The organism is Brachybacterium sp. SYSU DS0246 (assembly GCF_059391765.1).
In genome coordinates, this window is the sequence record NZ_JBZXYT010000011.1 from 57,242 (window position 1) to 112,444 (window position 55,203).

At 71.1% G+C, this 55,203-nt stretch carries 53 protein-coding genes (1 of these 53 running past the window's edge); 16 read left to right on the forward strand and 37 right to left on the reverse strand.

Going from position 1 to position 55,203, the window contains the following annotated elements; translation table 11 throughout:
• The 10 genes from AC5020_RS07260 to thiD all read right to left on the reverse strand — a co-directional run.
• Positions 1-617, reverse strand: partial view of an ABC transporter substrate-binding protein gene (locus AC5020_RS07260; protein WP_464987760.1) — the 5' portion only. Its footprint begins 334 nt before the window's first position; only the first 617 of its 951 coding nucleotides appear in the window; it begins with the start codon at positions 615-617; its stop codon lies off the left edge, out of view.
• A 94-nt stretch (positions 618-711) separates the two neighbouring features.
• The gene (locus AC5020_RS07265; RefSeq protein ID WP_464987761.1) at positions 712-1,383 is read right to left on the reverse strand and encodes an ABC transporter permease; all 672 of its coding nucleotides are present in this window, start codon (positions 1,381-1,383) and stop codon (positions 712-714) included.
• Positions 1,380-2,030 carry an ABC transporter permease gene (locus AC5020_RS07270; protein ID WP_377020199.1) on the reverse strand — a complete coding sequence of 217 codons (651 nt, stop codon included), beginning with the start codon at positions 2,028-2,030 and terminating at the stop codon, positions 1,380-1,382. Before AC5020_RS07270 ends, AC5020_RS07265 begins: the two co-directional genes overlap by 4 nt.
• Entirely contained in the window at positions 2,027-2,845 is an 819-nt protein-coding gene (locus AC5020_RS07275) for an ABC transporter ATP-binding protein (RefSeq protein WP_377020198.1), read from the reverse strand. The genes AC5020_RS07270 and AC5020_RS07275 overlap by 4 nt, the downstream gene beginning before the upstream one ends.
• Positions 2,846-2,937: 92 nt before the next feature.
• A complete protein-coding gene (locus tag AC5020_RS07280) occupies positions 2,938-3,807 on the reverse strand; it encodes a class II glutamine amidotransferase (protein ID WP_464987762.1) in 870 nt (289 codons plus the stop codon).
• Between the two features lie 95 nt (positions 3,808-3,902).
• Positions 3,903-4,733, reverse strand: a complete 831-nt coding sequence (locus AC5020_RS07285; protein ID WP_464987763.1) for an amino acid ABC transporter permease — start codon at positions 4,731-4,733, stop codon at positions 3,903-3,905.
• Positions 4,730-5,431 (reverse strand): amino acid ABC transporter permease, encoded by a 702-nt coding sequence (locus tag AC5020_RS07290; RefSeq protein WP_377793560.1) that lies wholly within the window; start codon positions 5,429-5,431, stop codon positions 4,730-4,732. The genes AC5020_RS07285 and AC5020_RS07290 overlap by 4 nt, the downstream gene beginning before the upstream one ends.
• Positions 5,432-5,576: 145 nt before the next feature.
• On the reverse strand, positions 5,577-6,551 hold the full coding sequence (locus AC5020_RS07295) for a glutamate ABC transporter substrate-binding protein (RefSeq protein WP_464987764.1): 975 nt from the start codon (positions 6,549-6,551) through the stop codon (positions 5,577-5,579).
• Between the two features lie 154 nt (positions 6,552-6,705).
• Entirely contained in the window at positions 6,706-7,500 is a 795-nt protein-coding gene (locus AC5020_RS07300) for an amino acid ABC transporter ATP-binding protein (protein WP_377020193.1), read from the reverse strand.
• Positions 7,501-7,806: 306 nt separating this feature from the next.
• Positions 7,807-8,607 carry a bifunctional hydroxymethylpyrimidine kinase/phosphomethylpyrimidine kinase gene (gene thiD, locus AC5020_RS07305; protein WP_377793558.1) on the reverse strand — a complete coding sequence of 267 codons (801 nt, stop codon included), beginning with the start codon at positions 8,605-8,607 and terminating at the stop codon, positions 7,807-7,809.
• Positions 8,608-9,008: 401 nt separating this feature from the next.
• Here thiD and AC5020_RS07310 point away from each other — a divergent pair, with 401 nt between their 5' ends.
• Together AC5020_RS07310 and AC5020_RS07315 are read left to right on the forward strand one after the other, a co-directional pair.
• Positions 9,009-9,530: a GtrA family protein gene (locus AC5020_RS07310; protein ID WP_464987765.1), complete on the forward strand. Its 522-nt coding sequence runs from the start codon at positions 9,009-9,011 to the stop codon at positions 9,528-9,530.
• A 171-nt stretch (positions 9,531-9,701) separates the two neighbouring features.
• Positions 9,702-10,925, forward strand: coding sequence for an aminotransferase class I/II-fold pyridoxal phosphate-dependent enzyme (locus AC5020_RS07315; RefSeq protein ID WP_464987766.1), 1,224 nt, complete (start codon positions 9,702-9,704; stop codon positions 10,923-10,925).
• A 16-nt stretch (positions 10,926-10,941) separates the two neighbouring features.
• Here AC5020_RS07315 and AC5020_RS07320 read toward each other — a convergent pair whose 3' ends face one another.
• From AC5020_RS07320 to AC5020_RS07335, 4 genes are all read right to left on the reverse strand, one after another.
• The gene (locus AC5020_RS07320) at positions 10,942-11,697 is read right to left on the reverse strand and encodes a hypothetical protein (RefSeq protein ID WP_464987767.1); all 756 of its coding nucleotides are present in this window, start codon (positions 11,695-11,697) and stop codon (positions 10,942-10,944) included.
• A 159-nt stretch (positions 11,698-11,856) separates the two neighbouring features.
• Positions 11,857-12,876, reverse strand: a complete 1,020-nt coding sequence (locus AC5020_RS07325) for a hypothetical protein (protein WP_464987768.1) — start codon at positions 12,874-12,876, stop codon at positions 11,857-11,859.
• A 182-nt stretch (positions 12,877-13,058) separates the two neighbouring features.
• Positions 13,059-15,281 (reverse strand): 3-hydroxyacyl-CoA dehydrogenase NAD-binding domain-containing protein, encoded by a 2,223-nt coding sequence (locus AC5020_RS07330; RefSeq protein WP_464987769.1) that lies wholly within the window; start codon positions 15,279-15,281, stop codon positions 13,059-13,061.
• Between the two features lie 155 nt (positions 15,282-15,436).
• Complete coding sequence (locus AC5020_RS07335; RefSeq protein ID WP_464987770.1) at positions 15,437-16,351, reverse strand: hypothetical protein; 915 nt, start codon at positions 16,349-16,351, stop codon at positions 15,437-15,439.
• A 158-nt stretch (positions 16,352-16,509) separates the two neighbouring features.
• Between AC5020_RS07335 and AC5020_RS07340 the strand changes: the two genes are divergently transcribed.
• Positions 16,510-16,923 carry a hypothetical protein gene (locus AC5020_RS07340; RefSeq protein WP_464987771.1) on the forward strand — a complete coding sequence of 138 codons (414 nt, stop codon included), beginning with the start codon at positions 16,510-16,512 and terminating at the stop codon, positions 16,921-16,923.
• Positions 16,924-17,057: 134 nt separating this feature from the next.
• Here AC5020_RS07340 and AC5020_RS07345 read toward each other — a convergent pair whose 3' ends face one another.
• Positions 17,058-18,713, reverse strand: coding sequence for a WXG100 family type VII secretion target (locus AC5020_RS07345; protein ID WP_464987772.1), 1,656 nt, complete (start codon positions 18,711-18,713; stop codon positions 17,058-17,060).
• Positions 18,710-19,480, reverse strand: a complete 771-nt coding sequence (locus AC5020_RS07350; RefSeq protein WP_464987773.1) for a hypothetical protein — start codon at positions 19,478-19,480, stop codon at positions 18,710-18,712. Before AC5020_RS07350 ends, AC5020_RS07345 begins: the two co-directional genes overlap by 4 nt.
• A 224-nt stretch (positions 19,481-19,704) precedes the next feature.
• Here AC5020_RS07350 and AC5020_RS07355 point away from each other — a divergent pair, with 224 nt between their 5' ends.
• Both AC5020_RS07355 and AC5020_RS07360 read left to right on the forward strand, forming a co-directional pair.
• Positions 19,705-20,175 carry an ArsR/SmtB family transcription factor gene (locus AC5020_RS07355; protein ID WP_464987774.1) on the forward strand — a complete coding sequence of 157 codons (471 nt, stop codon included), beginning with the start codon at positions 19,705-19,707 and terminating at the stop codon, positions 20,173-20,175.
• A gap of 2 nt (positions 20,176-20,177) precedes the next feature.
• Complete coding sequence (locus tag AC5020_RS07360) at positions 20,178-20,660, forward strand: SRPBCC family protein (RefSeq protein WP_464987775.1); 483 nt, start codon at positions 20,178-20,180, stop codon at positions 20,658-20,660.
• A gap of 109 nt (positions 20,661-20,769) precedes the next feature.
• Here AC5020_RS07360 and AC5020_RS07365 read toward each other — a convergent pair whose 3' ends face one another.
• Positions 20,770-21,180, reverse strand: coding sequence for a hypothetical protein (locus AC5020_RS07365; protein ID WP_464987776.1), 411 nt, complete (start codon positions 21,178-21,180; stop codon positions 20,770-20,772).
• Positions 21,181-21,243: 63 nt separating this feature from the next.
• Between AC5020_RS07365 and AC5020_RS07370 the strand changes: the two genes are divergently transcribed.
• Both AC5020_RS07370 and AC5020_RS07375 read left to right on the forward strand, forming a co-directional pair.
• Positions 21,244-21,771: a hypothetical protein gene (locus tag AC5020_RS07370; protein WP_464987777.1), complete on the forward strand. Its 528-nt coding sequence runs from the start codon at positions 21,244-21,246 to the stop codon at positions 21,769-21,771.
• 130 nt (positions 21,772-21,901) lie between these two features.
• Entirely contained in the window at positions 21,902-22,756 is an 855-nt protein-coding gene (locus AC5020_RS07375) for a GNAT family N-acetyltransferase (RefSeq protein ID WP_464987778.1), read from the forward strand.
• 24 nt (positions 22,757-22,780) lie between these two features.
• Here the strand turns inward: AC5020_RS07375 and AC5020_RS07380 are convergent, their stop codons facing one another.
• The 3 genes from AC5020_RS07380 to AC5020_RS07390 are packed head-to-tail and all read right to left on the reverse strand — an operon-like array spanning position 22,781 to position 26,095.
• Positions 22,781-24,457 carry an ABC transporter permease gene (locus tag AC5020_RS07380; RefSeq protein WP_464987779.1) on the reverse strand — a complete coding sequence of 559 codons (1,677 nt, stop codon included), beginning with the start codon at positions 24,455-24,457 and terminating at the stop codon, positions 22,781-22,783.
• Positions 24,454-25,389: an ABC transporter ATP-binding protein gene (locus AC5020_RS07385; RefSeq protein ID WP_464987780.1), complete on the reverse strand. Its 936-nt coding sequence runs from the start codon at positions 25,387-25,389 to the stop codon at positions 24,454-24,456. Before AC5020_RS07385 ends, AC5020_RS07380 begins: the two co-directional genes overlap by 4 nt.
• Positions 25,390-25,417: 28 nt before the next feature.
• Complete coding sequence (locus AC5020_RS07390; protein WP_464987781.1) at positions 25,418-26,095, reverse strand: TetR/AcrR family transcriptional regulator; 678 nt, start codon at positions 26,093-26,095, stop codon at positions 25,418-25,420.
• 231 nt (positions 26,096-26,326) lie between these two features.
• Here AC5020_RS07390 and AC5020_RS07395 point away from each other — a divergent pair, with 231 nt between their 5' ends.
• Together AC5020_RS07395 and AC5020_RS07400 are read left to right on the forward strand one after the other, a co-directional pair.
• The gene (locus tag AC5020_RS07395) at positions 26,327-26,695 is read left to right on the forward strand and encodes a hypothetical protein (RefSeq protein WP_464987782.1); all 369 of its coding nucleotides are present in this window, start codon (positions 26,327-26,329) and stop codon (positions 26,693-26,695) included.
• A gap of 2 nt (positions 26,696-26,697) precedes the next feature.
• Positions 26,698-27,507, forward strand: a complete 810-nt coding sequence (locus tag AC5020_RS07400; protein WP_464987783.1) for a nitroreductase family protein — start codon at positions 26,698-26,700, stop codon at positions 27,505-27,507.
• An 86-nt stretch (positions 27,508-27,593) separates the two neighbouring features.
• Here the strand turns inward: AC5020_RS07400 and AC5020_RS07405 are convergent, their stop codons facing one another.
• Together AC5020_RS07405 and AC5020_RS07410 are read right to left on the reverse strand one after the other, a co-directional pair.
• Positions 27,594-29,033 (reverse strand): acyl-CoA dehydrogenase family protein, encoded by a 1,440-nt coding sequence (locus tag AC5020_RS07405; RefSeq protein WP_464987784.1) that lies wholly within the window; start codon positions 29,031-29,033, stop codon positions 27,594-27,596.
• Positions 29,033-30,250: an acetyl-CoA C-acetyltransferase gene (locus AC5020_RS07410; protein WP_464987785.1), complete on the reverse strand. Its 1,218-nt coding sequence runs from the start codon at positions 30,248-30,250 to the stop codon at positions 29,033-29,035. The genes AC5020_RS07405 and AC5020_RS07410 overlap by 1 nt, the downstream gene beginning before the upstream one ends.
• Positions 30,251-30,532: 282 nt before the next feature.
• Here AC5020_RS07410 and AC5020_RS07415 point away from each other — a divergent pair, with 282 nt between their 5' ends.
• A complete protein-coding gene (locus AC5020_RS07415; RefSeq protein WP_464987786.1) occupies positions 30,533-32,209 on the forward strand; it encodes a catalase in 1,677 nt (558 codons plus the stop codon).
• A 173-nt stretch (positions 32,210-32,382) separates the two neighbouring features.
• Positions 32,383-32,907 carry a GNAT family N-acetyltransferase gene (locus AC5020_RS07420; RefSeq protein WP_464987787.1) on the forward strand — a complete coding sequence of 175 codons (525 nt, stop codon included), beginning with the start codon at positions 32,383-32,385 and terminating at the stop codon, positions 32,905-32,907.
• Between the two features lie 189 nt (positions 32,908-33,096).
• Here AC5020_RS07420 and AC5020_RS07425 read toward each other — a convergent pair whose 3' ends face one another.
• Both AC5020_RS07425 and AC5020_RS07430 read right to left on the reverse strand, forming a co-directional pair.
• Positions 33,097-34,995: a glycoside hydrolase family 76 protein gene (locus tag AC5020_RS07425; RefSeq protein ID WP_464987788.1), complete on the reverse strand. Its 1,899-nt coding sequence runs from the start codon at positions 34,993-34,995 to the stop codon at positions 33,097-33,099.
• A 127-nt stretch (positions 34,996-35,122) separates the two neighbouring features.
• Entirely contained in the window at positions 35,123-35,755 is a 633-nt protein-coding gene (locus tag AC5020_RS07430; RefSeq protein ID WP_464987789.1) for a hypothetical protein, read from the reverse strand.
• 207 nt (positions 35,756-35,962) lie between these two features.
• Between AC5020_RS07430 and AC5020_RS07435 the strand changes: the two genes are divergently transcribed.
• Both AC5020_RS07435 and pdxH read left to right on the forward strand, forming a co-directional pair.
• On the forward strand, positions 35,963-36,184 hold the full coding sequence (locus AC5020_RS07435; RefSeq protein WP_377020165.1) for a hypothetical protein: 222 nt from the start codon (positions 35,963-35,965) through the stop codon (positions 36,182-36,184).
• 76 nt (positions 36,185-36,260) lie between these two features.
• Positions 36,261-36,941 (forward strand): pyridoxamine 5'-phosphate oxidase, encoded by a 681-nt coding sequence (pdxH, locus tag AC5020_RS07440; RefSeq protein WP_464987790.1) that lies wholly within the window; start codon positions 36,261-36,263, stop codon positions 36,939-36,941.
• Positions 36,942-36,978: 37 nt separating this feature from the next.
• Here the strand turns inward: pdxH and AC5020_RS07445 are convergent, their stop codons facing one another.
• Positions 36,979-37,689, reverse strand: a complete 711-nt coding sequence (locus AC5020_RS07445) for an AAA family ATPase (protein ID WP_464987791.1) — start codon at positions 37,687-37,689, stop codon at positions 36,979-36,981.
• 152 nt (positions 37,690-37,841) lie between these two features.
• Between AC5020_RS07445 and AC5020_RS07450 the strand changes: the two genes are divergently transcribed.
• Entirely contained in the window at positions 37,842-38,291 is a 450-nt protein-coding gene (locus AC5020_RS07450; RefSeq protein WP_377020162.1) for an SRPBCC family protein, read from the forward strand.
• A gap of 86 nt (positions 38,292-38,377) precedes the next feature.
• On the opposite strand, the gene AC5020_RS07455 is transcribed toward AC5020_RS07450, so the two are convergent.
• Both AC5020_RS07455 and AC5020_RS07460 read right to left on the reverse strand, forming a co-directional pair.
• Positions 38,378-39,256, reverse strand: coding sequence for a GH25 family lysozyme (locus tag AC5020_RS07455; protein WP_464987792.1), 879 nt, complete (start codon positions 39,254-39,256; stop codon positions 38,378-38,380).
• Positions 39,257-39,361: 105 nt separating this feature from the next.
• Complete coding sequence (locus AC5020_RS07460) at positions 39,362-40,099, reverse strand: glutamine amidotransferase (RefSeq protein WP_464987793.1); 738 nt, start codon at positions 40,097-40,099, stop codon at positions 39,362-39,364.
• Positions 40,100-40,250: 151 nt separating this feature from the next.
• On the opposite strand from AC5020_RS07460, the gene AC5020_RS07465 reads away from it, so the two are divergent.
• Positions 40,251-41,216, forward strand: coding sequence for an aminoglycoside phosphotransferase family protein (locus AC5020_RS07465; protein ID WP_377803585.1), 966 nt, complete (start codon positions 40,251-40,253; stop codon positions 41,214-41,216).
• 44 nt (positions 41,217-41,260) lie between these two features.
• Here AC5020_RS07465 and AC5020_RS07470 read toward each other — a convergent pair whose 3' ends face one another.
• Positions 41,261-43,231 carry an HNH endonuclease gene (locus AC5020_RS07470; RefSeq protein WP_464987794.1) on the reverse strand — a complete coding sequence of 657 codons (1,971 nt, stop codon included), beginning with the start codon at positions 43,229-43,231 and terminating at the stop codon, positions 41,261-41,263.
• A gap of 515 nt (positions 43,232-43,746) precedes the next feature.
• Between AC5020_RS07470 and AC5020_RS07475 the strand changes: the two genes are divergently transcribed.
• The gene (locus tag AC5020_RS07475) at positions 43,747-44,247 is read left to right on the forward strand and encodes a glutathione peroxidase (protein WP_464987795.1); all 501 of its coding nucleotides are present in this window, start codon (positions 43,747-43,749) and stop codon (positions 44,245-44,247) included.
• A 116-nt stretch (positions 44,248-44,363) separates the two neighbouring features.
• On the opposite strand, the gene AC5020_RS07480 is transcribed toward AC5020_RS07475, so the two are convergent.
• The 9 genes from AC5020_RS07480 to mbhE all read right to left on the reverse strand — a co-directional run.
• Positions 44,364-46,370 carry a serine hydrolase domain-containing protein gene (locus tag AC5020_RS07480; protein ID WP_464987796.1) on the reverse strand — a complete coding sequence of 669 codons (2,007 nt, stop codon included), beginning with the start codon at positions 46,368-46,370 and terminating at the stop codon, positions 44,364-44,366.
• Positions 46,371-46,558: 188 nt separating this feature from the next.
• Positions 46,559-47,053 (reverse strand): hypothetical protein, encoded by a 495-nt coding sequence (locus AC5020_RS07485; RefSeq protein ID WP_464987797.1) that lies wholly within the window; start codon positions 47,051-47,053, stop codon positions 46,559-46,561.
• A gap of 172 nt (positions 47,054-47,225) precedes the next feature.
• The gene (locus AC5020_RS07490) at positions 47,226-49,376 is read right to left on the reverse strand and encodes a prolyl oligopeptidase family serine peptidase (RefSeq protein WP_464987798.1); all 2,151 of its coding nucleotides are present in this window, start codon (positions 49,374-49,376) and stop codon (positions 47,226-47,228) included.
• A 63-nt stretch (positions 49,377-49,439) separates the two neighbouring features.
• Positions 49,440-49,865: a cation:proton antiporter gene (locus tag AC5020_RS07495; protein WP_377020153.1), complete on the reverse strand. Its 426-nt coding sequence runs from the start codon at positions 49,863-49,865 to the stop codon at positions 49,440-49,442.
• Positions 49,862-50,122, reverse strand: a complete 261-nt coding sequence (locus tag AC5020_RS07500) for a monovalent cation/H+ antiporter complex subunit F (RefSeq protein WP_377020152.1) — start codon at positions 50,120-50,122, stop codon at positions 49,862-49,864. The genes AC5020_RS07495 and AC5020_RS07500 overlap by 4 nt, the downstream gene beginning before the upstream one ends.
• Positions 50,119-50,724: a Na+/H+ antiporter subunit E gene (locus tag AC5020_RS07505; RefSeq protein ID WP_464987799.1), complete on the reverse strand. Its 606-nt coding sequence runs from the start codon at positions 50,722-50,724 to the stop codon at positions 50,119-50,121. The genes AC5020_RS07500 and AC5020_RS07505 overlap by 4 nt, the downstream gene beginning before the upstream one ends.
• Positions 50,721-52,262 (reverse strand): proton-conducting transporter transmembrane domain-containing protein, encoded by a 1,542-nt coding sequence (locus AC5020_RS07510; RefSeq protein WP_464987800.1) that lies wholly within the window; start codon positions 52,260-52,262, stop codon positions 50,721-50,723. The genes AC5020_RS07505 and AC5020_RS07510 overlap by 4 nt, the downstream gene beginning before the upstream one ends.
• Positions 52,259-52,591: a sodium:proton antiporter gene (locus AC5020_RS07515; RefSeq protein WP_377020149.1), complete on the reverse strand. Its 333-nt coding sequence runs from the start codon at positions 52,589-52,591 to the stop codon at positions 52,259-52,261. Before AC5020_RS07515 ends, AC5020_RS07510 begins: the two co-directional genes overlap by 4 nt.
• Positions 52,588-55,203: hydrogen gas-evolving membrane-bound hydrogenase subunit E (mbhE, locus tag AC5020_RS07520; protein WP_464987801.1), on the reverse strand; the 2,616-nt coding region annotated here is incomplete at its 5' end. The genes AC5020_RS07515 and mbhE, both read right to left, overlap by 4 nt.

Consider the following 55,203-nt stretch of genomic DNA (forward strand, 5'->3'; position numbering starts at 1 on the left):
ACGTCGACGCCGTAGACGGACTTCACGCCCTCGGGCCCGTAGGGACGGACCTCGAACTCGCTGTTGGCGGCGATCTTCAGATCGTCGATGCCCGCGAGATCGCCGATCGAGCTCAGGGAGTTCGCCTCGGCGAACTCGGACGTGGTGGTGTAGGAGTCCTGGTCGGTGGCCTCGGCGAACGGCAGCAGACGCAGGCCCTCCGGGAGCACCTCGCCGAGCGCGGAGTGGATCTCCTCGGGGCTGGCCGACGCGGCCTCGGAGTCGTAGAACTGCAGCAGGTTGCCGGTGTACTCCGGCAGCACGTCGAGGGCGCCGCTCTCGAGCTCCGGCATGTAGACCTCGCGCTGACCGATCTGGAACTGCCGGTCGACGGTGAGTCCTTCGGCTTCGAGGACCTGCGCGAACAGCTCGGCGATGATCTCGTTGGAGTAGTAGGCCTGGGATCCGATCACGATCGTGCTCGCGTCGGCCCCGCCGGAGCCGCCGCCGTCGGAACCGCCCTCTCCGCCGCTTCCCTCCTCGAAGGGGTCCGAGCTGCCGCAGGCGGCCGCTCCGAGGGCCACGCCGCCGATGCCGAACGCGCCGAGCAGACGGCGCCGGGTGCTGTGGATGGTCATGAGGATCCTCCTGGGGTGCGGAACAGCGGACGGGCGATGGAACGATGGGCCGACGGGACGGGACGGTGGACAGATGGAACGGGACGGTCGGTGCTCAGGCCGGACGGGCACCGCGCGGGGAGGTGGCGCGCTGGATGATCAGCAGCGCGAGGTCGAGCAGCAGCGCGAGGGCGATCACCAGCAGGGAACCGGCGATCATCTGCGGATAGTCCTGGGAGCCGAGCCCGAGGAAGATGTAGCGGCCCAGGCCCCCGTTGCCGACGTAGGCCGCGAGCATGGCGGTGGCCACGACCTGCACCGTCGCCCCGCGGAAGCCGCCGACGATTAGCGGCATGCCCAGCGGGATCTCGACCCGGGTGAGGATCTGCCACTCGGTCATGCCCTGGGCGCGGGCGGCATCGACGGTGGCGGGGTCCGCCGATTCGACCGCGGAGTACGCCCCGGCGAGCAGGGAGGGCAGCGCCAGGATCACGAAGGCCAGCAGCGGCGCGGTCAGGCCGATGCCCAGCACGAGGGCGAACAGAGTGACCAGTCCCAGCGTGGGCAGGGCGCGGGCGGCCCCGGAGGCGGCGACCGCGAGCCCGGCGAACCGGCCGGTGTGGCCCACCAGCAGGCCGATCGGAATGGCGATCAGTGCGGCGATCAGCACCCCGAGGGCGGTGTAACCGAGGTGCTCGAGGGTGCGCACAGGGATGCCGGAGGGGCCGCTCCAGCGAGCGGGGTCGGCCAGCCAGACGAAGGCCTCGCCGTAGGGGTTCTCGTTCACGGCCGGCTGACCACCTTCCGCCGGGTCCAGGGCATCAGCGCTCTGCCCAGCAGCACCAGCAGCGCGTCGGTGAGCAGGGCCAGCGCTGCCGTGAGCACCACGCCGGCCGCGATCTCCGCCACGATGCCGCGGCGGAACCCGTCCACGAAGAGCATTCCCAGGCTGGGCACCCCGAGCACGCCGCCCACGGTGACCAGCGAGATGGTGCTGACGGCGACGACGCGCACGCCCGCCAGCAGCACCGGCCCGGCCAGCGGCAGCTCGACCTGCCAGAACCGGGCCAGCGGGGCGTACCCCTGTGCGGTGGCGGAGCTGAGCACGTCGCGGTCCACGGAGCGGAACCCGTCGGAGGCGGCGGGGACCATCAGGGCCAGGCCGTACAGCGAGAGCGCGACGATGATGTTCACGGGGCTGCGCACTCCGGTGCCGATGATGCCGGGCAGCAGCACGAACAGCGGCAGCGAGGGGATCGCGTACATCAGTCCCGACGCGGTGGTGACGCCCGGCCGCAGCCAGCCGGTCAGGTTGGCGAGCTTCGCGATCGGCAGGGCCAGCACGAGCGCGATGAGGATCGGCGGCAGCGCCTGGACCAGGTGGGCACCGGTGCGCGCCGCGAGAACGTCGAGGTTGGCGAGCACCCAGCTCACGACGGGGTCTCCAGCACACCGGCCGCGCGACCGTCGGCGTCGACCACGACATCGCGCCCGTCGACCTGTTCGACGTGGAGGGTGCGGGCCCCGCGGTCGGCGCCGACGAAGCTGGCCACGAACTCGTCGGCCGGATCGGCGAGGATCTCCTGCGGGGTGCCGACCTGAGCCACGACACCACCGGGCTTGAGGATGACGACGCGGTCGCCGACCAGGAACGCCTCGTCGATGTCGTGGGTGACGAACACGATCGTCTTGCGCAGCTCCCGCTGCAGGCGCAGCAGCTCCTGCTGCAGCTCACTGCGCACGATCGGGTCCACTGCACCGAAGGGCTCGTCCATCAGCAGGATGTTCGGATCGGCCGCGAGGCCACGGGCCACGCCGACGCGCTGCTGCTGACCGCCGGAGAGCTGGGCGGGATAGCGGCGGGCGAGGGCGGCATCGAGGCCGACCGTCTCCATCAGCTCGTGAGCGCGGCGGCGGGCCTCCCCCTTGGAGGTGCCGCGCAGCACGGGCACGGTGGTGATGTTGTCCAGCACGGTGCGATGCGGCAGCAGCCCGGAGGCCTGCATGACGTAGCCGATGCTGCGGCGCAGCGTCACGGGATCCAGGCTGGCCACGTCGTCCCCGTCAATGTGGACCCGACCGGAGGTGGCATCGACCATGCGGTTGACCATCCGCAGCAGCGTGGTCTTGCCCGAACCGGAGGTGCCCACGAGCACCACCGACTCGTGGGAGGCGACGTCCAGGCTGAAGTCCGCCACGGCGACCGCGCCACCGGGGTACTCCTTGCGGATGTTCTCGAATCCGATCACCGGGACCTCCAGTCCTGTCGGGGCGACGAGCTGTCACCACCGGCTCGCTCAACCTTATCCAGATGGCGGCCTCCGTGGCGGCGCCTTGCCGTTCAGCGCACCTCGCAGTTCAGGGCGGGACGCACCGAGACGCTGAGGTCGCCCCGGTTGATCACCAGCGCCTGGCCCTCGCCCACGTCGAGATGGTCGGCCTGAGGGATCCCGGAGGAGGCCACGATCACGCGGTCGGCGTCGATGCGGTAGCGCAGCGAGTAGTTGTCGGCGGTGTGATGAGGCTTGGCCTGGGCCGGATCGGACTGCTGATAGGCGATCATCACGTCGGGCGTCATGTACAGGCAGTTCAGGGCCTCGGGAACACGACCGGCGTGCTCGAGGCACAGCTGCGTGAGCTCGGCGGCGGCCCGCTGCACGGCGGTCGCCGGGTCCGCCTCGCGGACATGAAGCTCGACCAGGGAGAAGTACAGCTCCGAGTCGGTGGTGCCCTCAGGCATGCGCCCGCCGCGCGCGAGGATCGCTTCACGCAGCGGGTCGGAGAGGTCGTACTGGCCGTTGTGCGCGAACACCGCCTCACCCTCGCGGAAGGGATGGGTGTTGTCGATCCGCAGGGGCAGGCCGGGGCTCGCCTTGCGCAGGTGCACGAGCATCATCGGGCCCGTCGCCTCGGCGACGGCGTCCCGGTAGGCCGCGGATTCGCGGGCCACATCGAGGTGGCGGTGGATGCGGGGCCGACGGGGGTCGACGGGCCAGTGCTCACCGGGCGGCCGAGGAGTCCCTGCACCTGCGTCATCCCCGCCGGCCGCCGCCTCGTCGGGCGCCGCCTTCCCGTCGGCCGCGTCGAACCAGGCCACGCCCCATCCGTCGCGATGGATCTCGGACTGTTCGGTGAACGGTTCGATCTCGTCACGGACAGCACGGTCCAGGGAGATGGGCTCACGGGAGACGACGCCGAGCAGTCGGCACATGGCAGGACCAGCCTTCCGGGAAACAATGGACGACGGGGACGACGAACAGGGCCGACGCGAGCGGCAGAGTTGACGCGTCGGGCGGCGTGTCGGGCTCAGCTCGCGCCGGCGCGGGCCTTCATGTGCGCATCCACCGCCAGCGCGATCCGGGTGAGCAGGAAGTTCACGGCGATGTAGATGACCGAGACGACGATGTAGGTCTGGACCAGGTAGCGCGTGATCGAGACCATCGTCTTGCCCTGGAACTGCAGCTCGTTGACGCTGACCACGTAGCCGAGGGTGGAGTCCTTCAGCAGGGAGACGAGGGCGAGGATGAGGCTGGGCAGGACCAGGCGCACGGCCTGCGGCAGGATCACGGAGAGCATGGAGTCGCGGTGGCTGAGCCCGATCGCGGCGGCGGCCTCGTGCTGCCCCACGTCGACCGCCTTGATGCCGGCCCGGAACACCTCCGCGGTGGTCGCGGAGGAGACCAGCACCATCGGGATCGCGAGCATCCAGAACCGTGGGAACGTGACCCCGTAGGCGGGCAGAGCCAGTAGGAACCCGTAGACCACCAGCAGCATCGGGATGCCGCGGAAGAACTCGATCCACACCGTGCTCGCTGCGCTGAGCACCCGCAGCCGCGACAGCCGCGCCAGCGCCAGCAGCAACCCGAGGGGGAAGGCCACCGCTGCGGCGACAGCGGTGACCTGTACCGTCCCGGCCAGCCCCTGGCCGAGGAAGGCGAGGTAGTCGGCCCGGAGGTAGACGACCCACTTGTTCGGATCCAGCTGCCCGTTGATCGCGAACTGCCGCAGTCCCGCCGCGAGCAGGCCGAGGATCGCCAGGATGCTGAGAATCGACAGCAGCAGGATCCGCCGGCGCCCCTTGGGGCCGGGCGCGTCGAACAGCACCTGGGTCGCAGTATTGCTCGTCGCAGCGCTCATGCCTGGGCTCCTGCCGTGACATCCAGAGCATTGCGGGTCCGGGAGCGGCCCGGCCGCTGCCCCGGGGAGACGGCGCGCTCGATGACGCCGCCGAGCGCGGCGCCGCCCAGGGACATCGCCAGATACACGGTCCCGGCCACCAGGAACATGATCACCGCCTGCGCGTACTGGATGTTGAGGGTCTGGGTGACCCAAGTGATCTCACTGACCGAGATCGCGGAGCACAGCGCCGATCCGATCACCGTGCCGATGAAGACGTTCACCAGGGGCTGGACCATGGCTCGGAAGGCCTGCGGGAGCACCACGTGGCGCAGCGTCCCGAAGAAGCCGAGCCCGATCGACCGCGCCGCTTCGGCGTGGCCGACGGGCACCGTATTGATCCCCGAGCGGACGTTCTCGCACACGAAGGCGGCCGACGAGAGGGTCAGCCCCAGCACGCCGCACCAGAAGTAGGGCAGGCGCAGCCCGACGTCGGGGAGGCCGAACGCGACCAGGATCAGCAAGCTCAGCAGCGGGATGTTGCGGAAGATCTCGACGTAGACCGTCGCGGCCCAGCGCAGCGGCGGAATGGGGCTGACCCGGCACACCGCCAGCGCGGTGCCGACGACGAGCGCGAACAGGTAGCCGAGCACGACCAGCGCGAACGTGGTCGCGATACCCTCCACCAACAGGGGGATGTTCTCGCGGATGGCTTGCATGGGTCCCTCTCGAGATCAGGGGCGGGCTGACGGGCGGGGTGCGGCCGTCGGCCGTGCATGTCGCGGGGGCGGCCGGATCCCACCGTCTGGCCGGGCCGACGGGCTGGCCAGGTCCGTCGGCCGAGCGCGTCGGCCGGTGGTCGGCTCACGCCGGCATGTCGCCCGGGGTCGGGGGCTCGGGGGCCGAGCCATCCACGACCTCGCCGATGGTGGCGGCCCACAGCGCGTCCCAGGTACCGGAGTCGATGAGCTCCTGGAGGAAGGTGTTGACGAACTCGACGGCGTCCTCGTGGTCCTGCGAAAGGCCGATGCCGTACGGGTCGTCGACGAACGGTTCACCGACCACGGAGACCTCCGGGTCTGCGGCGGAGTTGCCCAGCAGCACGCCCTGGTCGAGGACGTACGCGTCGGAACGACCCTGCTTCAGTGCGGCGACGCAGGACTCGTTGTCCGGGAGGGTCTCGACCTCTCCCGGGTCGGTCACGAACTCCTCGATGGCCTGGATGCCGGTCGAGTTGGACTGGGTGACGAGGTTCTTGCCGGTGAGGTCCTCCGGGCCGGCGACGGTCTCGGCGTCCTCAGTCCGGACCTGAATGGCGGTGCCCGAGAGATAGTACGGGCCGGCGAAGTCGATGACCTCGAGGCGCTCGGGAGTGATCGAGTAGGTGGCGATCACGCAGTCCACGGTGCCGTTCTGGACCATGGTCTCGCGGGTCTCGACCGTAGTGTCGATGTACTCGATCTTGCCCTCGAAGTCCTCGCCGAGGATGTAGCGGGCCAGCAGCTGGGTGATGCCCGCGTCGAAGCCGGTGGGCTCGCCGCCACTGGTGCTGGCCAGGGAGAAGACCTGGTTAGCGAGGGTGCCACCACGGATCAGCTGGTCCTTGTCCTTGATGGCGCTCGCCCAGGCGCTGGCGGCGATGACGTCGTCCTCGGCGATCGGGCCGGAGGCGATGGCGTCGGTGAACGCCGAGCCTTCGGCGCCGCCGCCATCGGAGCCGCCGCCCAGTGAGGGGCCCTCACCCGTCTCGGAGGAGCAGGCGGCGAGGGCACCGAGGGGCAGGGCGGCAGCGGCCGCGACGACGGCGCGACGGCCGGGCCGGAAGCTGGTGCGGGTCATGGATCTCTCCGATTCTCGAGTCGCCCGTGGGGCGGGGTCGGGGCTGTGGGGTGGGTCGGGGCTGGTGGGGCGTGGTCGCGGCTGGCGGGGCATGGTCGCTGCTGGCGGGGCCGGGAAGGAGCCGGTGCGGCACGGCTGGTGCTGGTACGGCCGGTCAGTGGGGCAGGATCTTGCCCAGGAACGCCTTGGCGCGCTCGCTGCGTGGTGCGGTGAAGAATTCCTCGGGCTCGCCCTGTTCGACGATCTCTCCCGCATCCATATAGATCACGCGGTCGCAGACATGGCGGGCGAAGCCCATTTCGTGGGTCACCACCAACATCGTCATGCCCTGCTCGGCGAGCTCGGTCATCACGTCGAGCACCTCGTTGATCACCTCGGGGTCGAGCGCCGAGGTGGGCTCGTCGAAGAGCATGGCTTTGGGTCTCATGGCCAGTGCCCGGGCGATCGCCACGCGCTGCTGCTGCCCGCCGGACAGCGCCGTCGGCAGCGAGTTCGCCTTGTCGGCGAGACCGACGCGCTCGAGCAGCTCCATGGCCTGCGCCTCGGCCTCCGCCTTGGAGGCTCCGCGCACCTTCCGCGGGCCGAGGGTGACGTTGTCGATCGCCTTGAGGTGGGGGAAAAGGTTGAAGGCCTGGAAGACCATGCCGACGTCGCTGCGCAGCTTGGTCAGCTCCTTGCCCTCCTCCGGCAGCCGCTGGCCGTCGATGGTGATCTCGCCGGCGGAGATCGTCTCGAGCCGGTTCAAGCAGCGGCACACGGTCGACTTCCCGGATCCGGAGGCGCCGATCAGCGCCACCACTTCACCGCGATGGATATCGAGATCGATGTTCTTCAGCGCCTGGAAATCGCCGAAGAACTTCTCCACGCCGCGCGCGGAGATCAGGGGCTCCCCGATCTGCTTCGATGCCTCCGGCCGCGTCGAACCCGTGGCTGTGCTGGTATCGGTCATAAGGGTGAGAATGCGGTGTCAGGAGGCGCCCTGTCCAGGCAGTGGGCATTCCGCTCACCGTTCGGAACAAGTTCGTGACCGGTGTTCACGCGATGACCGGAGATGGCGGCCCCTTTCCCTGGAGTCCCTGGCTCGACGGGGGGTAGCGCTGGCGCGGCCGGGTACTGGCGACATAGCGGGAGCCGTGGCCATATAGGCAACGGCTCCCGCTATGTCGCCAGTTGTCGGGAGCGCCCCCGCCGGTCAGGGGTGGCGCGGCCCGGGCGGGCGCCCGTTCAGGGCCAGCGGCCCGGGCGGACTCGCCGATCAGCGGTGGTAGGCGCCCTGGTAGACGGCGTCGAAGGGGGTGTGGCCGGCCTGGCGGTTCTCGATGGAGACGGTGACGATCTCCTTGGCCACCTGCGCCGCCTCGAGGGCGGTGGCGCCCTTGGCCAGCTCCGCGGTGACCGCGGCGGCCAGCGTGCAGCCGGCGCCGGAGACGCGCTCCTGGCCGATCTTGGGGCTGCGCAGCTCGACGACCTCGTCCCCGTCGTAGAAGATGTCGACCGCGTCGGACCCGTCCAGGACCACGCCGCCCTTGGCCAGGACCGTGACGTCGTAGGCCTCGTGGATGCGCCGGGCGGCCTCGGTGAGCTCCTCGACGGTCTCGATCTTCTCCATCCCCGACAGCGTCAGCGCCTCGAAGTGGTTGGGCGTGACGAAGGTGGCCAGCGGGAGGATCTTCTCCTTGAGGGCGTTGTCCGTGTCCAGGGCCGCGCCGGGCTCCTGCCCCTTGCAGATCAGCACCGGGTCGAGCACGACGTGGGTGAAGCTGCGCTCGCGCAGGGAGGCGGCGACGGTGTCGATGGTGACGGGCGTGCCCAGCATGCCGATCTTGACCGTGTCGATGTCGTGGACGGCGGTGGTCGCCTCGATCTGGTCCGAGATCACCTCCGGGTCGACGGGCACGAATCGGTGGGCCCAGTCGTTCTTCGGGTCGAAGGAGACGATGCAGGTCAGAGCCGCGGTGCCGAACGTGCCGAGCTGGTGGAACGTCTTGAGGTCCGCCTGGGCGCCGGCGCCACCGGATGCTTCGGAACCGGCGATGGTCAGGGCGACGTGGGTCATGGGAACCTTCCTTCGATGCTGTGGGGGCTTCGATCCTGTCGGGGGCGGTGCCGCGTGCCCCGATCGCGGCGCTGTGGCCACGACCCGGAGGTCGACGGGGGCGATGCACCCGTCACGGCAACGGAGACCGCGCGCTCCCAGGGTGCCGACGTCGTCGGCCCCGTCGCAGCGGCCTGGCCGTGCGCTCCCAGGATCCGGGTGCACGCGAGCGGGCGGGTCGGCGACCACTCAGCATCCGGACCCGTCGCAGGCCGGGCCGCAAGCCTATCGCCTCGGGTACAGTGCCGTGCGTGCTGAGACCCCAACCGTCGACGGACACCGCGGATCCCACGCGATCCGGCGATGCCGCAGATCTCGGGTGTACGACGTCGTCGCTCGAGCGGGCAGGTTCCCTGGAATCCGTGCCGGCCCGTTCCGCCGCGCGCCGTGCCCGCGCGCAGTTCTCGTCGGCACCGAGGAGGCCGCTGCGCGAGCGTGCCCGTGATCTCGCCACCGACCATCTGGGGTCGTCGATACGGTTCCTGCTCGTCGGCGGCATCGTCTTCCTGCTGGACGCGGCGATGTACAACCTGCTGGTGTTCTGGGAGCCTTCCGCCGGCTGGGGCCACGGGATCATGCACGGCCATCCCCTGACGGCGAAGCTGCTCACGATCGCGGTCGCGTCCTGCCTGACCTACCTGGGCAACCGGCTGTGGACCTTCGGGGACCGTCCCCGCCCGGACACCGCCCGCTCGGTCCTGCTGTTCCTCCTGATCAACCTGATCGCGGCCGGTCTGCAGCTGTCCTGCCTGGGCTTCTCGCGGTATGTGCTGGGCCTGGACTCGGTGCTGGCGGACAACATCTCCGGCACGATCATCGGCCAGGTCATCTCGACGTCGTTCCGGTACGTCACCTACGGGCGCTTCGTCTTCCCGCGGCGCTGAGACGGCCGACGGGCCGTGACGCGGCCGGCCGGCCTGCGTCACGGCGCGGCGCCCCGCGCGGCGCCCGGCCCCGCGCGGCGCCCTGTCCCGTCACACGCCGGCACACCCCGGCACACCGACTCAGCCGGACTGCCCCGGCGATCCCGGTCCGTCTCTGACAGACTCGTGGCCATGGACACCACCGGCCCCTGGACCCGCGCCGCCGCCGCTGCCGGCCTGCTCGCCGGCGGCGAGGCCCGCCCCACCGTGTTCGCCCGCATGTCCGCGAAGGCCGCCGAGCTCGGCGCGCTGAACCTCGGCCAGGGCTTCCCCGACGACGATCCTCCCGCCGTGGTGGCCGACGCCGCGGTGAGCGCGATCCGTGCCGGCCGCAACCAGTACCCGCCGGGCATCGGCGAGGCCGTGCTGCGTGAGGCGATCGCCGAGCACCAGTCGCAGTGGTACGGGCTGCACTGGGACGCCGGCAGCGAGGTGCTGGTGACCACGGGCGCCACCGAGGCGCTGGCCGCGACCATCCTGGCCCTGGTGGAGCCGGGCGACGAGGTCGTGACGCTGGAGCCGTTCTACGACCAGTACGCGGCGCTGATCGCGCTCGCGGGCGGCGTGCACCGCACGGTCCCGCTGACCTCCCGCGCCGACGCCTCCGGCGACCTGGTGCTGGAGGTCGACGAGGTCGCTCTGCGTGCGGCCTTCTCCGACCGCACCCGCGTGGTACTGGTGAACACCCCGCACAACCCCACCGGCGTGATGCTGTGGGTCGGAGCGCTGCAGGCGATCGCCGAGGAGGCCGCCCGGCACGACGCGATCATCGTGACCGACGAGGTCTACGAGCACCTCACCTTCGGCCCGGCCCACCTGCCGATCGCCACCCTGCCCGGCGCGCAGGACCGCACGGTCTCGATCTCCTCGGCGGGCAAGACGTTCTCGGTCACGGGCTGGAAGATCGGCTGGATCACCGCCCGGCCCGAGCTGGTCACGGCCATCACCGGGTTCAAGCAGTGGCTGACCTACGCCTCCGGGGCGCCGTTCCAGCCGGCCGTGGCGGCAGGATTGGGCATGCCGACCTCTGCCTTCCAGGATCTCGCCGACAGTCTGCGTGCTCGCCGCGACCTGCTGACCCAGGGCCTGCGCTCGATCGGTTTCCGGGTCAGCGTGCCCGAGGCGGGCTACTTCACCGCGGCCGACGCCGCGCCGCTGGGCGAAGCCGACGCCATGGCTCTGTGCGAGCGGCTGCCCGAGGAGGCCGGCGTGGTCGCGATCCCGCTGTCGGCCTTCTACCGCGACGGCGCGGCCGGGGAGGCGAGCTCGTACCTGCGCTTCGCCTTCTGCAAGAGCCACGCCACGATCGAGCAGTCCCTGGAGCGCCTCGAGTCCTGGGCGCGGCACCGCCGCTGACGGCGCCGAGGTCGGCTCATCCGGCCGCGACCCAGATCGAGCCGGCCCCGTCGGTCCACGGCGTGTACACCTCGAAGGTGCCGTCCCGGACCTCGTCGGTCGGCACGAGCAGGCACTCCTCCCACTCCCCGGTGTCGCCGTCCTCGAGCTCGCCCACATCGAACACGCTGTGCGGGGTGGCGGCGAGCTCCGAGGAGTAGCGGCCACCGGCGTGGGAGTGGAAGTCGATGCCGAGCAGGAAGGTCGGTTCGAGCGTCTCGTCACCGTGATAGGTCAGCGTCACCGGGACCAGGACGTAGGTCTCTCCCTCGGGCGGCGCCTCGTTCGTGGCCGAGAGGGCGAGCATCTCCTCGGTCGCGTCCCAGTCGACCTGCCCGATCGTGATGTCGAAGGACTGCTCGGTCCCCTCGATCGTGAAGGTCTCCCCGAGGGGGAACGGGTTCCCCTCGCTGCCGCGGCGGCCGGAGGGTGCTGCCTCAGAGCTCGGCGCCGGCTCAGAGCTCGGCGTCGCCTCAGCGCTCGGCGCCGGCTCAGAGCTCGGCGCCGGCTCAGAGCTCGGAGCGGGCTCGGAACTCTGCGTCGCCTCAGAGCTGGGCGCCGCTTCGGAACTCGGCCCGGCGCCATCCGAGCCCTCGCCCGCGCCGAGGATGAGGAAGATCCCGCCGACGACGATCACCAGGACCAGGACGAGCAGCGCGCAGCCAAGACATACCAGGACCGGGACCGTCGCGTCACCGCTGGTCCTCGTGCCGCTGTCGTCGTTCCGAGACATCTGCGTCATGATCTCCCCGGCGCCCGCCCCGGCGCGCTGTCGTCCTCGTGCCTCGTGATCCTCTCGCCGGGGTGGCCGGGACCGACCGCACGACGACGGCCCGCCTCCTCCCCGGTTCTCCAGGAGCAGGCGGGCCGTCGTGGTCCGCGCGGGATCAGATCAGGTGGCTGAGATCCAGGCGGGGTCGCCGCTGAAGTCGAGCAGGCTGCTGACGGTGAACGCGCCGCCCTCGACCTGGTCCTCCGGAACCAGCAGCGGCACTTCCCATTCGCCGGTGCCGCCGTCGTAGAGCGTGCCCACGTCGAGGCTGTCCTTGGGCGCCACGGCGCTGGTGAGCGAGTAGCTGTTCCCGGCATCGGAGACGTACTCGACCAGGATCGAGAAGCCCGGCTCGAGGCTGTCATCGCCGTGGTACGTCGCCGTGATAGGCACCAGGATGTAGGTCTCGCCCTCGGCGGGCTCCTCGTTGTACGAGTTGGCCTCCAGGACCTCGTCGGTGGCGTCCCAGTTCGGCTCGCCGAGGGTGACGTCGATGGTGCCGCCGTCGCCATCGTCGATGGTCACGGTCTCACCGAGCGCGGCCGGATCATCCTTCGTCGCGGCTCCCCCGGAGGATCCGCCCTGGGACTCCTCCTCAGTGGTCTCCTCCGCCGAGGTCTCCTCCTCGGTGGTCTCCTCCTCGGTCGGCTCCTCCTCGGTGGCCTCCTCCTCAGAGGTCTCCTCCTCGGTGGTCTCCTCCTGAGTCGTCTCGCCCCCGCCGCTTGTGTCCTCGTCGCCACCGTCGCGGGTGAACAGGAAGATGCCGCCGCCGACGATGACGAGCAGGAGCGCGAGGACCGCGCAGCCGGCGCAGATGATGATCGGGACCTTCGCGCCCCCGGACTTCTTCTCGCCGCCCTGCGGGGTGAAGCCCTCACCCGAGTCGCCGCCGAAGGACGGCGCGAAGGAGGCGTCCTGCCCGTAGCCGGCGTTCGGCGACGCCTGACCGTAGGGGGCATCTGCGGAGGCCTGACCGTAGTCGCCCTGCGGCGGCTGGCCGTAATCGCTCGGCTGCTCCTGGCCGAAGCCGCCGTTCGGGGACGGCTGACCGTAGTCCCCGTACCCACCGTCCGGAGAAGGCTGCCCGTGGGAATCACCGGAGGGGGGCTGACCCCATCCGTTCTGCGGTGGCTGCGACATATCTTTTCCGGCGCGTAGACAGCGCCGTCCCCTCTCTCCCGGTACGTCTGTGCGGTCCGACCCCTGGGCCTGACCGTCACATAGTACGGGGCGTGCCCACCGGGAGCGATGCCTTCGACATCGCTATCCGGTTACGAACGGGCGAGAGAAAGCAGTCCCGCAGAAGCTCGATGGCGGCCGATTCAGAGCCGTCCTGTGAACAGTTCCCCGTGGAAAGTCCGACCCACGGCACGCCGGGACGCACCGCTGACGTCGAGGTACGGCGTGATGCCGCCGCGATGGCGCGGGAAACCGGCTCCGAGGATCAGAGCCAGGTCGACCTGCTCGGGTCGCTGGACCACTCCGGCCTCGAGCATCAGGGCGATCTCCTCGGCCAGGCCGTCCTGGACCTTCTCGAGCAGGGCGTCGCCGACGGGGGCCTGCGCCGCGCCGGCTCCCCCGCCGTCGGCGGCGAAGACCTCCGCGACCGACCGCGAGACCGGCGGGTGGACGGCAGTCTTGCTGCGCTCGGTGAAGCGGGCACCCCGCTCGGCCATGGCGGTCAGCCCCGGGGAGGCGTGGAAACGGGCGCCGAGCTCGTCGGCCAGCACCGCGCCGACGTGGTCGGCGACGGCCAGGCCCACCAGGTCCAGCAGCTCGAGGGGACGCATCGGCAGGCCGAGCGGATCCAGGGAGGCGTCGACCTCCTGGGGATCGGCGCCGGCGTCGAGAGAGGCGAGCACCGCGCCCAGCACGCGGAACAGCAGCCGATTGACGATGAAGCCGGGCGCGTCGGCGCTGCGCACAGCGAACTTCCGCAGGCGGCGCACCACCTCCAGTCCGGTCGCCAGAGCAGCGTCGTCGGTGGCCTCGGTGTGGACCACCTCGACCAGCGGCATCTTGGCGACCGGGTTGAAGAAGTGCAGGCCCACCACGCGCTCGGGGCGCTCGAGATCCTCGGCCATCCGCGCGACGGACAGCGAGGAGGTGTTGGTGGCCAGCAGGGCGTCGGGGGCGAGCACGCTCTCCAGCTCGGCGAAGACGGACTTCTTGACCCCCAGCACCTCGGGGACGGCTTCCAGCACGAGGGCGCAGCCTTCGAGCTCGGCCAGATCGGTCGTGGCCGTCAGCCCGCCGGCCACCCGGGTGGCGGTGTCCTCGTCGAGCTTCCCCCGGGCGGCGGCCTGGGCCACGACATCGCGGGCAGCCGCCAGGCCCTTCTCCGCGATGCTCTGGTCGAGATCGCGCATGACGACGGGGACCTGGAGCCCGAGGGCGAGCTGCGCGGCGATCTGGGAGGCCATCAGTCCGGCACCGGCCACGCCGACGCGGCGGATCTCGCGGGCGCCGTCGACCGGGGCGCGGCCGGGCTTGCCGCGGCGCAGCAGCTCGGCGGCGTACATGGAGGCCGCGGCGGCGTCGCTGCGGGCCAGCTCACCCAGGGCGGCGGCCTCACGGTCCAGGGCGGCGGGCAGGTCGGAGCCGGGCAGCTGCTGGAGCAGTTCGAGGGCGCGGGCGACGGCGGGGGCTCCCTGCATCTCCAGTCGCGCCGCCCAGGTGCGGCGGGTCTCGGCCGCGCCGTGCGGGGCGTCGAGTGCGTCGCGCAGTGCCTCGGCCTCGGGGGTGCCCTCGGCGGGCAGCGGGATGGCGCGACCGGCCCAGGCACCCGGGATGGTCGTCTCCGCGGCCAGCCGGGTCTCCACGGCGGCCTCGGCCACCGCGGGGTCGACGATGTCGGTGTCGGCCTCGTCGACGTCGATGTGCGCGGCGACCAGGGCGGCGAACTCGTCGAGCGCTTCGTCCAGGTCCGCGGCGAGCTCGTCGGCCAGTCCGGTCTCGAGGGCCTGGTCGGTGCCGAGCTGCTTGTCACGAGCGGGGTCCTCGAGGATCATCCGGGCGGCGGTCTCGGGGCCGACGACGGACTGCAGCAGGGTGGTGCCGCCCCAGCCGGGCAGGATGCCCAGGCTGGTCTCGGGCAGGCCGATGCCCGTGACGCCCGGGGCGACGGTGCGCACGTCGGCCATCAGCGCCACCTCGAGGCCGCCTCCGAGGGCGGCCCCGTTGAGGTGGGCGAGGATCGGGACGTGGCTGGAGCGCACGCGGATCTGGAGCGCGTGCGCGGCCCTCGTCATGGTCTCGACGCTCTCGAGCACCTCGGGGTCGGAGAACATCGAGAGATCGGCGCCGGCGAGGAACACGCGTCCGGAGCCGGTCAGGGCGATCGCCTGGACCTCGCCGGCCTCGGCGCGGTCCAGGGCGGTGGAGATCGCGCCGGTGACGGCCTCGAGCGAGCGCGGACCGAGGGTCGCGGGCCGCTTGTCCTCACCCTCCGGGGGCGCGAAGGTCAGCACGGCCACGGTGCCGAGCCCGGGGTGCTCGCGATCTGCGGTCAGGACTCGGGTGACGTGCTCGGTGTAGCTGCTCATCAGTGGCCTTTCGCGATCTCTTCGTCGAGTGCCGGCGGGCTCCGCCCAGTTGCCTGATACCGCCGGTTTCAGATAGATCATGCCTCAGCGCGTCGGCGGGTGTCCACCGCGCGCCCCGGCGGCGAGGCCCCCGCCGCGGAGAGCCACCGTCGATCTCACGCGCCGTCGAAGTAGAGCACTTCCCCGTTGAACGTCTCGACGCCGAGCCGGAACCCTGCGACTTCCGGCTCGGGCAGGATGTAGATGCTGCGGAAGGTCGCGCTCTCCCCATCGCCGAGCGGCTCGATCGCCTCCATCGGGTCCGGGACCAGTCCTTCGGCGGCATCCTGGTAGTAGGAGCGCTCGGATTCGCCGGTCAGCCACAGCTCCTCGACGGGGGCGAGCCGGCCCGGCCCGTCGTAGCGGACCTCGAAGGTCACCATGACCATGCGGAAACCGTCCTCAACGACGTCCTCACCGGCCGCCCCGGGCAGGGTGGCCTCGGTGTCCACGTCCGTCGGGGTGACGCTGATGGTGCCGTCGGACCACGTGCCCCAGGAGACGGTGTGCTCGCCGACGGTCGCCGGGTCGTCGAAGCCGCCGGTCCCGTCGGTCACGGGCCGGCCTGCCGAGTCGGTGACCTCGCCGGGCTCTCGCTCCGGATCGGTCTCCTGCTCCGACGGGGTGGCCCCGGGAGGCTGGGCAGGTGCCGGCTCCCCGGTGTCGAGCAGTCGCACGGCGCCGCCGACGACCAGGCCGACGGCGGCGAGCATGCCGACCACCTGCAGGGCCACGATCGCGACGATCGCCCAGGGCGGGATGCCGCCCTCCGGGCGGGCAGGGCCGCGGTGGGATGGGTCCCGGCTGCCCGGGCCGCGGAGAGCTGGTTCTCCGCGGGCTGAGTCCCCGAGAGCCGCCCCGGGCGGCCCGCCGTCCCCGAAGGCGCTGAGCCTCTCGGGACCTGAGGGGTGGCCGTCGGCGCCGTAGTCCGGCAACCCGAGCGGTTCGTCGTCGGCGAGTGGTTCCGTATCGGACGGGACCGGGGAGGGGTCCCGGTCCGCGCCGGTCGGAGGCGGCCACTGCTGTGCCATGACTCGAGCATAGGCGCCTCGGGCCCGCGACACTCCGGGTGCGCTCGGGCGGCATGCTCAGACGGGAAGCGTCCCTGCAGGACACCGCTGAGGGGCGGGCACGAATGGAGCACATGGCATGCTGGAACTCGACCCGTGTGGAGAGGTGGGGGAACGTGGTGAGCCGACGAACTGTGCTGGGGTCCATCACGGGCCTGTCAGCGCTGCTGCTGGCTGCCTGCGGCCAGACGGACGACGGCGTCACTGACCAGCTCATCGCCGCCATCTCGGAGATCCCCGATGTCGATACGGTCGAACTCGAGATTCGTCGCGGTGCCGAGTTCGGCGTCGGTCTCTCGGGGACGGTGCACATATCCCCGGGAACGGGTGGACCGGTCGATGTCTTCGATGAGGCAGTGGGCGCGATCGCCCGCGTGGCTGCTCGGGAGAACGGGTACGACCACTTGGACGTCTCGTCGTTCACCGGTCGGGACGGTGGCGAAGAGATCACGGTCTTCGACCTGGACCACGAGCTGGTACCGGACTCGCGAGTGCGCATCGAGCTGCTGTACGAACGATACGGCCTCGCCTGACAGCGGTGATGACGCGCAGCGCCCCGAAAGTCCCGGCGAGATCGTCTGGACTCCGGGCCGTTGCCGGCTCCATGAACCAGACCGTGCGCCCAAGGGCGACACGGAGCGAGACTGTTCTGCCGACCCCTCCCGAATCAGTGCTCGCCGCGCCCGACGGTGACCACATGAGACTCGGCGACGTAGGTGCCGTCACCGATGTACGAGCCCGAGATGTCTTCCTGCAGCCCTGAGAGCACCGGGTCCGCACCCGTGGCGGCCTGCACACTTCCGTAGTAGCCGTACGCAGGATCGTTCGGGTCGTAGGAGTCATGATTGCCGAACAATGGTTCGGTGCCATCGCTCACACGCCCGGGGCTGCCCTCGAGAACGACCTCGTGCACATTCGGTGCCTGCAGACTGCCGCCACCGACTTGAGCCCCCTGCAGATCGGATTGCGCGATCGGGTCACCGGTGTACTGCACGTCGGTGGGGACGGGCACCTCGACCGGCTGACCGATAGGACCGCCGACAGCGACCGGCACCTCGCCGACGCCGTGCGGATCCAGCCCCACCGGTCCGTGCGCCACGTTGACCACCTCGGTCGACCCCTGAGCCGGGACGACCGTCTGGACAGGCGAACCCACCGAGAAGCTATGGGTCACGTTGTATGTCCCGGACTCACCGGAGGAGCTGTTGAAAGTGGGATCGGCTGCCAGATGGGAGGCCACGATCCCTCCCTGGGAATGCCCGACGAACATGACATTCGACCCGTCCGGGACCCCAGCCTCCTCCATCGCCGCACGGACGTCGTCCATCGCCGCCGGATGCTGGCCGGCGACCAAGCGCAGATTCGACCCCCAGTCCCGAGAGTTCCCCTGGCCCCCATATGCCTCCGGCACCTCGCCGAGCCCGGCCCCCTCCGTCGGCGGGACCTGCACGATGTACGAGGGATCTCCACCATCTGCGCTGCGGACCTCCTGGATGCCGATCTGACCGGACTCGAGGGCGCCGCCGTCATGGGACATCCTCAGAGCGTCGTTCCCGATCACCAGGTCGCCCAGATCCTGCGGACTCGCCACCGGTTCCGTGCTCGTCTCGACACCTTCCACGATGCCGCCCGGGCGGTCATCGAGAAATGCCGTGTCGTTCCCGGTGACGGCCTCGTACGCACCCACACCGGCAGAGCCCGTGGTGACCAGGCCCGCCGAGACCAGTTCGGCGTAGGTCGGAACCCGCTCGCCGATTGCCCAGTCCTCGAGGATCCCGCCGGCGTGGTTCGCATCCCGCTGGAACTGCGCGATCCCGTCGGTGTTCACGCCGAGCCCGCCGAGCCCCGTCTCCAGGAGGTCTATCCCGCCGTCGACGCCCCAGCCGATCGCGTCGGAGACGAGCCCTGCGACATCGGACAGCGCCCCTTCGGCGGCGCCCTCGAGCCAGCCCGGGAGCCAGGAGCTGTCGTCCTCCAGATACCCATGGGCCATGTCCGCCGCCACGGCGTCGGGGATCGACCCGGGAGTCTCGGCCGGGCCGGATTCGGTGCCGTCGCGATCGGAGACCACGTCCTGCTCGTCGGCCTCCCCGAGCGCCCGGTCCCCCAGGGTGGTCAGGTCGTCGCACAGGGTGGAGAGGTGGGTGGCGGCCAGATCGTCCCATCGACCGCGGAAGTCCTCGGCGTCGGGCCCTTCCCAGGCCGTGCTCCGGATGACGGCGTCCAGCCGCTCCCGCAATCCTTGCACGTCGCCGGAGACGTGGCGCAGCCGGTCGGCATGGGAGCGGACCTGTTCGGTGTCCATGCCGTAGAACGCGGTCATCGCGCGCCTCCTCGCGCCGCGCACGCAGCCTCGAACCGCAGGCCTTCCTCGAGCACCGGGAGCGCTGTGCCCAGCACATCTCCCGGGGCCACGGGAAGGATGGCGCCGATGGAGGTCTCGGCGGCGTCCATGCGGTAGAGGTCGCGGTCGCCGCGAACCCAGAGCCGGGACCAGGACACCGGCGCTTCGGTGACGCGGCCGCCAGGGTCGTGCAGGGTGAGGGAGACCGATACGCGCGGGCCGCTGGTGGTGAGGGCGTCGCGCAGCCGGTCATCCAGGTCGGGCACGGAGGCGACGGCGTCCTGCGGGGACTCGCCGCGGGCCAGTGCGTCTCGGAGGAGTTCGATCTGGGCGGGGGTGGGCCGCAGCGCGTGCTCGGTCCGTTCGACGGTGAGCCGAGGGGCTTCCGGGTCGACGCCGGCGGCGTCGAGCAGTTCGGTGATCAGGCGAGGCACCTGGTCGATCGGGACCGTCGACCACTGGGAGGCGCCGCCGTCGATGGAGGCCTCCACGGTGGCGCCGGCCGGGTCGAGCGCGACCCGTGCCCGACGGGTCGATTCCTCGTGCGTCACCGCCACGACCAGGAGAGCCCGGGCTGTGAACTGGTGCCGGACGAGCTCGTCGGAGCCGTCGGCGGGTGCCGGCTCGCCGGTCGGAGCCAGCCCGGGGACCAGTGCACGGTAGACCGGGTTCCAGTCCCGCGCCGGGGTGGTGGTCTCGGCCGCCCAGTGGGCCGCTCGATCGACGGTCGCGGTCAGTGTCGCCATCGGTGTGCTCCTCGAGCAGAGGGCGGTTCGGTGCCCCGAACCCCTGTGCTTCGGTGGCCGGAACCCCTGTGCTGCTGCGAGCGTACGAGCCGGGGGCCCGCCCGGCCATGGGTAGTTCTCCCCACCGCCCGGCAACCGGAACCGCGCGGTCGCCGGAACAGCGCTCCCCCGAAAAGATCGGCGACCCCTTGAATCGCACAACCACACGGTTGTACGTTTACGGTGTGCATCAGATCGACGACGACCACGCCGATGCGTGGTTCCACGCGCTGTCGGACCGCACCCGCCGGGACATCCTGCGGCGGGTGCTCGACGGCGAGCAGTCGGTCTCGGCCCTGGCCCGGAACTACCCCATGAGCCTGACGGCGGTGCAGAAGCACGTCGTCGTGCTCGAGCGGGCCGGGCTCATCACACGGCGTCGCAGCGGCCGGGAGACCCTCGCTCGCGGTGACGCCGACAGCGTGCGCTCGGCCGCGCGGCTCCTCGCCGACCTGGAGGCCGCCCGCCGGGAGCACATCGCCCGCATCGACGAGCTGCTCGACTCCGCGACCGAGGACGACCCGGCGGCATTCCCCAGCCGGCCGGACTCGCCACCACGCCCGCCGGAAGCTGCGGCTCACCAGCATGACCATGCGCCCCGCCGGTCGGCTTCCCTTCCCCGTCAGCCGGCACACCCGCCCCACCGGAAGGAATGACCATGCCTGTCACCGATATCAGCCACGACCTCGAGGCCATGACACTCACGATCACGGCGGAGTTCGCCGCGCCGGTCCGGCGGATCTGGGACATCTACGCCGATCCGCGCCAGCTCGAGAAGGTCTGGGGACCCGAGGGCTACCCCGCCACCGTCGTCGACCACGACCTCTCCCCCGGCGGCCGGGTCACGTATTACATGACCGGCCCCGACGGGGATCGGTTCTACGGGTACTGGGAGGTGCTCACGGTCGATGAGCCGAACTCGTTCACCTACCGCGACGGCTTCGCGAACGAGGATTTCTCGCCGAATGAGAGCCTCCCGGCCGCCGAGTCCACCACCACGCTGAACGAGCACGACGGGAAGACGCGCGCAATCTACGTGACCACGTACAACTCCCGCGACGAGCTCCAGACGGTGCTCGACATGGGCGTCGAGGAGGGCTCGCGCTCGGCGATCAACCAGATCGACGCCCTGGTGGCCTGACGGGCTGCGCAGATCTCGCGCGGACTCGGCTCCCGCGGGCCGGCCCCGGGACCGCTCGGGGCCGGCTGCCGGCCGGCGCGCCCCCAGGGTGCGGTCGGCTCCCCCGCGCTCAGCCCTGTGCGGCGACCTCGTCGAGGCGACGCAGCCATCCCTGCGTCGCCTCGTCCCCGGCCCAGCTGATCTCGAGGGAGTTGCGCGCCAGGGTCACGACCTCCTCGCGCGTGAGCTGCTGCGCCTCGGCGAGCGCGAGGATGTTGTCGGCGACGTACCCCCCGAAGTACGAGGGGTCGTCGGAGGCGATGGAGACCTTCAGCCCGCTGCGGAGCAGCTCCGTGATCTCGGCTCCCTTCATCTGCTCGGTGACGAAGGAGTTCGACAACGGGCAGCAGGTGAAGCCGATGCCGCGCTGCTTCGCCTCCGCGACCAGGGCCGGGTCCTCGAGGATGTTCGAACCGTGGTCGATGCGCTCGACGCCGATCTCGTCCATGACGGTGGCGATGTGGCCGCCGGCCCGTGACACGGATCCGCACCGCGCCTACGGTGGAGCCACAGCACCGGAGCACGGATTCGGCGGGAGGTCGACATGCCGACGAGCGAGACGCGTGCCGCCGACGCGCCGTCGTCCCAGGTCGACAGGGGCCGCAGGGTCGCTCCGATCCGCCGTGCGCCCTGGACCATCGATCTGCTCGGGAGCGTGATGGCCGGCGTCGGCCTCTTCGGCTTCTGGGGCGGTGCCGGCGACATCGTCGGGGCGGCTCAGGGACTGGGCATCCTGATGCTGGCGGCCGGGTGCGTCCTCGTCGGGCGCGTTCATGCCAAGCACCACGGACCCCGACCGACCAGGACCTTTCACGGTCGGCGCGCAGTGCTCGGCGCCTGCCTCGCCGTCGCGCCCCTGGCGCTCTTCGTGACGTTGCCGGCGAGCACCCCGTCGTCCGCCATCGCGATCCTGGCGGTGGTGTTCGGCGGCATGTTCTACGCCGTCGTCCGTCTCGAGGACGAGGAGGCCGCGCGCCGGCCGGCGTCGCCGCGAAAGGCCGGCCCGGTCGCGACGTACCCCGAGGTCACGACCCACGAATCCCCTGACGGCGCCGACGATCGCCGACGCTGAGGACGGGTACCTCACAGCGCCCCTCGTGGCGCCGGGGCTGCTCAACGCATCGGAGTAGCGTTGATCCGGGCCCGTCCTCGCTCGCGAGGAGCAGGCCGGATCCGCCGCGCCGGTCGAACGAGGAGCACGCATGACCCTGGAGGACGACTCCGCCGCCGAGCCGATGCACGTCGCCGCGGACCGGCCACGGGCCCGGGCGCAGGACGTCCCCCTCGCCGGTGAGGATCGCAGTGACGGTCGACATGAGGGGCGCGGCGGTGCCACCGGAACAGACTGGAGCGCCCCTGCGGCGGACCACGACGGCGCGGCGGACGCCGTGCTGGACAATCCCGTGTGGTCCTCCCTCACCGGGCGTCACGCGCACCTGGCGATCGGCAACAACCTGGTCAGGAAGTACCCCGACGACGTCTCCCCCTTCGTCGGCGTGAAGGACTGGGAGCACCCGGACGTGTGGGACGCGCTCCTGGAGGTGTTCGGCCATGACGCCGTCGTCAGCATCTCCCACGCCGACCCGCTGCTGCCGACGGGGTGGTCTCCCGTGTTCAGCATCGACGGCGTGCAGCTGACCGAGACCGACCGTCTCGCCGCCCGACCGGACCAGGAGGCTGTCGAGCTCGGTCCCGAGGACGCGTCCGAGATGCTCGCCCTGGTCCAACGCACCGAGCCCGGCCCCTTCCTGCCCCGCACCCCTGAGCTCGGTCGCTACGTGGGGATCCGTCGCGACGGCGAGCTGATCGCGATGGCCGGCGAGCGCCTGCAGCCCGAGGGATGGACCGAGATCAGCGCCGTCGCGGTCGACCCCGCCCACCGGCGCCAGGGCCTCGCCTCCCGTCTCGTGCTCGATGTCGCCTTCCACATCCAGCAGCGGGGCAGGCGGGCCTTCCTCCACGCGGCGGCCGCCAACACCGGCGCGATCGCCGCCTACGAGAGGCTCGGCTTCGCCCTGCGTCGCCGGCTCACCTTCGGCGCCGCCCGCACACCCTGAGGGTCCAAACCGGCGGGAACCGGCTCAGGATCCCGACTGCACCTCGCGGCGGCGGAACCCGACCAGGGCGAGCAGGTAGAGGATGGCCACGACCGCGGTCACCCCGAGCGCTCCCCCGGCCTCGAAGTCCTCCACGAACGGTTCCGAGACCCAGTGGAACGGGGAGATGCCGAGCAGGGCGTCGGGGAAATCGAAGATGGCGCCGAACATCTGGGCGACCAGCACGAAGGCCAGCAGCAGCCAGGTCAGGCCGGCCGCCCGCGGCACCCACGCGTACAGCGCCGCGGACAGCGCCGCGAACAGCACGATCGGTGGGGCGTAGGAGGCGAAGGCCGCGAGATAGGCGGGAAGCTCCGGTTCGCCGACCCCCACGAGGATCGCCCCGATCCACATCGCCACCACGGACAGCGCGAACAGTGCGGCCGCACCGATGCCGGAGACCAGCAGCTGCGCTCCGAGCCAGCGCCACCGGGAGACGGGCCCGGCCAGGACGATCTCGAGCCGCCCGGCGGTCTCCTCGCTCCGGCAGTACTGGTGGGTGGTCACGATCGCGACGGCCACCACGCACAGGGCCACGAACAGCAGCATCACGGAGAGGAAGGACTCCGTGAAGGCGGCGGGGTCCGTGCCGAACAGCGCCCCTAGAGCGGGATTATCCGCGACGAGCTCGGAGGCGAGGTCGTTCATCGTGCTCAGCATGGTGCCGGTGGCGAACCACATCAGGGCCATGCCCAGCCCGCACCACAGCAGGGTCGCGCGCTGCTGACGCCAGGCCATCGCTATCGGCGTGCTCAGGCTCGCCAGTGCGTGCGCTCGCCCGGCGCGGTCGGCCGTGAGCCCCTGGCCGAAGTCCCGGCGTCGGGCGAGGGACGCGGCAAGAACCAGCAGCACCGCGGTCGCGGCGATCGACAGCAGCGCCGGCCACCAGCGCAGGTCGACGAAGGCCCGCATCTGCTGGGCCCAGGCCACCGGGGAGAACCACGACAGCGCGGAGCCCTCCAGCTCGATCATGTCGCCGGCGGCACGGATCACGAAGGCCACGGCGAACACCGCCAGGCCGAGCCCGGTCGCGCCGCGGGCCGAAGTGGTGATCTGGCAGGTCACCAGCGCCACGGCCCCGAACACCAGGGCGGACAGCGCACTGCCGCCCATCATCCCGAGGCCGTCGACGAGGGAGGGGTCCTCCCCGGCCAGGGACGCCAGCGCTCCGATCGCGGCGATGACCATGAGGTGCAGGACCAGGGTCAGCAGCGCCGCGGCGACGGGCGCCAGGGGGCCGACGGCGCTGGCGCGCACCAGCTCGGCGCGGGCGCTCTCCTCCTCGGCGCGGGTATGACGGACGACGTGGAGGATCGCCATGATCGACAGCGCCAGCACGGTCCAGGTGGTGCCCTCGTTGGCGACGGCGACCATCGGGGCGTAGTCGTCCAGGCCGTAGCCGGGTCCGCCCATCACGATGCCCGAGGGCGTGCGCATCACCTCGGCGCGGGCGGCGAGTGCGGAGTCGTCGAAGATCGAGCTCAGCGCCACCGAGAAGTAGGCGATGAAGGCCGCCATCGACAGCACCCACGCGCTCATCCGCACCCGGTCGCGGCGCAGGATGTGACGGGTGATGGCCACGGTGCCGGTCAGCGGGGATCCGCCCCGGCTCCGATCGTCCGGAGCGGGGGCCCGGTGCGTGGGTGCGGTGGACGTGGTCATCGGACCGGCTCGCTCTCGGGCGCGATCCCGCTCTCGGCGAGGTCGTCGCCGTAGTGGCGCATGAACAGGTCCTCGAGCGAGGGCGGCGTCGCGGTCAGGGAGGCCACCTGCTGAGTGGTCAGCGCGTCCAGCACGGCGGCGATCGACGTGTCGTCGACGTCGGCCGTCAGGCGAGTGCCGTCCTTGACGGTGACTGTCTCGGGATCATGGACCCCGTCGAGGCCGGTGACCGCCTCGGCGAGCCCGCGGAGGACAGCGGTGACGCGGGTGCGGGTGAGGTGGCGCAGGTCCTCGAGGGTGCCGGATTCGACGGCCTTGCCGGCACGGATGATGGTGACGGTGTCGCAGAGCTTCTCGACCTCGCTGAGGATGTGACTGCTCAGCAGCACCGCCCGCCCCTGGGCCTTGAGCTCGCGCACCTCCTCGGTGAAGACCGCTTCCATCAGCGGGTCCAGTCCCGCCGTCGGCTCGTCGAAGATGAGCAGCTCGGCGTCGCTGGCGAAGGCGGCCACCAGCGCGACCTTCTGCCGGTTGCCCTTGGAGTAGGTGCGGGCCTTCTTGCGGGGGTCGAGCTCGAAGCGCTCGAGGAGGTCGGCTCGGCGGCGGGGGTCGGGCTTTCCCCGCAGGCGGGAGAGGTAGTCGATCGCCTCGCCGCCGGTGAGGTTGGGCCACAGCGCGACGTCACCGGGGACGTAGGCGAGGCGGCGGTGGAGGGCGACGGCGTCGGCCCAGGGGTCGCCGCCGAACAGGCGGACGCTGCCGGCGTCGGCCCGCAGCAGTCCCAGCAGCACGCGGATGGTGGTCGACTTGCCGGCGCCGTTGGGGCCGAGGAAGCCGCGCACCTCGCCCTCGCCGACGCTGAGGTCGAGGCCGTCCAGCGCGGTGAAGGAGCCGAATTTTTTGGTCAGGTTCTGGATGTCGATGGGGTTCATGGCATGAGTCCTCTGCGGTCTCGGATGATCAGGCCGGATCCGGCGGGTCCGGCGACGTGGCGTCCTCGGCGGACGCCTCCGTGCCGGACGGCGGGTCGGAGAGGTAGAGCAGGTACTCCTGCAGCACGGTCCCGGAGGTGAAGAACCCGTCGGTGTACAGCTCGAGGCTCGGCAGCGCGGTCTCGACCTGGAGCCGCCGCAGCATGCCGGCAAGGTCGTGACGCTCGGCCGGATCGGCCAGGAGCATGGAGACCAGCAGCGAGCCGAGACCGGCCTGGACCATGAAGCGGGCGCGGGCGCGCTCGTCGCGGCTGGGCTTGGCGACCCCGTCGGCGACCGCCTCGGCGACATAGGACTCGGCGTCCTCGATCATGTGGTCGACGAAGATCCGGCCGAAGTCCCCGCCGTCGAGCAGCGAGTGCATCATGTATCCGATCAGGACGGCCTGGTCCTCCTGAGCGGGCAGGGCTGACATCAGGGTGCCGCGCCGGGTGGCGCGGATGTTCTCCGTCTTCACCTCCCGGATCCACTCCAGGACGAATTCGTCGCAGGCCTCGCGCAGTCCGTTCTTGGATCCGAAGCGCTTCATGAGCAGGGCGGCGCTGACGCCGGCGTCCGCGGCGATCGTGCGCAGCGTGGCGCCGAAGCCGTCGTGGGCGAACCGCTCGATCGCGGCACGGACGACGGGATCCGCTGTCGGCAGCATCGCGATCCCCTTCCGGTCCATCCTGCGGCGTGAACAGCTGTTCACCGTGGCGCTGTCAGCGTAAACGGCCGTTCACCCCGGACGCAAGAGTATTCTCACTCCGGCCCGCACGCGCCGTGTTTTCGGACCGCCCGCCTCCGTGGCGCCCAGGGGAGACGCGCACGTGCACCCGGACCGATCGATCCGGTGCGACATGGCATCCGGCGTCGAGGAGGGCGATACTCCGGAGATATGCGGTCCATTCGTTCCTCTCGTCCCGCCGTGGGCTGCGACTCCGTGGCCGGCGTCGCCGTGGCCCTCGCGGCCGGGTGCTATGCGGCCAATGTCGCCCTCGGCCTGTCGGTGGCGTCCCGGCTGGTCGACACCTCGAACGCCCGGTGGATCCACCACGGCCTGTTCATCGCCACCGCGACCAGCACCGGGGTCGCGCTCGCGCTCTCCGGCATCCGGGGCGAGGCGTCGGCGCTCCCCCTGGCGGCGACGGCGGTCCCCCTGGGGCTGCTGCAGCGGCACGGGTCCCGGCCACTGGCCCGGCATACCCGCACGGCTATGCTCGCAGCGCCCGGCTACGTCATCGCTCTCGTCCTGGCCCGGAGGTGACCATGGAATTCCTCGACGCCGTCTTCTCCCGCCGCACCACCAACGGCCCGCTGCGCCCGGACCCCGTCAGCCCCGAGCACCAGCAGCTGCTGATCCGGGCCGCCGCGGCCGCGCCCTCCCAGTTCAACAGCCAGCCGTGGCGGTTCGTGCTGATCGAGGACCCCGGCACGATCGCAGAGGTGGCCCGGATCAGCGGGGAGAGCATGACGCAGGTGATGAGCGAGGGCACGTTCTTCCACCGCTATCGCAGGTACTTTCGGTTCAGCCAGAAGGAGATGGACCAGACCCGCAGCGGGATGCTGTTCGACCGTCTGCCCGCGCTGCTGCGGCCGTTCACCGGGCAGGTCTTCACCGATTCGGGCCAGAAGCTGATGAACCGCCTGCGGGTTCCGCAGAAGCTGGGCGAGGACAACCGGAAGCTGGTGGCCGGATCACCGCTGCTGGTGGGTGTGATGCTGGAGCGCCAGGAGTACCGTCCCGAGCAGCTCTCGGGGTTCTACTCGGTCTTCAGCATGGGCGCGGCGATGGAGAACCTGTGGCTGACCACGACGCAGCTGGGCATGGGTATCCAGTTCGTCTCCTTCCCCATGGAGGTGCCGGAGAACTGGCAGCGGATCGTGGAGATGCTGCGGGTTCCCGATGATCTCGAACTGATGGCCGTCTACCGGCTCGGCTACCTGCCCGAGAGGCAGCACCGGCCGGCGATCGACTGGTCCAGCCGGGAGCGGAAGCTGCCCTCCCAGTTCGTCTTCCGCGAGACCTGCGAGAGACCGCAGACGGGCTGGGACGAGGACTCGCGGCCGGGGGTGTGAGGCCGGCGGGCTCGGCCGGGGATGTGAGCGATGTGAGCGTGCGGAGCGACCGCGTCACGGATGGCCCGGGCTGCGGCCTCCTGGCCTCACACGAATGCGCTGGTCCCCGTCACGCTCCGGCCGACGATGAGGGACTGCATGGTGTCGGTGCCCTCGTAGGTGTGCAGTGCTTCGATGTCGGCCTTGTGCCTCGCCACGCGGTTCTCCAGCAGGATCCCGGAGCCGCCGAGGAGGTCCCGGGCATCCGCGGCGATCTCCCGGGCGGCACGGGTGTTGTGCACCTTGGCCAGCGATGCCTGCTCGGGGCGCACGGCTCCGGCGGATTCGAGGTCAGCCAGCCGGGTGCAGTACAGCTGCATCGACGTCAGCGTCGCCAGCATGGTCGACAGGCGCACCTGGATGTGCTGGGACTTCGCGAGCGGGCGCCCGAACTGGATGCGGGTGCGCGCATGCTCGAGGGCGGACTCGTAGCAGGCAGTCGCGTGCCCGAGCGCGCCCCAGGCCACGCCGGCGCGGGTCGCGAACAGCACTGTCGAGGTGTCCTTGAACGAGCGCGCACCCGGCAGGCGCGCCTCCAGCGGAACTCGCACCCCGTCGAGGGTGATGTGGGCCTGGTGGATGGCGCGCAGGGCGACCTTGCCGCGGATCAACTCGGCCTCGTAGCCGGGCAGGTGCTGCTCGACGAGGAAGCCGCTGACCTGGCCGTGGAGTGCGTCGTCGGCCGGGTCGTCGATGCGTGCCCACACCACGGTGAGGTGGCCACCGGCACCGTTGCCGATCCAGCGCTTCTCGCCGGTGAGCACCCATTGGTCGCCGTCCCGTCGTGCCACGGTCTCCAGCGAGACGGAGTCGGAGCCGTGGTCGGGCTCGGTCAGGGCGAAGCCGGCGTACTCGCGACCGGTGACGATCGGTTCGACCCAGCGCTGCTTCTGCTCGTCGGACCCGAGCAGCACGATCGAGCGCAGCGCGAGCCCGCCCTGGACGCCGACCATGGTGCCCAGCGAGCCGTCGATGCGGGAGAGCTCCATGTTGACCAGGCCGGTGGCGAGCGGGGAGAGCTTCCGGTGGCCGGGGACATCGAGGCCGTCGGTCAGGAGGTCGAGTTCGCCGAGGCGGCCGATCAGCTCGACGGGGTACTCGCCGCGATCCCACCAGTCGTTGATCCGCGGCAGCACGTCGGCGGCGAGGGAGCGCGCGGTGCGCCACGCCTCGAGGTCCTCCCCTGCCACGTCCTGGAACAGGCCGAAGTGATCGGCCTGGAGGGGCAGCAGCTCGGCGGGTTCGGCCGCGTCGGCATCGGGCGCGGAGATCACGGCGTGATCGGTGGCGACGGAGTCGGAGGTCGGCTGGTCGGCCTCGGCGCCGAGGTCGCCGCCGAGGGAGATGGGGCGGTCGGCCGGGGGTCGTGCGTCCCACGGGGACGGGTCCGTGCCCGGTGGCGGGAGCGGCGCCGGGACGGGGTCGGGGTTCGGACCGGGCCCCGGGTCCGGCATCGGTCCGGGATCGGGCGTGGAGTTGCTGGTCATCAGGACATCCTCTCGATGATGAGGGCCATTCCCTGGCCGCCGCCGACGCACAGGGTGGCCAGGCCGAACTGTCCGTCGCGCTCGCGCAGACCGTTCAGCACAGTGGTGGTCATGCGCGCCCCGGTGGAGCCCCAGGGGTGGCCCAGGGCGATCGCGCCGCCGTGGACGTTGAGCCTGTCGTGGTCGATCCCGAGATCCTCGGCCGACGGGATGACCTGCGCGGCGAAGGCCTCGTTCAGCTCGACCAGGTCGATGTCGCCGATGCTCATCCCGGCGTGGGCGAGGGCGCGGCGTGTGGAGTCCACCGGTCCCAGGCCCATGATCTCGGGACTGAGGCCGGAGACGCCCGTGGCCACGATCCGGGCGAGCGGGGTCAGTCCGAGCTCGCGGGCGTAGTCCTCGGACATCACCACCAGCGCGGCGGCGCCGTCGGAGAGGGGGCAGCAGTTGCCGGCGGTGACGGTGCCGCCGGGCCGGAACACCGGGTCGAGGCCGGCGACCTTCTCGAGCGTGGTGCCGGGGCGCGGGGAGTCGTCGGCCTCGACCGTGCTGCCGTCGGGCAGCGTGACCGGGGTGATGTCGCGGGCGAAGAAGCCGGAGGCGATGGCGGCCTCGGCGCGCTGCTGGGAGCGGACGCCGTACTCGTCCTGGGCCTGGCGGGAGATGCCGCGCAGCTCGGCGACGTTCTCGGCGGTTTGGCCCATGAGGATGTAGGGGTCCGGCAGCTCTCCGTCCTCCCGCGGGTCGTGCCACGGGGCGGGGATCTCGCGGGCGGCTCGCTTCTCGGTGCGCTCCCAGGCGGGCTGGAACATCGGATCGCGCACGTCGTCCTCGACCAGCTTGCCGGTGCCGAAGGACAGCGATTCGACGCCTGCGGAGATCACGGCGCGCGCCTCCCCGGCGCGGATGGCGTGGAAGGCGGTGCGGGTGGTCTCGATCGAGGAGGCGCAGAAACGGCTCACCGTCGCACCGGGCACCGCATCCAGTCCGAGGCGGGTGGCGACCACGCGGGCGAGATTGCCGCCCTGGTAGCCCTCCGGGATGGCGCAGCCCAGCTGCAGGTCGTCGATGGTCGTCGGGTCCAGGTCCGGTACCTGGTCGAGGGCCGCTCGGACCATCTGGGATGCGAGCTCGTCCGGGCGGACGTCCTGCAGCGACCCCTTGCGGGCGCGCCCGATCGGTGAGCGGGCGGCGGCGACGATGACGGCCTCGGGCACGTGGTTCTCCTTCGACGACGGTGTCTGCGGGCGGTGCGGACGACGGCGCTGATCGAGGGGATCCGGTCGCGTCCGGCTGTTCCTGATACTACGGGTTGCAGTTACTTGGTGGGAAGTCCGGGCGGACGCCGCCGCACCATGCGGTCGGACCCTTGCCCTCGCCCCGGGATTCCGACAACAGTGGGATACGACACACCCCCAGCCCGCGGTGTGCTCGCAGGGCGTGCCCGCCACGGCCGTCCGGGGTGCGCCCGGGACCGCTCGTGAAGGAGGCCAGCAGCCATGACCGAACATCGCCCGCCGGCAGGAGACCCGTCGCAGGCCGCGCTGACGGATCGTCAGGGCCACCCCGTCTACGACAACCAGAACATGCGCACCGTGGGCGCGCGCGGTCCGGCGACCATGGAGAACTACCAGTTCCTCGAGAAGATGAGCCACTTCGATCGCGAGCGCGTGCCGGAGCGGGTCGTCCACGCCCGCGGCGCCACCGCGTACGGCTACTTCGAGTCCTACGGGAGGTGGGGCGAGGAGCCGATCTCGAACTTCACCCGCGCGAAGGTGTTCCAGGGCGAGGGCAAGCGCACCGACCTGGCCATCCGCTTCTCCACCGTCGCCGGCGGGCGCGACTCCTCGGAGCTGGCCCGGGATCCGCGCGGATTCGCGATCAAGTTCTACACCGAGGACGGCAACTGGGACCTCGTCGGCAACAACCTCGGCGTCTTCTTCATCCGCGATGCGATCAAGTTCCCCGATTTCATCCACACCCAGAAGCCGGACCCGGTCACCAACCAGGCGTCGGTCCCCAACCGTGCCTTCGACTTCTTCAGCCAGTCGCCCGAGTCGCTGCACATGGTCACGGTGCTGTTCAGTCCGCGCGGCATCCCGGCGAGCTACCGCACGCAGCAGGGCTTCGGCGTGAACACCTACAAGTGGATCAACGCCGACGGGCAGACGGTGCTGGTGAAGTACCACTGGATCCCCACGCTCGGCGTCTCCTCGCTGACGGCCGAGGACGCCAGCAAGATCCAGGCCCAGGAGCTCGGGTACCACACCAAGGACCTGTACGACGCGATCGAGCGCGGCGACTACCCCGAGTGGGAGCTGCGGGTGCAGATGATGTCCGACGACGAGCACCCCGAGCTCGACTTCGACCCGCTGGATGACACCAAGGTCTGGCCGGAGGAGCTGTTCGAGCCCAAACCCGTCGGCCGCATGGTGCTCAACCGCGTCCCCGACAACTTCTTCGCCGAGAGCGAGCAGATCTCCTTCGGCACCGGCGTGCTGGTGGACGGCCTGGACTTCTCCGACGACAAGATGCTGATCGGCCGGACGTTCTCCTATTCCGACACCCAGCGCCACCGGGTGGGGCCGAACTACCTGCAGCTGCCGGTGAACCAGCCGAAGGTGCGGGTCGCGACCAATCAGCGCGACGGCCAGATGACATACCACGTGGACACCGATCCGGTGCAGAACACGAGCGTCAACTACGAGCCCTCGGTGACCGGTGGCCTGCGGGAGACGGAGCGGAGCCCGGGGTACCACGCCAGCGTCGGCCCGGAGGTCTCCGGGCGCCTGACGCGCTCTCCGATCCCGCGCACCAACGACTACAAGCAGGCCGGCGAGCGGTTCCATCTGCAGGAGGACTGGGAGAAGGAGGACCTGATCGCCAACCTGGTGGGCGCACTCTTTCAGTGCGACCGCCACATCCAGGAGCGGATGGTCTGGCACTTCTACCTGGCCGACGACGAGTACGGTCGCCGGGTGGGCGATGGCCTGGGCATCACCGTGGACGACGTCAAGGATCTCGAGCCGCTGGTGACCCAGACCCTCACCGACGAGGAGCAGGAGCGGCTGCGCAACCTCGGCCACAACGGGCCGCGCGACGTCGAGGGGCTGACCATGACCCACTGCGTGCCCAACAAGCGCATGGAGGTCGATGAGTCGACCATGATGATGTGAGGCTGCAGGGGGCCTGTCGCGATGAGGCCCGACGTGTCGAGGCCCGACGCGACGGGCCGGCGCGACGGGCCGTCGTGATGGGCCAACGCCGTGGGCCGTCGCCATGGGCCATCGTGATGGGCCCGCGTGTCGGGCCGTCGTGGTGGCGCCCCGATGCGAGGCAGACTTCAGGTATGCCCACCGCGCCGGCCCCGGACCCCCGCTTCTCGATCGATATTCCACGCCCGCAGGACGCCCCGGCTCTCGCGCGGGTGCATGTCCGCGGCTGGCAGGTCGCCTACGGGCACCTGCTGGAGGGCGAGAAGTTCTTCGGCCGGCCGGCCATAGACCGCCGCACCGCGCAGTGGCGGACGTGGCTCACCCCGGGCACGCCCGCCCACGCGCAGGGCATCTACCGGGTCGGGCGCGACGGCGCGGGCCTGCCCGTGGGCCTCGCGGCGAGCTGGCCCTCTCGGGATCCGGAGCCGGTCCGCGAGCGCGAGCTCTCGCTGCTGTACATCGAGCAGGCCTGGTTCGGCAGCGGGCTGGGTCGAGCCCTGGCCGAGTCCGTCATCGGCGAGGGGCCGGCGAGCGTCTGGGTCGCCGAGGACAATCCTCGCGCCCGCCGGTTCTACGAGAAGCTCGGCTTCGCCGCCGACGGGGCCGCCCACGTCGAGGAGCACCTGGGGAACCTGAGGGACATCCGCATGGTGCGGTGAGGGACTGGCCCGTGGTGACGGCCGAGGCGGCGGGGCCCGCTGCGCCGGTCACCGCAGGGCCGGGGCCTCTGACCACAGGTGGGTCCCGGTGCACTGGCCCGGGGCGTGGTCGACTACTGGCGGCTCAGCGGGTGCCGTGGCTATATGCGCATCCGCTCCCGCTATGTCGCAAGTAGTCGTCGCCGCCCCTCAGGACGCGTCGTACTCCACGCTCACGTGGTGGACCTGGCCTCCCCAGCCGTCCTCGGGGAACGCGTCGGAGACCCGCAGGTAGACGTCCTTGTCCTCGCCCTCGAGGTACGGGGTGAGGTCGAGGGTGTGCTCGGCCCGGTTGGAGGCGTCCCGGATCTGCTCGTCCTCGCTCAGCGCACGCGTCCAGTTTTCGCCGTCCGGGCCCAGGTCGACCAGGTACTGGTTGCTGATCGTCAGCGTGAGCTGGGCCGACGTGGTGCTCGCGGGGAACGGGAAGCGATAGATGAAGTAGCTGTCCCCGTCGGCGAACCGGCCGGGTTCGATCGTCACGCCGGAACCGCCGGCATCCCACAGCCACGGCGCGTCGTCGATGGTGCCGGCCTCGAAATCGATGGTGCGGGCCACCACGATGCCGGTCCGGGCGGTGAACTCGAGCCCGGCGGGGGCCGTGGCGGTCACGGAGACCGTGTGGCTGCCGTCGGGAGCGCCCGACGGGACGTTCACGGTCACGGGGACCACGGCGCTCACCGGGTGCCCGTCCCGCGCGCTCTTCGGCACGTCCAGCGTGACCCGCTCGTCGGTCTCCAGCTCCCAGCCGTCCGGCCCCTGCGCCTCCAGGCGCACGTGCACCCGCCGTGCGTGCGCTGAGGTGATCGCGACGTTGAGGTCGAGCTGGATCTGCGTGGGCTCGCCGTCGGGCATCACCACAGGAGCCTGGGCGAGGGAGGCGGACAGCGACCGGTCCACGCCGTCCTCGGGGAGGTCGGCGATCAGGGCGCTGAGGGCACTGGCCTGGGTGCGCCAGTCGAAGACGTTCGGGGACTCCTCGGTGCTGGCCCCCGCCCAGCGCACACCGAGCTGGTCGGCGATGTTGCGGTCCTGCTCCCAGATCGTGGCGGCCTGGGTGGCGACCACGTCGCGGTACCGGGCATCGCCCGTGGTGTCGGCGAGGTCCATCAGGTAGCGCAGGAAGATGCCCTTGAACTGCTTGTGGTTGTCGTTCGTGATCTCCCCCAGCACGTCGGTCCACTCGGTGAGGATCCCGTCGGTGACCAGAGCGCCTTCGGCGAGCGCCGAGTCCGCGAAGTAGCGGGCCTTCTCCAGCAGGTCCGGGTCGTCGGTGGCGCGCCACAGTTCGAGCGCGGCGCCGATCGCGAGGCCCTGGTTGTAGGTGTAGATGCGGTCGCCGTTGTTCTCGCAGGCGTCGGTCAGGCCGTCATTGAGCAGGCCGTCCTCGTTGATCATGCCGCTGCCGAGGTACCAGTCCCACGCCGCCCGGGAGCGCTCCAGCCACGTGGTATCCCCGGGGATGCGGTTGTGCAGCTCGGCCGTCAGGCGGATCCACTGGCCGTTGGTGACGGCGTTCTTGTAGGTGCGCTCCTCGTTCCACCAGATGCCCCCGCCGCAGGTGCTGGGGTCCCAGAAATCGTTCATGAAGTCGCCGATGGTCACGGCCATGTCGAGGTACTTCTGGTTCCCCGTGAGGTCGTACGTGGTGATCCAGGTCAGCGCCCACCAGCAGGAATCGTCGATGGCGCGGCTGGTGAAGTTCCCGTAGAGCTCGTCGCCGGAGAGCTCGCCGGCAGGGAACGGGCCCTTGTTCCTCTCGAAGGTGTGGTCGAGGTGATCCAGGTAGCGCCGGTCCCCGGTGCGCAGCATGTAGTCGCCGATGGTCTGGAGCGCGACGGCCGAGTTCCACCAGCTCGAGGGGAACCATGCCTTGTGCTGGTCGTAGTCGCGCATCAGCACGTCGGCGGCGACGCGGGCGCGGGCCAGGGCCTCCGAGCTCTCCGTCCGCGGGCCGGCCGGTGGTGCCGCGTGGGCGGCAGAGGCGAGGCCGAGGGCGGGCAGCGAGGCTGCCGTGAGGGTGACGAGGGTGCGGCGTGACATCTTCATCGATGAACTTCCGATCATGGTGCTCGGTCAGGGAACATCCTGCTCGTGCCGTGAGCGTTCACAGACGCCGTACAGCGTGGCACCAGGGCGGTGAGACGTCAATCACGTCGCGCAGCGCCGGGCTGTCTCAGCATCCTGTCTGCGAGTCCTGCGGGTCGCTGCGCACGTGCAGAGGTCGGCCGTCGTCGACGCTGATGACGAGGTTGCCGCTTCCCGTGGCGTCGCCCGGTCCGAAGAACATGACCGTGCCCGTGCGCGACTCGCCGTCGGTGAGGGCCTTGCCGGGCACGAGCAGCGGGTGCGCCAGGATCTCCAGGCCCGGGTCGGCGCCGTGGGCTGCGAACGGCCCTGCCATGCGCTGGACGAGGAGTTCGGAGGCCGGCTCCCAGCTGCCCTCGCCCTCGTAGGCGACGGTCAGCTCGATGATGAAGTACTCCCGGCACTTGGCCGGGCCCTTCCAGCCCGGATCGATGTCGGGAGAATCCGCTGTGACGCTCTCTGCCCGGTTGACGCTGACGCTGACCTCGCCGCCTTCTGCCGTGGCCCACACCAGCGAGTCCTGCCCGATGCGGGCGGGGTCGAACCGGGTGCCGCGGGGAGCGTGGTCGCCGACCACGGTGCCGGGAGGGCGGCTGTCACCCACCGCCGGATCGGCGCGAACGGCGAGCGCCGCGATGACGACACCGCCGGCCAGCAGCAGCGCGAGCACCACGACCGCGGCGACGACGAACGGCCGCCGTCTGCTGCCCGCGTGCGCCATTGAGGGCCCCTCCACGTCATTCGAGTGTTCCGTGACTACGGCAGGCTAGCCTGCCCGGCCGTCATCCGACGTGGGAATGCCAACCGTCGTGCTCGTGGTCGTACGCCGCGGCTCCCACCGGTCCGTCACCGAGGTCCGTCCGTGGGTGGACGGCTCCGCTCCTGCCGGCGGACGCGGGGCCTCCCCGGCCATCACCAGAGTGGAGGCATGAAGAACGCGACCATCGCCACCAGCCGAACCCGTGCCGCCGACCATGAGTTCATCGAGTATCGGCCCCTGCCCGCGGCCTGGGGTGACCTCGAGGCCCTCCGCAGCGTCCGAGCCGCCAAGGCCCGCGCCGGGGAGTTCCGGCCGATCCGGACCGCGCGGCCGCTCGGAGATCCCCGCGGGCCGAAGGCCGCCCATCGGGGCCGGCGACGAACGTCCTAGGATCAGGGGCACGACATAGTAGTCCGCCGCGCGGCCTCAGCGGGCGCCGGCGGCCTCTGAGACGAAGGTCGAGGACATGAACGAAGATCCCGCTGGGCGCCTGGCGGGCGAGCGTCACGACTATCTGGCCGGATCGCTGGCCGATGATGCTCCCTCGGATCCGCTGGCGCTGTTCGACATCTGGATGGACGAGGCCTTCGCCCGGCGCGATGAGCAGGGCGACCTGACCGACCCGTCGGCCGTGGTGCTCTCGACCGTGGCGATGGATGCGATGGGCCGCCCCCGCCCCCGGTCGCGGACCGTGCTGCTGAAGGGACACGACGGCGAGGGGTTCGTGCTGTATACGAACCTGACCTCCCCCAAGGTCACCGAGCTGGACGCGGCGCCGCATGCCGCCCTGCTGCTGCCCTGGTACCCCATGCAGCGACAGGTGCGGATCGAAGGGGCCGTCAGCCACCTCTCCGACGCGGAGTCCGACGCGTACTGGGCGCAGCGTCCGCGAGGCGCGCAGCTCGGCGCGTGGGCGTCCCACCAATCACGGCCCATCGCCTCGCGTGCCGCTCTCGATGCGCAGTACGACGAGGTCGAGGCCCGCTTCGAGGGCCATGAGGTCTCTCGCCCGCCGTTCTGGGGTGGCCTGCGGGTGCTCGCGGAGCGGATGGAGTTCTGGCAGGGGCGGGAGAACCGCTTCCACGACCGGATCGCGTACGACCGCGCGGCCGACGGCGCCTGGCAGCGTCACCGTCTGCAGCCGTGAACGCGCAGCAGAACAGCGCTCGACAGCCCCGGTGGTATCAGCCCAGGTGACGCAGGAATCGCTGGGGCGACTCCAGGAAACTGCGCCACGTGCGCACGAGATCCAGGTCGTCGTAGGTGGCGGCTCGGATGCCCCAGGGGCCCAGTTCGTACAGATCAGCGCCGGGCAGGGCGGCAAGGACCGGTGAGTGCGTGGACAGGATGATCTGCGCTCCGCCGGCGACGAGGTCGCGCAACAGTCCCAGCAGCGCCAGGCATCCGCTGAGGGACAGCGCGGATTCGGGTTCGTCCAGCAGCCAGAGCCCGCCGATACGTGACCGCTCCGAGACGATCTCCAGGAACGATTCGCCGTGGCTGCGCTCGTGCATCACGCCGCCCACACCGATCTCCTCGTAGTAGGTGAACAGAGAATGCATGGTCTCGGCGCGCAGGAAGAACCCCTTCTTGGACGCACCCGCACCGCGCACCAGCTGCAGGTGGTCGGCCAGCGGGGACTCGGTCGCGCGCGTGGAGTGCATGGCTCCGGTGCCGCCGCCTTCGACATTGAGCCCGTAGGCGCCGGCGATCGCCTCGACCACGGTGGACTTGCCGGCGCCGTTGCCCCCGGTCAGCACCGTGATCCGGCCGAACTCCAGTCCCTGGGTCAGCAGCTGTTCCACCGGCGGCAGGGTCGCGGGCCACTCACCCATGTCCGCCGGGGAGAGGGCGTGCATGCGTACTGCACGCAGCGGGAGCACGGGATCGACCATCTCCCCAGCATGCAGGAGCGCGCCGACACCTCGCGCGGCGGAGCGAGCTGACGTCGACGTGCGGTGACGCCCCGGCGACCAGTTATCGAACACCTGTGGACGGCTCGGGTGACGGCCTCCCGAGCCCCCGTCGGCCGCCCTACCGTGGTCTTATGCAGACCGAGATCACTCCCCCACCCACCGGCCTCACCCGCGACGCCGGGTGGGAGCTCGGTGTCCGCCGCACTCTCTCCGCCCCGCTCGAGGACGTCTGGCGCCGGCTGCTGGCCGAGTGGCTGCCGCAGTGGCTGGGCGTCGAGAACGTCCCGCAGATGGTCGGCGCCCCCATGCGTCACGACGGTCAGACCCGCGGCCGGGTGGTGGGCTGCCACGTGGGCCGACGGGTGCGCGTGCGCTGGACGCCGCCGACCCTCGATCACGAGACCGTCTTCCAGGTGACCCTGCTGGAGGCCTCGGGCGGCACCACGGTCGCCATCCATCAGGAGCGCCTGCTGGGCGCGGCCGAACGGCAGGGGCTGCTCGAGCACTGGACGACGATCCTGGACGAGCTCGTCGCGGCCATCGACCGCGAGACCGCCGTCAACCACGACCTGCCGAACTGAGGGCCTCGCCGGCAGCATGCCCCGGCACGGGGCGCCGCCGACGGACCGCGGCCGATCGGCAACCGGGTCCGTGGTGCGCCGCGGGCTCAGCCGTCCTCGGGCTCGTGGGTCAGTTCCCCTTCGCCCGCGGGGATCGACGCGTGCTCGCGGAGCGTCTCGATCCGGGCGACGTCGATGTCGACGCCGCCCTCGATGCCGGAGACCTCGCCGTCGAAGCGCAGCTGCCACACGGACCAGTCCGCCCGGTCTGGTCTGCCGGTCTCCGAGAACAGCCAGTCGGGCCGCGAATCCGTCACCGGCAGTCCGTAGTGCTCACGCCACTCGGAGGAGGAGTAGATGACCAGACGACGACCCCACTCCTCCTCGACGGCGGCGGTGAAGGCGTCGATCTCGGCCTGCGCGTCGGCCGCCTCGGGCCGCTGCTGGCAGGCGCCGTCGAACTCGAGGTCGAGCGCGGGCGGCAGCGCACTGTCATCCGGTGGTGCGGCGGCCAGGAAGTCCGCGGCCTGGTCGGCCCCCGGTGAGCACAGCGTGAAGTAGTGGTACGCGCCGGGGGTGATTCCTGCGGCACGGGCTCCGTCCCAGTTCTCGGCGAACCGGGAGTCCGTGAAGCCGGTGCCCTCGGTGGCCTTGATGTAGGCGAATCCGTACCCGTCGGCGGCGACCTGGCTCCAGTCGATCTCCCGCTGATGTGCGGAGACGTCCAGGCCCATGATCTCGTCCTCGGCGAGCTCGACCCCGTCGGGCAGCTGGGCACGCGCCGGCGCGTCGGGCGGGGTCACGGGTGCGGTCATAGCGGCGTCGTCGGCCTGGAAGGGTTCCGGTTCGGTGGCTGCTCCGCCCCCTCCGCGCAGAGCGCCGATGAGGACGGCGGTGCACCCGCCGAGGACGAGCACCAGGCACAGCACCAGCCCGCCCGCGACGAGCTGGCGACGTCGGACCTGCTCGCGAGTGAATCGGGGCACGATGCGGACCTTACCTGAGCAGAGGTGCGCAGGCCGGTAAGGGAGCCGGGCACAGCGGGCGGACACGGCTCAGCGGACGCACACCGCTCAGCGCGCGGACACGGCTCAGCGCGCGAACAGGGTCGCGAAGGCGCGGAGCAGCTTCGGGGGTTCGTCGGCCTCGACGCTCTCGAGCGCGGCGAAGATGTCCTCCATCTCGTCGGGCGAGAAGTACCCATGGTCGCGATAGGCACGGGCGCGGTCGATGATCGAGGGGATGTCGAGCTCGGGGTGGAACTGGGTGGCGTACTGGCGGGTGCCGACACGGAACATCTGCACGGGCGAGGCGTTGCCGGTGGCCAGCAGCGTCGCGTGATCCGGAAGCGTATGGACGGCTTCCTTGTGCCCGACGAGCCCGACGAAGGACTCGGCGAGTCCTGCCTCCTGGATCAGCGGATCCTGGCGGCCATCGGCCGTGAGCGTCACGTCGATGGCCCCGAGCGGTTCCCCGTAGGTGCGGTCGATGACAGCGCCCTGGTGCGTGCCGAGGGTGCCGATTCCGTAGCAGGCGCCGAAGAAGGGGATGTCCTCGGCGATGACCTGGTCCAGCACCCGGAAGATCTCCTTCTCGGCGCGCTTCTCGGCCTCGGACTTGGTCTGCTCCGGATCGGAGGCGGTGAAGGGGCTGCCGCCGAGGATGATCCCGGAGATGTCCGCTGCCGCCAGCTCGGGGTACGGGTCACGGTCCAGTCGCGCCCAGATCAGATCACCTTCGTCCAGCCCGGTGAAGGAGAGGACGGACTCCTTCTCGGTGTAGGCGACGTCGTCCTCGGGGCGGGTGGCGATCAGCACGAACGGTTTCACGGAAGAATGTTAGCCGCCGGGGCTGTACGGGTCGGCCGGTTGCGCCGGCGCGATATGTCCCCAGGTGCAGGCTCGGTGTGCGCCCCGCCTCCGCTCTCGCGCTCGCTTTTCGTCCTCCTCGTCCTCGTCCTCGTCCTCACAGGAGATGGTCATGACCGGTCCCTCCAGGATCGACCGTGCCACTGACGCCCCCGACCCGCCTCCGCTGATCGCTGGATACCCGTTGCCGCCTCTCCTGGCCGACAATGAGGAGCCGGGCGTCGTCGCCTGGCGCTCCGGACTGCCCGGCATCGTCGACGAGGTGCTCGATGAATGGTCGCTGTCGGTCTCGACGCCCTTCTCCCCCGGTGGGTCGGCGGCGTGGGTGGCACCGGTGCGCGACGGCCATGGCGCGGAGCTGGTGCTGAAGGTGGCGTGGGCCCACGAGGAGGCGCGCGACGAGGCCCCAGGGATGGCCCTGTGGCAGGGACGCGGCGCAGCAGAGGTGGTGCACAGTGAGCGCCGCGGAGAGACATCGCTGCTGCTCATGGAGCGCATTCGGCCTGGTATCCCACTCGCGGAACTGCTGACCTGGCCGGAGCGCGACGAGGTGGTCGCGAATCTCCTGCGACGCATGTGGGAGTCGCCGAGTGTCATCGCTTCCCCGTCCGACGCAGCGCAGTTCCGGCCGCTGGCCCACATGTGTGCGTGGTGGGCGGACAGCGCCCAGCAGCGCGCCGACGACGGGATCTCACCTCTGCCCCACGATCTTGTCGACCATGGACTGGCGCTGTTCCGTGAGCTGCCTCGGCAGTGGGGCGGTGAGCCCGTGCTTCTGGCTACCGACCTGCACCCGTCGAACGTTCTGGCGCGAGGAGAGGGCAGGCAACGGCAGTGGGTGCTGATCGATCCCAAGCCATATGTCGGTGACCCGCACTACGACGTCCTCCAGCACATGCTCAATGACCCGCAGCGCCTCACCTCTCAGCCCGGTGAGTTCGCCGATCGCATGTCTGATCTGGCCGGGCTGGATCCGCAGCGGACGCGCCGCTGGCTGTTCGCGCGATGCGTGCAGGAAGCGGGCGTGATGAACGGGGCGGCCGAGGTGGCACTCCGGTTGGCGGCCGACGGGGTGTAGTCCGATCGGGCCGCAGCCAGGCGAGATCGACGCCGCCGCGCGACTCATCGTTCGGCACTTTCTCGTCGGTCCCGAGGTGATCGGCGCTCTCCTCGCTCCTGTCGGTTAGCTCGGTCCTGCCGGGCACGACGTCCGCGTGGTTTCCGCCGCTTCCGAGGTGCCGGCCGTTCAGGATCGAACAGCCCGGCGCGATGGAGGGCTTCATAGGCTGCGGTGACATCGCCCGGAGACGGCTGTGACCGCTGGTTGCCGGATGCTGTGGGACCGGAACCTCGGTCGGCAGGAACTGTGTTGCCGCTCTTGGCCCCATGGCCTCTCTCGGCCCCATTGCCGCTCTTGGCCCCATGGCCTCTCTCGGCCCCATTGCCGCTCTTGGCCCCATTGCCGCTCTTGGCCCCACTGCCACCCTCAGCATTGTCGCCACCATCTTCACCGTCCCCGCCGTCCCCGTCGGCCCCGTCGGCCCCGTCGGCCCCGTCGGCCCCGTCGGCCCCGTCGGCCCCGTCGGCCCCGTCGGCCCCGTCGGCCCCGTCGGCCCGGACAGTAGGAGAAACCGGCAGTGATTGCAGCGGGGCGAGAGGACTGGGCGTGGTGGTGCGGCTGGTGCCGGCCAGGCCGGTCCAGGTCACACGGTGGCCCGGGCGCTCCGGATCGGCGGTTCGCACCACGGAGCGGGTGTCGTGCTCCTTCTGGTTGCAGTGCGCGCACACGTCCTGACCGTTGTCGATACTGGTGGGCCCGCCCTCGGCATGCGGGGTGATGTGGTCCCGCTGTCGCGCGGCGGCATTGCAGAACGGCCCCCGGCAGGACGTATCGCGCCAGCTGAGGAACCGGCGCATCGCAGGTGGGAACTCGCGCGCCCTGGATTCGACGCCGACCAGCTCCCCGGAGGTGGGGTGGGTGTAGAGCCGGCGGATGACAGCGCGCAGGGCGGGCCCGTCCGGTCCCAGCGGGTCCCTGTCGGTGCTCGCGGTATCGGGCGGCTCCTGGCCGGGGCCGGCGAGATCAGCAGGGTCGCGGGGTTCGGCGAGAGCGGCCCGGAGCTGAGCCCGGACGGCTTCGGCGGGCACCGGTCCGTACCCCTCGATCTGGGCGGCGTCGCCGCAATCCGAGGTGAACAGGGCGCGGTCGGTGATCATCACCCCCACGTCGAGGGTCACCGGCTCCATGCCGCCCTCACGGCGCAGCAGAGTCTCGGTGAAGGCGTCGGCCATCAGGGTGCTGTGGTTCTCGCCGGGGCTGAGGGTGCCGTCGGCTTCGGCGCGGCGCCGCTCCGCCTCCAGCGAGAGCCGCTTGTGGACCAGGCGGGCATCGATCGCAGGCAGTCGCGCACTCACAGTCGCCATCCCGTGCTCGCCCGGGGTGAACGTCACGCAGCGTTCCTTGCGGGCCTTGGTGTGGCGGTACGTCGTCCCATCGGGGTCGATGTGCTCGGCCACGGCGGCCACCTCCCGGCGCCATTGACGCACCCCGGCCCCGTCCAGGTCCGGCAGGCGTTCGCCGAGGATGGCATCGACGGTCTTGCGCTGATCCTCGTCGATGGGCGACATCGCGTCCGCCGTGGCATAGGCGACCTGAGCGGTGACCTTGCCCGATCCCATCGCGGAGAGCATCTCGGGCATCGAGGCCACCATGCGTCGCGCCGCCGAGAACGTCCTGCCGGCAGTTGCAGGGGACCGCCGGGTCATCAACGACAGGTCCCGGCGCGTGGCCGCATCGGACTGGCGATTGATGCGCTCCATCGGAGGCAGCATTGCATCCTCGTGCGCCGTGCTGTCGCGGGCGGCGGCGATCAGATCCCGTGTGGTCGCCTTGCCGAGGGCGACGACGGTGCGCGCCTCCAGAGCATCCAGGGCGCTGCGTGCCTCCTGGATCGTGGCGAGGAGGTTGGTGAACACCGCTCGCTCCTGGGTACCGACCTCGAACAGCCGACGCGGATCGGTGGCGATCGATTCGAGGATGAAGCCGTCATCGGCCAGCAGTTCCGCAAGACCCGCCAGACCAGCGGCGCGCACAGCAGCCACCGACCGTGGCGGGCCCGGGGGCTGCTGCGCGGTCGGGCCCTCTCCCGGAGGTGGTGACTGCTGTGATGTGGACATAGCTCCATCCTCTCGCGCATCACCACGTATCGAAACCTCGTTCCCCGGAATGTGGAAAACTTTTTGCGACGGCTCCTCCACACTTTCCGCGTGCCCCACGGCTGCCCACCCCCAGCCACTGTCTCCGCTGGTGATCGAGGGGGAGCACCCGTCGGCACCAGCGCCTCACGCCGGCCGGCCGGACATCGCCCCCTCTCTGCACGCTCCGATCAGCCGCCACTAGACACTATTAACGAATTGCGCCAGACAGCACCGAATAATGTGGACGAATGAGCATTGTGGAGAAACCATTCACGAGCAGCGACCGACACCCGGGCGCGCCGTGACAGAACTGGCGCCGTCACACATCCGGCGCCGGCCCGGACGTGAGGCCGCACCACCCGGCCCGGCCAGCCCTGTGAGGCCCACATCTCAGGGTCCACAATGGACTCATGACGACTCTTGCCGACTTCACCGCGAGCACGATCACCGGGCAGGACAAGAACCTCGCCGACTACGTCGGGTCGGTCGCGCTGGTGGTCAACACCGCCAGCAAGTGCGGCTTCACCCCGCAGTACGCAGGGCTCCAGGATCTGTACGCCCGCTTCCATGAGCGCGGCCTGGTAGTGCTCGGCTTCCCCTGCGACCAGTTCATGCACCAGGAGCCGGGCACCGAGTCCGAGATCGCCGAGTTCTGCTCCGTCAACTTCGGCGTCGAGTTCCCGATGTTCGCGAAGGTCGACGTCAACGGCGAGGACGCGCACCCGCTGTACACGTGGCTGACCAGCTCGCACGCCGGTCCGCACGGCGATATCCCCGCCGGCGAGATCGGCTGGAACTTCACCAAGTTCCTCATCGGCCGCGACGGCGCCGTCATCGCCCGCTACGGACCGAAGGTGGAGCCGGCCGACATCGCCGACGACATCGAGCGGGCGTTGGCCACCGACGCCTGAGACCCGCCCGCTGCAGCCAGGCCCCACCTGCTGCGGTCAGGCCCCGCCCGCTGCGGTCCGGCAGAGATGCCGATACCGTCAGCCCGGAGATGCCGAGCGACCCGCCGCCGGGCAGCTCACTCGCCCCGCACCCACCCGTCGGCCACGATCACCTCACGGTCCGCAGCACGATCGGTGTCCAGCAGCTCGTGGTGCCCGTCCACTACCCGGATCCGGCCCACCCACGCACCCAGCCCGCGGGTGGCGCCGTCGGTCGTCAGGGTCAGCCGGATCTGCACCTCGTCGCCGAGCACTTCCCCCGCCGAGTCGACCAGGGGAAACGTGCCGGTCCACTGCCGGCGTCGGCCCCAGCCGGTGATCTGGCCGTCGGGCACGTCGACCGGTTCCTCGTGCCGGGCCTCGAGCGTCCCGGCCAGCGGGCTCCAGCTCGAGCCCTGGTCCTGCGAGGCCTCGACCGACAGCACGTCGTACGCGGTCTCGAGATGAGCGAACAGATCCAGCACCAGCTCCGGGCTGCGGGCCCCGCCGCTGCCCAGATCGAGGCCGGCCGTGAGGGTCGCCGTGGAATCGTCCTCGGCGCCGGCGCTCCAGCCCTCCCGCAGCTTCGTCGGCACAATGTCCAGGGCACCCGCCACGCACGTGGAGACCTCCCGCCGGGTGGCGGAGGTGGAGGACCACTCGCGTGTGGGGTGGACGGAGTTGGCGAGCATGATGACGATGGTGTCGGTCAGCGGGTCGATCACCAGTGAGGTGCCGGTGAAGCCGGTGTGCGCCCCGCTATAGGGGCTGGTCAGGCCTGCGTGGTAGTACCAGGCCTCCAGCTCGGGGCCGAGGCCGCGGCGGGCACCGCCGACGCCGGTGACCGCGGCGATGCGGTCGGTGAACATCTCCTGCACGGTCTGGGCGGAGAGGATCTCGGCCTTCCCGTAGCGCCCGCCGCCGAGGAACATCTGCCCGAAGACGGCCAGGTCGCGGGCGGTGGAGAAGACCCCGGCGTGCCCGGCGACGCCGCCGAGCGAGTAGGCGTTCTCGTCGTGGACGTGACCGTGGACGAGCTCCCCGTAGTAGTCGATGTACTCGGTGGCGGCGATCCGCGGGCGCAGCTCCGCGGGCGGGTTGTACATGGTCTCGTGCATGCCGAGGGGCTCGGTGATGTGCTCGCGCACGTACTCGTCCAAGCTCTGCCCGGAGAGCTTCTCGACGATCAGCCCCAGCGTGATCAGGCCGAGGTCGCTGTAGACGTACTCGGTGCCGGGCGGGGCCTGCGGTGCGACCGTCAGCACGGCGTCCAGCCGCGAGGGCACGTCGGGGTAGGAGGAGTAGAGGTTGATGAAGGGCGGCAGGCCGCCGATGTGGGTGAGCAGGTGCTGGACGGTGACGTCGGCCTTGCCGTTCGCGGCGAAGGCCGGCAGATGCGAGGCGACGGTGTCCTCCAGCGACAGCTCGCCCTGCTCGATCAGCTGCATCACCGAGGTGGCGGTGAACAGTTTCGAGATGGAGGCGAGGTCGTAGATCGTGTCGCTGCGCGCCTCGATCCACTGATTCTCGGGCAGCTGCTCGGTCGCATTCTTCCAGCGCAGGGCGTACCCGTCGGCGTGCTCATAGGCGATGCCCGCCTGGGAGGCGACCAGCAGCGAGGCGCCGGAGAAGCGGGGCGGATCGTGGTCCAGGCCGGCGCGGATGATCGCGGGCAGCTCCTCGAGCGAGTCGGCGTCGAGGCCGACGGAGCCGGGCTCGGCCTCTCGCAGCGTCCTGCCCGATCGCTGGCGGTCCCAGGGATGGCGGTGGGGTTTCCCGCGGCTCCAGTCCGGTGCGGCCAGGGCCGAGCGAGAGGAGGGCTCGTCCTTGTGCGGAGCGGGATCGCCCTTCGCCCAGCCGGCGATCGGCACTCCGACGGCGGTGGCGGTGGCCGCCAGCGCAGTGCCGGCCAGGCCCGCGCGGCGGGTGAGTCCGGCGCGGCGGAGGCGGCCGCTGCTGGAGCTGGGACCGCTGCCGCGGACGGGACCCGCGCGACCGGCATCGCCGCCGGTGGCGGACGTGTCACCGCCACCGGGCTCTCCCCCGCGGCCGACTGCTCCGGCCTCGGGGCTCTCGTCGTTGCTCGGCGTCGTCCGGGAATCCATGGGAGCTCCTTCGCATCGCGTCGCGGCAGGAAAGGGGCTCGTGCGCCGGCGACGACGAGACCTGCCTGGCGCCGCTGCCGTGGGTCCGCCGGCCGCCGCACGCCGTCGACCACGGTAGTCGGACGCCCGGCGATGTGCCACTCGTCACGATGGGCCGAGCGGGGTGGCGGTCGATGAGTGGGGCAGGGTCAGGCTCGTGGCCGTGCGCCGCGTTCTCGTCGGAGCCGTTGGACGCTGCGCACCATGATCACGACGCCGGCCAGCAGCAGCGCGATGCGGACGAGCCCGCCCAGGACCTCGAGAACCGTGAAGACGATCTCGACCGTGGAAAGGCCCGGGGGATCTCCGTAGGTCTCGAACGACAGGCCGAACATCCCGAAGAGCCCCATGGCCGCCGCCACGAGGATGAAGATCCCACCCCGGCGCAGGTTCGCGGCTCCCCTGACGACCACCAGGATGGCCAGGATCAGCAAGGCCAAGGACAGGCCGGCCTCGAGAGCCCACAGCCCCATCAGTGTCAGCACCCAGGCCACCTCGCGGGCCATCGAGCCAGCCGCCCACGCCATGAGAGGCCTCTCGCTGAGACCGAAGACCAGCCCGGCGGCGATAGCGACCACGAGAGCCGCCGCGACCACGACGGCGGCGGTGGCCGGTCGCAGCGGCTGCGCGACGGGGCGCGGCACCGCTCCCGGGCCCGCCCCTGCGCCTGGTCCGCCTCCCGGGCCCGCCCCTGCGCCCGGTCCGCCTCCTGGACCCGGCCATGCGCCTGGTCCTCCCCCGGGACCCGGCCCTGCGCCTAATCCCGTGCCACCCGGTCCCTGCCCGGATTCTGGCCCCATGCTCATCCCGCCGCCCTCAGTCGCGCTGCAGCTCGAGCACCGGCACGCACGCCGGGCTGAATCCCAGCACCTGCCCGTAGAACGACAGGCTCGCCTCGGTGGCGCGGATGATCGACTCCGCCTTGCGGAACCCGTGCTGCTCCCCCTCGAACAGGAGGTAGGCGTGCGGGATCCCCTTGGCCGCGAGCGCGTCACGGAACAGTTCGGACTGGCTGGGCGGCACGATCCGGTCCTCGTCGCCCTGGAGGAGCAGCACCGGCACCTCGAGCTCGTCGACGTGGTTGAGCGGGGCGCGCTCGACGTACAGGTCGCGGCGCTCGGGATAGGGGCCGACGAGGCCGTCGATGTAGCGCGACTCGAAGTCGTGGGTGTCCAGGCGGAACTTCTCGAGCTCGGCGACGCCGAAGCTGGACACGCCCGCGGCGAAGGTGTCGGTGCGGGTCAGGCAGGCGAGTGTGGTCCAGCCGCCGGCGCTGCCGCCCTCGATCGCCAGTCGCTTCCCGTCGGCGATTCCCTGGGTCACCAGTTGTTCCATGACGGCGACGGTGTCGGCGACGTCGACCACGCCCCACTGCCCGCGCAGACGGTTGCGGTAGGCGCGGCCGTAGCCGGTCGAGCCGCCGTAGTTGACCTCCACCACGCCCAGGCCCCGGGAGGTGTAGTACGCGACCGGGAGCGAGAGGACCGGCGGGACGTGCCCGGTCGGACCGCCGTGGACGCGAGCGATGAACGGCGGCAGATCTTCCTCGCGGCCGGCCATGCCGTCCTGCCGGGGCCGGTACACGATGGCATGGACGACACCGCCCTCGGCGAGGGGAACCTCGATGCTCTCGCCGACGGGCAGGGCGCCGGGGTCCGGGGCGTCGTTGCGCGAGGAGCGCAGCAGAGTCAGCGAGGACAGGACGGCCGACGGACCATCGCCCGCCGACGTTGGGGCCGTCGACGGGTCCGTCGCGGCGGCGGGCCGGTCACCATGGCCGGCCGCGAGTTCGAGTCGCGCGGTGTGGATCGCGGCGAACTGCGTGGGCGATGCCCCGGCCAGCACCACCAGCCCGTCGGCGCGCACGAGGGCGGCGCTGATCTGTGTCAGCGGGCAGTCCAGCGGCGTCAGCTCGGCTGTGCTGAGCCTCAGCACCCCGAGGTTCGCGGCGGCGCGACCGTATTGGACGAGGGCCCGGTCGGCGTCGAGCACCTGGTACCAGGTGCTGCCGAGGGTCCACATCGGCCCGGCGAACTCCTGGTCGAGCTCGAGGACCTGCCGGGCGCCGGCTTCGGCCGACCAGGTCCAGGGGTTCCACCAGCCGGAGGCGTCGGAGACGAACATCAGCCGCTGGTCGTCGAGCCATTCCGGCTGCAGGACGGAGGTCTCGGGACCGCCCACGATCACGTCGCCGGTGCCCGCACTGCCTCCGGCCAGCGGCGCGACGTGCAGCTGGGTGCCGTCCCACGGCATCTGCGGGTGCTCCCAGCTCAGCCAGGCGACCCGGGTCCCGTCCGGGCTGATGCGCGGATGGGCGACGAACCGCGAGGCCGGGGTGACGCGCCGGACGGCGGACGGGTCCTCGGCGGCCGAGCCGTCCAGGGGCACGGCCGCGACGTAGCGCTCGATGTGGGGTGCGCCGTCGGCATCGGCGCGCGGGCCCTGGTCGCCGCCGGTGTGGTCCTCGCAGATCCACCAGATCTCGACGGTGCCGTCGGCCAGGGTGACCGGCGTGGGGTCGGCCCAGCGCAGCGAGGGCCCGTGGGCGGAATCGACCTCGGGGCCGAGGGGCGAGAGCGGGCGCGGCTGCTCGCCCTCCCGGACGGCGTGGACGCGCTGGTCCTCGAAGTTCACGAACACCACCAGCGGGGGCTCGGAGCCTGTCCCGGCGGCGCCGGGGACGACGGTCCAGCTCGCTCCGCCGTACTCGTGCACGCGTGAGCGCGCGTTGAACGGCGCGGGCAGGACGGTGACCGCAGCAGCTGCCGCATCGTCGTCACGGCCGGCGACGTCGACCGCTCCTGCCGAGCGCACGATCGCCTGGCGCCCGCCCTCGGTGGCGATGCCTTCGGTCCACCACACGGCGTCGCCGACCAGGCGCGGGGCGCCGAGCCTGGTCCCGCCGGTCGCGAGCTGCTCGGCGGTGATGGGCGAGGGCCAGGAGCCGTAGGGCAGTGTCGTCACCATGGCCCCACAGTAGAGGGCCCCGCCGGGCCCCGACGGCGGCTGTGGACAGACGTCACCCGGGTGTTACCGGCCGTCGGGCCCCATCTCCTCACCCGGGCGCACCTCGGTGTGCGGGGTCTGCTCGCCCTCACCGGGGGCGCGAGCGAGATCCTGCGGCGCGGTGCGCGGGTCGACCGGGGAGCCGGAGAGATAGGCGGCCCTCGCCAGCACGTTCGAGGCAATCGAGGAGACGATGATCAGGGCGATGACGGTGATGATCGACTTGACCAGCATCGCGACCTCGAAGCCGCTGATCTGGGTGTGGCGCAGGAACGCGGCGACCACGATCATCGGCAGCCCGAGGCCGGTGGCCGGGGAGAGCACGTTGATGCGGCTGAGGGCGTCGCGGGCGTGGAACATCGACAGGGCGGCCGTGAGCATCCAGAACGCGCCGCCGAGCAGGAGCACGGCGGTCACGACGGTCACGACGAGATCGAGTGCGGCGCTCATCGCTGCCCCCTGGTGAGGATGCGGGCGAGGGCGACGGTCGAGAGGATGCCGAGCACGGCGGCGATCAGCGCCGCGTCCACCGCCGCGGCGGATTCCTTGATCAGGCCGACGATGATGATCACGCCGACGCCGGAGAAGAACACCAGGTCACCGACCACGGCACGGCTGGCGGGGTCCGGGGCGGTGGCCATGCGGAACAGTCCGACCAGGATCGTCGCACCCAGCATCGCGGTGGTCAGCCACAGGACGATGGTCATCGTTCCTCCTCCGGATCGGTCGCCGAGGGATCGGTCGCCGACGGGTCGCCCGCCGTCGGGCCGCCCGCCGTCGGGCCGGTCGCCGACGGGCCGGCCGCCGAGGGGTCGGACCCCTCCGAGCCGGTCGCGAGCGGGGCCTGCCCCTGCTCCCGGTCACCGCTGCGGCCCCCGCTGTCGTGGATGCGACGTGCTTCCCGGCCATCGGCGTAGCGCTCGTCGGCCAGTCCGCCGCGGCGGGGATGCAGGGCGGCATCCGCCCCGCCCCGCCCGCGGGTGGCGCGCAGCAGCCGCTCCTCCATCTCGGCGAGGTCGGAGAGCACCTGCTCACGGGAGGTGGCGAACAGGGCGTGGACGAACAGGCTGGGCCGCTCTTCGGCCGTGCCGTGCGCCGTGCCCACCACGAGGGTGCCGGGGGTGATCGTGATCGAGGAGGCCATCGCGACGATCTCGATGTCGGTGGTGGCCCGCAGACGGTACTCGACGATCGCCGGGGAGCTGTGCACTCCGGGTGTGTAGACGCCCTTGGCGACCTCGACCGAGCCCTTGAGGATCTCGACGAGGATCCACAGCGCGTAGGACAGCGTGTACCACAGCCGCATCATCCGCCCCTCACCGCCTCCACGTAGGCGCCGACGTCCAGCAGGTCCGTGGCGGCGAGGTCCACCGTCGGCAGCAGGAGGCCGATGCCGACGAACATCGCCAGCGACAGCGCCATCATCGACGCGCCGGGCAGGGCGAGGCGCCAGGGCACGCGCACCTCGTCCGGCAGCGGGGTCTCTGCCCCACGGCCGGTGCGGGGGTCATCGGGTCGGTAGGTGGTCATGTCCTCGCCCCATGCGATGCCGCGCCACACGCGCTGCAGGCCCAGCAGGGAGCCGACGGACGCGACGACCACCGCGAGGACGGCCGCCCAGCCCAGCACCCCCTCACCGGTGGAGGCCTGCTCCGCCGAGGCGCTGAGCAGACCCACCTTGCCCCACAGTCCGGAGGTGGGCGGCAGGCCGACGAGGCTGAACAGGCCCAGGGCGATGATCCCGACGACCCACGGGTCGCGCCGCGCCAGCCCGGAGAGGTGGTCGAGACGGCCGGAGCCGTAGGTGTGCTCGACCGCGCCGGTGGTCAGCAGCAGCGCCGACATCGTCACCACGTGGTGGACGAGGTAGAGGATGCCGGCGGTCAGGGACAGCTGGGTCAGCAGCACCAGGCCCAGCAGGATGTGGCCGACGCCGGCGACCATCTGGTGACCCATCGCGGTGCGGACGCGGGAGGCGCCGGCGGTGGCGAACGCACCGACCAGGATGGTTGCGATCACGAGGACGGCGAGCACGGCCAGGAACGGCAGCCCGTCGGAGAAGGTCACCGTGATGATGCGGTAGATCGCGTACAGCGCCACCTTGGTGTGCAGGGCGGAGAACAGGCCCATGATCCCCGCCGAGGTCGCCGGGTAGGCCCGCGGCAGCCAGGAGTGGACCGGGACCATGCCGCCCTTGACCGCCAGGGCCAGCAGCACCACGGCCAGCGCCGCGGCGGTGACGGGATCCTCGCTGCCGGTGCCGGCCAGGGCCGCGAGGTTCACCGTTCCCGCGGCGCCGTACACGAAGGCCACGCCGATCACGAGCACCGTCGAGGTGAGCAGATTGACCAGCACGAACAGGCGGCCGATGCCGAGTCGCCGCCAGGTCCCGGTCAGCGCGATGAGGGCGTAGGAGGGCATCAGCATGACCTCGACCCACACGAACAGGTTGAACAGGTCCCCGGTGAGCAGGGCGCCGTTGACGCCCGCCGTCAGCAGCAGCACCAGCGGCGGCACGAACCGGTAGTGGGACTCCCCCGTCAGCAGCAGGAACACGCTCGCCGCCAGGGTCGCGACCGCGGTGACCAGCAGCATCAGCGCGCTGAACGAGTCGGAGACGAAGGGGATCGCCAGCACGTCCGAGAAGCCGCCGACGGCGTGGGCGACGACGGGCTCGCTGCGGTGGTACGCCAGCAGCCAGATCGCGCCGACGCCGGAGATCACCGGCACGGCGATCAGCAGCACGCTCTCCACGAGATGGCGGCGGACGAGGACCAGCGCGGCGGCTCCCAGCAGGGGGATCACCACGAACAGGGGCAGCAGCGACGGGGCGACGGCGGGGATCATGAGTCCTCACTCTCGCCGGTCTTCGGGTGATGGGACATGTCGTCGTCGTGGCCGATGACCGCCAGGGTGAGCATGAAGATGGTGACGGCCATGGTGATCACGATGGCCGTGAGCACGAAGGCCTGCGGGAGCGGATCGGCCATCTCGGGACGGGCCGAGATATCGGTCAGCGGCTCGGCGCGCCATCCGGGGACGCCGCTGGCCAGCAGGATGAAGTTCGCGGCGTGACTGAGCAGGGTCATGCCGAACACGGCGCGCACCATGGAGCGCTGCAGCAGCAGGTACACCCCGCCGCCGACGAGGACGGCCACGGTCAGGCTGAGGATCATCGGCGACCGGGCTCCTTCGGTTCGGTGCCGGCGGTGAGATGGGAGGTGCCCATCCCCACGCGGCGCCGGCGGGGGGCGGGTTCGCCGCGGGTGGTCTCCAGCGGGCCGGACAGCTCGCCCTCGACCGCCTCGTCGGTGCGTTCGCGGGTGCCCTCGACGGGCGGCACGTCGCCCCGCGAGGCACTGACCCCGAGCAGGTTCACCGCGATCATCACCAGCCCCAGCACCGCCAGGTACACCCCGAGGTCGAAGATCATCGAGGTGGAGACGTGGACACCCAGCAGGTACCCGTGCAGCGGTTCGAGGAACCCGGTCTTCGCGTAGCCGAGGAAGCCGGCCCCGAGCGCGACGCCGATCCCGCCGCCGATCAGCACCACCGGCAGCTTCGGCGGCCCGATCGGGCGGTCCATGGAGGTCGAGAGGTACAGAAGCGCCACGATCGCCGAACCGACCAGGGCGGCGATGAAGCCGCCGCCGGGAGCGTTGTGCCCGCGCAGGAAAAGCATCACCGAGATGATCGCCAGGATCGGTCCGGTCACCCGCACCATCAGCTGCAGCGCGGCGGCGTTGCCCCAGGCGGAGTCGATCGCACGATGGGCCGAGGTGCCCTCGGGCCGCAGCTGCGGTTCGTCGGCCGGCTGATGGTCCGTGGGCTCGTCGGGGTCGATGAACCGGTCGCGGATGCTGGAGAGCACGGCGACGATCGCGATGCCCGCCATGCCGAGCACGGACAGCTCGCCGAGGGTGTCCAGGGCACGGAACTCCACGAGGATCACGTTGACGATGTTGTGGCCGCCGGTGATCTCCTCGGCGTGGTCGATGTAGTACTGGGCGACGTCGCTGCGGCCCCGTCGGCCCACGAACAGGAACATGCCGGCCCCGGCGGCCAGGCCGACCAGCACCGCGATGGTGATCGAGCCGCGGCGGCGGGGCCAGTGCGGGAACACGAAGCCCTTGGGCAGACGCTGGAGGACCAGCATGATCACGATGATCGTCAGCGACTCGACCAGCAGCTGGGTCAGGGCGACGTCCGGCGCGCCCAGGGAGAGGATCTGCACGGTCGCCAGGATCCCGATCGCGGCGAGAGCGACCGCGGCGCCCAGGCGGTCGTGACGCGTGCACACCACCACGACCGCGGCCGTGATCAGCACCAGCAGGACGAGGTCGATGGGCTGATTGGTGCCGGGGGCCAGCGGGGCGAGGTCGCCGGCCAGCACCGCCAGCGAGGCCAGCACGACCGCTGCGAAGGCCACCACGATCGCGCCCAGGTGCCGCATCGGGTCGTCCGAGGCGATCGGGCGGACCAGGACGGCCGCGATGCGCTCGGCCAGGCGGTCGACGGCGGTCAGCACGCGGGCGCCGTCGACCGGGAACGGGCGCGCCTCCAGGGCGGGCAGCAGCGGGCGGCGGACCAGGGCGATCACGGTGCCCAGCACGATGACGCCGGCGGTGAGGCCCAGCTCCGGGGTGATGCCGTGCCACAGCGCGAGGTGAGCGTGGTGCTCGCCGCCCAGAGCGGCTTCCATCGCCCGGGAGACCGGGGTGTCCAGCACGCCGACCCACAGGGCCAGGGGCAGCCCGGCGAGGATGGGCAGCGCGGCCGGCCAGAGGAACAGCGCCTCGGGACGGTGGGCGTCGGCCGCCCGCACCGTCGCCCCGGTGGGATCGGTGCTGCCGGCTTCCTGGGCCGGCGTCACGCCGTCCGTGCGGGCGAGTGCGTCCTCGTCCCGGCCGTCGACGAAGATGCCGAGCACGATCTTGGCGCAGTAGGCGAAGGTGAGCACGCTCGCCCCGGCGATGCCGAGCGCGACCGTCCACCCCACCCAGGCCGGACCATGGGCCTCGAGGGCGCCGGTCAGCAGCGATTCCTTGGAGGCGAAGCCGAGCATCGGGGGCAGGCCCGCCATCGACATGCAGCCCAGCAGCGTGATGACGAACGAGCCCGGCATGGCGCGCAGCAGCGCCGGCATCCGGCGCAGCTCGCGGGTGTGCACGGCGTGGTCGACCACACCGACCATCATGAACAACCCGGACTTGAACAGGGCGTGGGCGATCGTGTGCACCACCGCCGCGAGGATCGCCGCCTCGGTGCCGACGCCGATGACGGTGACGATCAGGCCCAGCTGGCTGACCGTGGAGTAGGCCATCAGCTTCTTCAGGTCCGGCTGCTGGAGGGCGAGGAATCCGCCGACGAAGGCGGTGATCAGGCCCGCCACGATCAGCAGCACGTTCCACGCCAGCACGTCGTGGAAGGCAGGGCTGAAGCGCAGCAGCAGGAAGATGCCGGCCTTGACCACGGCGGCCGCGTGCAGGTACGCCGAGACCGGGGTGGCCGCGGCCATCGCATCGGGCAGCCACACGTGGAAGGGGAACTGGGCGGACTTGGTGCAGGCGGCCACGGCGACCAGCACTGCCACCAGGGTCGTGAAGCCGGGGTCGGTGGACCAGACGTCGGAGGCGAGGACCTCGTGCAGCGAGGTGGTGCCCAGCCGCACCACCATCAGCGACACGGCCGTCAGCAGGCTCAGGCCGCCGAGGAAGGTGATCAGCAGCGTGCGCATCGAGGCGGCCTGACCGGCGCTGCCCGAGCGGGCGATCAGCAGGAAGGAGGC

What these genes read in the sequence shown, in the direction of transcription:
- AC5020_RS07280 (WP_464987762.1), bottom strand. Translation starts at nt 3,807, where the DNA reads ATGTGCCGACTGCTCGGCGTCGTCTCCCGTGAGCCCATCTCCCTGGAC.
- AC5020_RS07285 (WP_464987763.1), bottom strand. Translation starts at nt 4,733, where the DNA reads ATGAGCGCTGCGACGAGCAATACTGCGACCCAGGTGCTGTTCGACGCG.
- AC5020_RS07290 (WP_377793560.1), bottom strand. Translation starts at nt 5,431, where the DNA reads ATGCAAGCCATCCGCGAGAACATCCCCCTGTTGGTGGAGGGTATCGCG.
- AC5020_RS07295 (WP_464987764.1), bottom strand. Translation starts at nt 6,551, where the DNA reads ATGACCCGCACCAGCTTCCGGCCCGGCCGTCGCGCCGTCGTCGCGGCC.
- AC5020_RS07300 (WP_377020193.1), bottom strand. Translation starts at nt 7,500, where the DNA reads ATGACCGATACCAGCACAGCCACGGGTTCGACGCGGCCGGAGGCATCG.
- thiD (WP_377793558.1), bottom strand. Translation starts at nt 8,607, where the DNA reads ATGACCCACGTCGCCCTGACCATCGCCGGTTCCGAAGCATCCGGTGGC.
- AC5020_RS07315 (WP_464987766.1), top strand. Translation starts at nt 9,702, where the DNA reads ATGGACACCACCGGCCCCTGGACCCGCGCCGCCGCCGCTGCCGGCCTG.
- AC5020_RS07320 (WP_464987767.1), bottom strand. Translation starts at nt 11,697, where the DNA reads ATGTCTCGGAACGACGACAGCGGCACGAGGACCAGCGGTGACGCGACG.
- AC5020_RS07325 (WP_464987768.1), bottom strand. Translation starts at nt 12,876, where the DNA reads ATGTCGCAGCCACCGCAGAACGGATGGGGTCAGCCCCCCTCCGGTGAT.
- AC5020_RS07330 (WP_464987769.1), bottom strand. Translation starts at nt 15,281, where the DNA reads ATGAGCAGCTACACCGAGCACGTCACCCGAGTCCTGACCGCAGATCGC.
- AC5020_RS07335 (WP_464987770.1), bottom strand. Translation starts at nt 16,351, where the DNA reads ATGGCACAGCAGTGGCCGCCTCCGACCGGCGCGGACCGGGACCCCTCC.
- AC5020_RS07345 (WP_464987772.1), bottom strand. Translation starts at nt 18,713, where the DNA reads ATGACCGCGTTCTACGGCATGGACACCGAACAGGTCCGCTCCCATGCC.
- AC5020_RS07350 (WP_464987773.1), bottom strand. Translation starts at nt 19,480, where the DNA reads ATGGCGACACTGACCGCGACCGTCGATCGAGCGGCCCACTGGGCGGCC.
- AC5020_RS07360 (WP_464987775.1), top strand. Translation starts at nt 20,178, where the DNA reads ATGCCTGTCACCGATATCAGCCACGACCTCGAGGCCATGACACTCACG.
- AC5020_RS07370 (WP_464987777.1), top strand. Translation starts at nt 21,244, where the DNA reads ATGCCGACGAGCGAGACGCGTGCCGCCGACGCGCCGTCGTCCCAGGTC.
- AC5020_RS07375 (WP_464987778.1), top strand. Translation starts at nt 21,902, where the DNA reads ATGACCCTGGAGGACGACTCCGCCGCCGAGCCGATGCACGTCGCCGCG.
- AC5020_RS07380 (WP_464987779.1), bottom strand. Translation starts at nt 24,457, where the DNA reads ATGACCACGTCCACCGCACCCACGCACCGGGCCCCCGCTCCGGACGAT.
- AC5020_RS07385 (WP_464987780.1), bottom strand. Translation starts at nt 25,389, where the DNA reads ATGAACCCCATCGACATCCAGAACCTGACCAAAAAATTCGGCTCCTTC.
- AC5020_RS07390 (WP_464987781.1), bottom strand. Translation starts at nt 26,095, where the DNA reads ATGCTGCCGACAGCGGATCCCGTCGTCCGTGCCGCGATCGAGCGGTTC.
- AC5020_RS07395 (WP_464987782.1), top strand. Translation starts at nt 26,327, where the DNA reads ATGCGGTCCATTCGTTCCTCTCGTCCCGCCGTGGGCTGCGACTCCGTG.
- AC5020_RS07400 (WP_464987783.1), top strand. Translation starts at nt 26,698, where the DNA reads ATGGAATTCCTCGACGCCGTCTTCTCCCGCCGCACCACCAACGGCCCG.
- AC5020_RS07405 (WP_464987784.1), bottom strand. Translation starts at nt 29,033, where the DNA reads ATGACCAGCAACTCCACGCCCGATCCCGGACCGATGCCGGACCCGGGG.
- AC5020_RS07415 (WP_464987786.1), top strand. Translation starts at nt 30,533, where the DNA reads ATGACCGAACATCGCCCGCCGGCAGGAGACCCGTCGCAGGCCGCGCTG.
- AC5020_RS07420 (WP_464987787.1), top strand. Translation starts at nt 32,383, where the DNA reads ATGCCCACCGCGCCGGCCCCGGACCCCCGCTTCTCGATCGATATTCCA.
- AC5020_RS07425 (WP_464987788.1), bottom strand. Translation starts at nt 34,995, where the DNA reads ATGAAGATGTCACGCCGCACCCTCGTCACCCTCACGGCAGCCTCGCTG.
- AC5020_RS07430 (WP_464987789.1), bottom strand. Translation starts at nt 35,755, where the DNA reads ATGGCGCACGCGGGCAGCAGACGGCGGCCGTTCGTCGTCGCCGCGGTC.
- AC5020_RS07435 (WP_377020165.1), top strand. Translation starts at nt 35,963, where the DNA reads ATGAAGAACGCGACCATCGCCACCAGCCGAACCCGTGCCGCCGACCAT.
- pdxH (WP_464987790.1), top strand. Translation starts at nt 36,261, where the DNA reads ATGAACGAAGATCCCGCTGGGCGCCTGGCGGGCGAGCGTCACGACTAT.
- AC5020_RS07445 (WP_464987791.1), bottom strand. Translation starts at nt 37,689, where the DNA reads ATGGTCGATCCCGTGCTCCCGCTGCGTGCAGTACGCATGCACGCCCTC.
- AC5020_RS07450 (WP_377020162.1), top strand. Translation starts at nt 37,842, where the DNA reads ATGCAGACCGAGATCACTCCCCCACCCACCGGCCTCACCCGCGACGCC.
- AC5020_RS07465 (WP_377803585.1), top strand. Translation starts at nt 40,251, where the DNA reads ATGACCGGTCCCTCCAGGATCGACCGTGCCACTGACGCCCCCGACCCG.
- AC5020_RS07475 (WP_464987795.1), top strand. Translation starts at nt 43,747, where the DNA reads ATGACGACTCTTGCCGACTTCACCGCGAGCACGATCACCGGGCAGGAC.
- AC5020_RS07480 (WP_464987796.1), bottom strand. Translation starts at nt 46,370, where the DNA reads ATGGATTCCCGGACGACGCCGAGCAACGACGAGAGCCCCGAGGCCGGA.
- AC5020_RS07490 (WP_464987798.1), bottom strand. Translation starts at nt 49,376, where the DNA reads ATGGTGACGACACTGCCCTACGGCTCCTGGCCCTCGCCCATCACCGCC.
- AC5020_RS07495 (WP_377020153.1), bottom strand. Translation starts at nt 49,865, where the DNA reads ATGAGCGCCGCACTCGATCTCGTCGTGACCGTCGTGACCGCCGTGCTC.
- AC5020_RS07500 (WP_377020152.1), bottom strand. Translation starts at nt 50,122, where the DNA reads ATGACCATCGTCCTGTGGCTGACCACCGCGATGCTGGGTGCGACGATC.
- AC5020_RS07505 (WP_464987799.1), bottom strand. Translation starts at nt 50,724, where the DNA reads ATGATGCGGCTGTGGTACACGCTGTCCTACGCGCTGTGGATCCTCGTC.
- AC5020_RS07510 (WP_464987800.1), bottom strand. Translation starts at nt 52,262, where the DNA reads ATGATCCCCGCCGTCGCCCCGTCGCTGCTGCCCCTGTTCGTGGTGATC.
- AC5020_RS07515 (WP_377020149.1), bottom strand. Translation starts at nt 52,591, where the DNA reads ATGATCCTCAGCCTGACCGTGGCCGTCCTCGTCGGCGGCGGGGTGTAC.